45 protein-coding genes and 1 tRNA gene (1 of these 46 running past the window's edge) are annotated in these 57671 nt (G+C 63.6%); 23 read left to right on the top strand and 23 right to left on the bottom strand.

The features are described 5' to 3' along the window. Together tig and ACN0YF_RS01285 are read right to left on the bottom strand one after the other, a co-directional pair. Positions 1-354, bottom strand: the 5' portion of a protein-coding gene (gene tig, locus ACN0YF_RS01290) for a trigger factor (protein ID WP_417483436.1). It extends 1143 nt beyond the left edge of the window; only the first 354 of its 1497 coding nucleotides appear in the window; the start codon lies at positions 352-354; its stop codon lies beyond the left edge, outside the window. Positions 355-711: 357 nt separating this feature from the next. Then, positions 712-796, bottom strand: a tRNA-Leu gene (locus ACN0YF_RS01285). Positions 797-1140: 344 nt separating this feature from the next. Here ACN0YF_RS01285 and ACN0YF_RS01280 point away from each other — a divergent pair. Next, positions 1141-1932 (top strand): response regulator, encoded by a 792-nt coding sequence (locus tag ACN0YF_RS01280; protein WP_417493023.1) that lies wholly within the window; start codon positions 1141-1143, stop codon positions 1930-1932. Positions 1933-2018: 86 nt separating this feature from the next. After that, on the top strand, positions 2019-2627 hold the full coding sequence (locus ACN0YF_RS01275) for a methyltransferase domain-containing protein (RefSeq protein WP_417493022.1): 609 nt from the start codon (positions 2019-2021) through the stop codon (positions 2625-2627). Here ACN0YF_RS01275 and ACN0YF_RS01270 read toward each other — a convergent pair. From ACN0YF_RS01270 to ACN0YF_RS01260, 3 genes are all read right to left on the bottom strand, one after another. Continuing rightward, positions 2624-4048 (bottom strand): MATE family efflux transporter, encoded by a 1425-nt coding sequence (locus ACN0YF_RS01270; protein ID WP_417493021.1) that lies wholly within the window; start codon positions 4046-4048, stop codon positions 2624-2626. The two genes, ACN0YF_RS01275 and ACN0YF_RS01270, sit on opposite strands and share 4 nt — an antisense overlap. Positions 4049-4137: 89 nt before the next feature. After that, positions 4138-6417 carry an NADP-dependent malic enzyme gene (locus ACN0YF_RS01265; protein WP_417493020.1) on the bottom strand — a complete coding sequence of 760 codons (2280 nt, stop codon included), beginning with the start codon at positions 6415-6417 and terminating at the stop codon, positions 4138-4140. A 71-nt stretch (positions 6418-6488) separates the two neighbouring features. Continuing rightward, the gene (locus ACN0YF_RS01260) at positions 6489-8021 is read right to left on the bottom strand and encodes an NAD(P)H-hydrate dehydratase (protein ID WP_417493019.1); all 1533 of its coding nucleotides are present in this window, start codon (positions 8019-8021) and stop codon (positions 6489-6491) included. A 127-nt stretch (positions 8022-8148) separates the two neighbouring features. Between ACN0YF_RS01260 and ACN0YF_RS01255 the strand changes: the two genes are divergently transcribed. The 6 genes from ACN0YF_RS01255 (at position 8149) to ACN0YF_RS01230 (ending at position 17216) form a co-directional block, all read left to right on the top strand. Further along, the gene (locus tag ACN0YF_RS01255) at positions 8149-8487 is read left to right on the top strand and encodes a P-II family nitrogen regulator (RefSeq protein ID WP_417468013.1); all 339 of its coding nucleotides are present in this window, start codon (positions 8149-8151) and stop codon (positions 8485-8487) included. 41 nt (positions 8488-8528) lie between these two features. Next, a complete protein-coding gene (gene glnA, locus ACN0YF_RS01250; RefSeq protein ID WP_417483442.1) occupies positions 8529-9932 on the top strand; it encodes a type I glutamate--ammonia ligase in 1404 nt (467 codons plus the stop codon). 168 nt (positions 9933-10100) lie between these two features. Then, on the top strand, positions 10101-13316 hold the full coding sequence (locus ACN0YF_RS01245) for an autotransporter outer membrane beta-barrel domain-containing protein (RefSeq protein WP_417493018.1): 3216 nt from the start codon (positions 10101-10103) through the stop codon (positions 13314-13316). 54 nt (positions 13317-13370) lie between these two features. Then, a complete protein-coding gene (locus tag ACN0YF_RS01240; protein ID WP_417493017.1) occupies positions 13371-13973 on the top strand; it encodes a hypothetical protein in 603 nt (200 codons plus the stop codon). A 38-nt stretch (positions 13974-14011) separates the two neighbouring features. After that, positions 14012-16027: a DNA topoisomerase IV subunit B gene (parE, locus tag ACN0YF_RS01235; RefSeq protein ID WP_417483445.1), complete on the top strand. Its 2016-nt coding sequence runs from the start codon at positions 14012-14014 to the stop codon at positions 16025-16027. A 556-nt stretch (positions 16028-16583) separates the two neighbouring features. Then, complete coding sequence (locus ACN0YF_RS01230) at positions 16584-17216, top strand: SOUL family heme-binding protein (protein ID WP_417493016.1); 633 nt, start codon at positions 16584-16586, stop codon at positions 17214-17216. A 211-nt stretch (positions 17217-17427) separates the two neighbouring features. On the opposite strand, the gene ACN0YF_RS01225 is transcribed toward ACN0YF_RS01230, so the two are convergent. Further along, positions 17428-18543: a THUMP domain-containing class I SAM-dependent RNA methyltransferase gene (locus tag ACN0YF_RS01225; RefSeq protein ID WP_417493015.1), complete on the bottom strand. Its 1116-nt coding sequence runs from the start codon at positions 18541-18543 to the stop codon at positions 17428-17430. 167 nt (positions 18544-18710) lie between these two features. On the opposite strand from ACN0YF_RS01225, the gene ACN0YF_RS01220 reads away from it, so the two are divergent. The 4 genes from ACN0YF_RS01220 (at position 18711) to ACN0YF_RS01205 (ending at position 24343) form a co-directional block, all read left to right on the top strand. Further along, entirely contained in the window at positions 18711-20147 is a 1437-nt protein-coding gene (locus ACN0YF_RS01220; protein WP_417481431.1) for an amidohydrolase, read from the top strand. After that, positions 20147-21418 carry an amidohydrolase family protein gene (locus tag ACN0YF_RS01215; protein ID WP_417493014.1) on the top strand — a complete coding sequence of 424 codons (1272 nt, stop codon included), beginning with the start codon at positions 20147-20149 and terminating at the stop codon, positions 21416-21418. The genes ACN0YF_RS01220 and ACN0YF_RS01215 overlap by 1 nt, the downstream gene beginning before the upstream one ends. Before the next feature lie 133 nt (positions 21419-21551). Next, complete coding sequence (locus ACN0YF_RS01210; protein ID WP_417493013.1) at positions 21552-23132, top strand: DEAD/DEAH box helicase; 1581 nt, start codon at positions 21552-21554, stop codon at positions 23130-23132. A gap of 215 nt (positions 23133-23347) precedes the next feature. Next, positions 23348-24343, top strand: a complete 996-nt coding sequence (locus ACN0YF_RS01205) for a GGDEF domain-containing protein (RefSeq protein ID WP_417481434.1) — start codon at positions 23348-23350, stop codon at positions 24341-24343. Between the two features lie 62 nt (positions 24344-24405). On the opposite strand, the gene ACN0YF_RS01200 is transcribed toward ACN0YF_RS01205, so the two are convergent. The 11 genes from ACN0YF_RS01200 to ACN0YF_RS01150 all read right to left on the bottom strand — a co-directional run bounded on the left by ACN0YF_RS01200 (position 24406) and on the right by ACN0YF_RS01150 (position 33482). Beyond that, positions 24406-24993: a glutathione S-transferase N-terminal domain-containing protein gene (locus ACN0YF_RS01200; RefSeq protein ID WP_417493012.1), complete on the bottom strand. Its 588-nt coding sequence runs from the start codon at positions 24991-24993 to the stop codon at positions 24406-24408. A 2-nt stretch (positions 24994-24995) separates the two neighbouring features. Next, a complete protein-coding gene (locus ACN0YF_RS01195) occupies positions 24996-25355 on the bottom strand; it encodes a HesB/IscA family protein (protein ID WP_417481436.1) in 360 nt (119 codons plus the stop codon). Positions 25356-25372: 17 nt separating this feature from the next. Further along, positions 25373-25756: an SUF system Fe-S cluster assembly protein gene (locus tag ACN0YF_RS01190; protein WP_417481620.1), complete on the bottom strand. Its 384-nt coding sequence runs from the start codon at positions 25754-25756 to the stop codon at positions 25373-25375. Positions 25757-25815: 59 nt separating this feature from the next. Beyond that, complete coding sequence (locus ACN0YF_RS01185; protein ID WP_417493011.1) at positions 25816-27060, bottom strand: cysteine desulfurase; 1245 nt, start codon at positions 27058-27060, stop codon at positions 25816-25818. After that, complete coding sequence (sufD, locus tag ACN0YF_RS01180) at positions 27057-28085, bottom strand: Fe-S cluster assembly protein SufD (protein WP_417493010.1); 1029 nt, start codon at positions 28083-28085, stop codon at positions 27057-27059. Before sufD ends, ACN0YF_RS01185 begins: the two co-directional genes overlap by 4 nt. Positions 28086-28087: 2 nt before the next feature. Further along, positions 28088-28852, bottom strand: a complete 765-nt coding sequence (sufC, locus tag ACN0YF_RS01175; protein WP_417493009.1) for a Fe-S cluster assembly ATPase SufC — start codon at positions 28850-28852, stop codon at positions 28088-28090. Positions 28853-28918: 66 nt separating this feature from the next. Beyond that, positions 28919-29596: a hypothetical protein gene (locus ACN0YF_RS01170; protein ID WP_417493008.1), complete on the bottom strand. Its 678-nt coding sequence runs from the start codon at positions 29594-29596 to the stop codon at positions 28919-28921. Positions 29597-29640: 44 nt separating this feature from the next. Further along, positions 29641-30357 carry a hypothetical protein gene (locus ACN0YF_RS01165; protein WP_417493007.1) on the bottom strand — a complete coding sequence of 239 codons (717 nt, stop codon included), beginning with the start codon at positions 30355-30357 and terminating at the stop codon, positions 29641-29643. Next, positions 30354-31829, bottom strand: a complete 1476-nt coding sequence (sufB, locus tag ACN0YF_RS01160; protein WP_417493006.1) for a Fe-S cluster assembly protein SufB — start codon at positions 31827-31829, stop codon at positions 30354-30356. The genes ACN0YF_RS01165 and sufB overlap by 4 nt, the downstream gene beginning before the upstream one ends. 14 nt (positions 31830-31843) lie before the next feature. Then, entirely contained in the window at positions 31844-32995 is a 1152-nt protein-coding gene (locus ACN0YF_RS01155) for a cysteine desulfurase family protein (protein ID WP_417493005.1), read from the bottom strand. 4 nt (positions 32996-32999) lie between these two features. Continuing rightward, complete coding sequence (locus ACN0YF_RS01150; protein WP_417481446.1) at positions 33000-33482, bottom strand: Rrf2 family transcriptional regulator; 483 nt, start codon at positions 33480-33482, stop codon at positions 33000-33002. 208 nt (positions 33483-33690) lie between these two features. On the opposite strand from ACN0YF_RS01150, the gene ACN0YF_RS01145 reads away from it, so the two are divergent. Then, positions 33691-34374 carry an alpha/beta hydrolase gene (locus ACN0YF_RS01145; protein ID WP_417481447.1) on the top strand — a complete coding sequence of 228 codons (684 nt, stop codon included), beginning with the start codon at positions 33691-33693 and terminating at the stop codon, positions 34372-34374. Between the two features lie 71 nt (positions 34375-34445). Here ACN0YF_RS01145 and ACN0YF_RS01140 read toward each other — a convergent pair whose 3' ends face one another. Continuing rightward, positions 34446-35555: an anhydro-N-acetylmuramic acid kinase gene (locus tag ACN0YF_RS01140; RefSeq protein ID WP_417481448.1), complete on the bottom strand. Its 1110-nt coding sequence runs from the start codon at positions 35553-35555 to the stop codon at positions 34446-34448. 63 nt (positions 35556-35618) lie between these two features. On the opposite strand from ACN0YF_RS01140, the gene tyrS reads away from it, so the two are divergent. After that, positions 35619-36872 carry a tyrosine--tRNA ligase gene (tyrS, locus tag ACN0YF_RS01135; protein ID WP_417493004.1) on the top strand — a complete coding sequence of 418 codons (1254 nt, stop codon included), beginning with the start codon at positions 35619-35621 and terminating at the stop codon, positions 36870-36872. Here the strand turns inward: tyrS and ACN0YF_RS01130 are convergent. Then, complete coding sequence (locus ACN0YF_RS01130; RefSeq protein ID WP_417493003.1) at positions 36869-40369, bottom strand: AsmA-like C-terminal region-containing protein; 3501 nt, start codon at positions 40367-40369, stop codon at positions 36869-36871. The two genes, tyrS and ACN0YF_RS01130, sit on opposite strands and share 4 nt — an antisense overlap. 102 nt (positions 40370-40471) lie before the next feature. Here ACN0YF_RS01130 and ACN0YF_RS01125 point away from each other — a divergent pair, with 102 nt between their 5' ends. From ACN0YF_RS01125 to ACN0YF_RS01110, 4 genes are all read left to right on the top strand, one after another. Next, entirely contained in the window at positions 40472-40948 is a 477-nt protein-coding gene (locus ACN0YF_RS01125) for a peroxiredoxin (protein WP_417493002.1), read from the top strand. Next, positions 40945-41787, top strand: coding sequence for a ferritin-like domain-containing protein (locus tag ACN0YF_RS01120; RefSeq protein WP_417493001.1), 843 nt, complete (start codon positions 40945-40947; stop codon positions 41785-41787). The genes ACN0YF_RS01125 and ACN0YF_RS01120 overlap by 4 nt, the downstream gene beginning before the upstream one ends. Before the next feature lie 83 nt (positions 41788-41870). After that, positions 41871-43103 carry a peptidoglycan DD-metalloendopeptidase family protein gene (locus ACN0YF_RS01115; protein WP_417481453.1) on the top strand — a complete coding sequence of 411 codons (1233 nt, stop codon included), beginning with the start codon at positions 41871-41873 and terminating at the stop codon, positions 43101-43103. 61 nt (positions 43104-43164) lie between these two features. After that, on the top strand, positions 43165-43617 hold the full coding sequence (locus ACN0YF_RS01110; protein WP_417481454.1) for a bactofilin family protein: 453 nt from the start codon (positions 43165-43167) through the stop codon (positions 43615-43617). A 115-nt stretch (positions 43618-43732) separates the two neighbouring features. Here ACN0YF_RS01110 and prfB read toward each other — a convergent pair. The 3 genes from prfB to ACN0YF_RS01095 form a co-directional block, all read right to left on the bottom strand. Beyond that, positions 43733-44861 (bottom strand): peptide chain release factor 2 gene (gene prfB / locus ACN0YF_RS01105; RefSeq protein ID WP_417481455.1). Its coding sequence is split into 2 segments (ribosomal slippage): positions 43733-44791 and positions 44793-44861, totalling 1128 coding nucleotides; the frame shifts between segments, so codons are not numbered across the junction. Positions 44862-44960: 99 nt separating this feature from the next. Next, on the bottom strand, positions 44961-47426 hold the full coding sequence (locus ACN0YF_RS01100; RefSeq protein ID WP_417481456.1) for a penicillin-binding protein 1A: 2466 nt from the start codon (positions 47424-47426) through the stop codon (positions 44961-44963). 120 nt (positions 47427-47546) lie between these two features. After that, positions 47547-48758, bottom strand: a complete 1212-nt coding sequence (locus tag ACN0YF_RS01095) for an N-acetylmuramoyl-L-alanine amidase (RefSeq protein WP_417493000.1) — start codon at positions 48756-48758, stop codon at positions 47547-47549. 486 nt (positions 48759-49244) lie between these two features. On the opposite strand from ACN0YF_RS01095, the gene ACN0YF_RS01090 reads away from it, so the two are divergent. The 5 genes from ACN0YF_RS01090 to ACN0YF_RS01070 all read left to right on the top strand — a co-directional run bounded on the left by ACN0YF_RS01090 (position 49245) and on the right by ACN0YF_RS01070 (position 55662). Beyond that, on the top strand, positions 49245-52016 hold the full coding sequence (locus tag ACN0YF_RS01090) for a ribonuclease E/G (protein WP_417492999.1): 2772 nt from the start codon (positions 49245-49247) through the stop codon (positions 52014-52016). A 111-nt stretch (positions 52017-52127) separates the two neighbouring features. Then, the gene (locus ACN0YF_RS01085; protein ID WP_417492998.1) at positions 52128-53489 is read left to right on the top strand and encodes a M48 family metalloprotease; all 1362 of its coding nucleotides are present in this window, start codon (positions 52128-52130) and stop codon (positions 53487-53489) included. A 3-nt stretch (positions 53490-53492) separates the two neighbouring features. Beyond that, entirely contained in the window at positions 53493-54674 is a 1182-nt protein-coding gene (locus ACN0YF_RS01080) for a GNAT family N-acetyltransferase (RefSeq protein ID WP_417492997.1), read from the top strand. Beyond that, positions 54674-55168, top strand: a complete 495-nt coding sequence (locus ACN0YF_RS01075; RefSeq protein WP_417492996.1) for a hypothetical protein — start codon at positions 54674-54676, stop codon at positions 55166-55168. The genes ACN0YF_RS01080 and ACN0YF_RS01075 overlap by 1 nt, the downstream gene beginning before the upstream one ends. A 62-nt stretch (positions 55169-55230) precedes the next feature. Further along, entirely contained in the window at positions 55231-55662 is a 432-nt protein-coding gene (locus ACN0YF_RS01070) for an HIT family protein (RefSeq protein WP_417492995.1), read from the top strand. On the opposite strand, the gene recQ is transcribed toward ACN0YF_RS01070, so the two are convergent. Further along, positions 55659-57467: a DNA helicase RecQ gene (gene recQ, locus ACN0YF_RS01065; protein WP_417492994.1), complete on the bottom strand. Its 1809-nt coding sequence runs from the start codon at positions 57465-57467 to the stop codon at positions 55659-55661. The genes ACN0YF_RS01070 and recQ overlap by 4 nt on opposite strands. Between the last annotated feature and the right edge of the window lie 204 nt (positions 57468-57671).

Raw genomic sequence — 57671 nt, 5'->3', positions numbered from 1 at the left:
AGGCATGATCTCGAGGCTGATCTCGAACACGAAATCAGATTTGCCGGACGTGACTTCCTTGGCATCGCTGACCACCTTGATTTCCGGCTGCGAGGCCGGGCGCAGCTTGCGCTCATCAAGGGTCTTCTGCGTGGTTTCGGGCACCAGTTCATTGAGCATGTCGCCCATGATCGACTCGCCGAACATGCGGCGGATATGGCTGGTCGGCACCTTGCCGGGGCGGAAGCCCTTCAGGCGGACTTCAGGACGGATCTCCTGGATCTTCGCGTCCAGGCGAGCTTGCAGATCGTCTGCAGCAAAGACGATCTCATAAGTGCGGCTCAAGCCTTCGGCGGCTTTCTCGGTGACGTTCATGGGTTAGCCCTGGCATTGCTGTGGAGGCGGACAAATCCGCAGTAAAATTCGAGCGCGCGTTATGTCACGCCGATTCACGCTGCGCAACGCTGCGAAGCGGCTTGCCGGTGCGGATCAGCGCCGGAAGGGCGGATCAGGGGGTGAAATCACGAGATTCCGGGGCGGATTGAGAGCCAGATGGCGCAAGTTTGCACGATCAAAGCATGGCCTGCCCAGCCGAAGCTCGCGCAACAAGGGCGCTGTGATAACTGGAGGAACGTCGGAGCAAGTCCGCCTTCGCCAAGGCTGCGGCGGGACAGCCTTCGCTCGATTTAGCGTTGGGCCTGCCCAGCCGAAGCTCGCGCAGCGAGCGAAGGCTGGTGCGGATGGAGGGAATCGAACCCCCACGCCTTGCGGCACCAGAACCTAAATCTGGCGCGTCTACCAGTTCCGCCACATCCGCATGAGGTTGATAGTGAGCGCATATCTAGCGGTTGCAGCGGCGTCGTCAATATCGCCTCGCGGTGCCATGTGCCTGACGGAGCGGCCGGGAGCCGCGCGGCGGCGCTTGCAGTCCCCCTCATAATATATCCGCCTGTCACCCGGACCGGCAGATCATGCCCTTACGCCCTGCCCCCACAGCATTGCCCGCCGTTTTCGGCACCGCGGTCCGCTTCGGGGGCAATTCCGGTTCAAGCTTTCATTAACCATGCCCCCGCGAGATGAGGCCATTGAACAAGCTTGGGGTTTGGGACTTTGACCAGGAATACAACCGACAATCCAACACCAGTCTCGGCTGCTGTGAATGTGCTCCACATCGAGGACATGAATTGCGACGCGCTGCTGATCGAGCATTTTGTGCGCAATACCTACCCGGGTGACGTCCAGCTGCACCGGGTAAAATCCCTCGCAGCGGGCCGTGAAGCCCTCGCCGGCACAGCCTACGACATCATCCTGCTCGATCTCGGTCTCCCGGACGCAACCACGATTGAAGCCGACATCGCCGGCCTGCACAGCGCCCGGCTGGTGCCGATCATCATCCTGTCGGGTTGCGACAATTCAGAGATCATCGGCCGTACCTTTGCCTCCGGCGGCGAGGATGCGCTGGTCAAGTCGCTGGAAACGCTTCAGACGCTCGGATCGGTGATGGTCCGTACGCTGGAACGCGCCAGCGCAGCGCGCCTGCGCCAGGGCCAGGTGCAGGAAATGCACGCGCTTTATCGCAAATATTTCGAGGCCTGCGGCGATGCAGTCGTGATCACGATGCCCAATGGTGAATTCCTCAGCCGCAACGCCCATGCCGAGCGGTTGTGGACCGCGACCAATATTGAAGCCTACGCCCGCAATTTCAAACTCCGGATCGAGGAATCCCTGCGCTTTCCGATGATCCTGCAATTCGCCGATCCGGACCGTTTTGAAATCCACGACGCCATCATCACCCCCGTCTCGCACAATGGCGCCACCGTGCTGATCGCCACCATCCGCGACATGAAGCAGGCGAGTCCGGCGCACCTCTCTCCCGATGTCCTGCCCCTGCACGGCCATGCCGGGACCGCATCGGATGACGAGCTCCCCCGGCTGCAATACGCCCGCGCCTGACCGGCCGCTTGCACCGGGCCCCGTCTTTCCCCTAGCTAGGCGCTTGAACGCCGCCGGCCATCGGTGGTCAGGCAGGGAGCGCCCGAATGACCGAAGAACCCGAACGCACCAGCTTCGACTGGGAAAACCGCTTTGTCGCCGATGACACGCCCTGGGAGCGGCAGGAACTGCATCCGGGCATGCTGGCCTGGATGCGGGCCGGAGAGCTTGAACCGGGAACACGGGTCATCATTCCCGGCTGCGGCCGTTCGCCGGAACTCGCCTTCCTCGCCGGGTGCGGGCTTGATGTCACCGGCGCCGACCTATCGGCCACCGCCCTCGCCTTCCAGCGCCAGGCGCTCGAGGCGGGCGGTCATGAGGCGACCCTGCTCGAGGGCGATGTCCTCGCCCACCGGCCGGATGCCCCCTATGACCGGGTCTATGAGCAGACCTTCCTGTGCGCCATCCCGCCGCGCCTGCGCGTCGATTACGAGCGCGCGCTGTGTGAATGGCTGAAGCCGGGCGGGCATTTGCTCGCGCTCTTCATGCAAAAGGACGTGCCGGGCGGACCGCCCTATGGCTGTGCCCTGGACGCGATGCATGAGCTCTTCCCGGCCGAACGCTGGATCTGGCCCGATGACGAGGATTTCGTCGCCTGGCCGCATCCATCCCTGAAGGGCAAGCCAGAACTGGCGGGCGTGCTGGTGCGGCGCTAGGACGCGTCCTCGGCCGCCCTCACCGGTGCCGCCGGCATTTTGCGCGCCTTGCCGTGCTTGGCCGTCATCGGCGCGCGGGTCAGGACATAGAGCCCGGCTAGAACGCCCGCCGTGATGTTGGCGAAGGCCACGCCCCAGATCACACCCTCAGGCGCATCAAGCCAGTACGCGCCGAGCAGCACGCCAGGCACCATCAGGCCAAGGGCGCGGCCGGCGGTGATCGCCATGCCATGGCCGGGCCGGCCGAGACCATTGAAACCGGCGCTCGCCGCAATGGTGATGCCATAGCCGGCAATCGTCAGCGGCACGATGCGCCAGTAGAAGACCGCCGTTGCCTGGCCCGCCTCGCTGGGCAGGAAGGCGCCCGCGAGCAGACCGGCGCAGAGCCAGAGCACGATCGCGATCGCCAGGCTCCAGCCGATGCAGAACAGGAAGCTGGAGCGGAAGGCCTCGCGAACACGGTCGAGCCGGTCGCCGCCACCATTCTGGCCCGTCACGGCGCCGATACTGGCCGATAGCGCGAACAGCGGCACGATGGCGAAGGCCTCGATCCGGCCCGCCACGCCCAGCGCCGCCACCGCGGCATCGCCAAAGCGTGCCATGGCCAGTCCGCTCATCGCGACCGTCATCGCGATCGGGTTGAAGATATTGGAGATGCTGGCTGGCAGGCCGACCCGGGCGATATCGCGCCAGTGATGCCAGACCTCGCCGAGATCGCTCCAGCCGAAATCGATCAGCTTTTCCTTGAACACCAGATACCAGCCGACCATGGCGAAGGTCAGAGCGTTGGCAGCCACCGTCGCCAGTGCCGCACCGGACACGCCCCAGCCCAGGCCGGGAAACAGGCCGAAGACATCATCGAGGATGAAAATCGGATCAAGGATCAGATTGAATACGGCAGCTGCGATCATCATCAGGCTTGGCACAAGCGCATTGCCCAGCGCGCGCAGGATATTGCTCGCCACCATCGGGCCGACGATCAGGACGATGCCGCCGAACCAGACCGTCATGTAGTCGACAACATGCGGCAACATGGTGGCGCTGGCGCCGAGGGCGCGGAAGATCGGCTCCACGAAGATGATACCCAGCGTGGACACCGCGCCGACCGAAAGCAGTGAGAGCGTCATGGCGTCGGTGGCGATGCGCGGGATCGAACTGGCATCCTTGCGGCCGGCCGCACGTGAAACCGCCGAAACAGCCCCGGCCCCCAGGCCGATCGAGACGCTCATCACCAGCATGGTGACGGGAAAACTCATCTGCACCGCAGCCTGCTGCGCCGTACCGAGGGTTCCCACCCAGTAGGTATCCACAATGCCCACCAGCATCATGGCGAGAATACCGAAACTCATCGGCACGAGCATGCGCAGGACGTGCCCGAAAACCGGACCCTGCGTCATGTCGTGTGCTGTCCGTCCGGCCATGTGTCACCCTTCCAACGCGCAGGCGATGTTAGATAGATTGTCCCGGACTTGTCTGCACCCGGTAGAGGTCACTTCAGCGTGAATAGCCGCTATGCGGTGGGCTTGTTGAGATCATAGGCGGCGATGCTCGCCAGGTTGACGATATCGGTCACCGAAGCGCCCAGCCGGGCGATCTGGACCGGTTTTTCCAGCCCCACCAGCATCGGACCGATCACCGTCGCACCTCCGGCTGCCTTGAGCAGACGCACCGCGATCGAGGCGGAATGGACTGCCGGCATGATCAGGATGTTCGCAGCCTCGGTGAGCCGCGAGAACGGGTAGAGCTCGTGATGATCCGGATCGAGGGCGATATCGGCCGCCATCTCGCCCTCATATTCGAAATCGACACCGAGCCCGTCGAGAATGCGCACGGCGTGCTGGATCTTTTCCGAACGCTCGCCCGGCGGATTGCCGAAGCTTGAATAGGACAGGAAGGCCAGATGCGGCGTCATCCCGAGGCGGCGCGAGGAATTGGCCGTGGCCACGGCAATCTCGGCCAGCGCCTGGGCGTCGGGGAATTCGGTGACACTGATATCCCCGATAATCAGGGTGCGCCCGCGCGAGACGGCCGCAGCGATACCGACCGCGCGCCCGCCCTCGGCCGGCTCGAGAGCCAGTTTCACATCGCGCATCACGACATTGGAATGGCGTGTCACGCCGGTGACCATGCCATCGGCCTGGCCCATCTTCAGCATGCAGGCAGAGAAGACATTGCGGTCATTATTGACCAGACGCTGGACATCGCGGCGCAGATACCCCTTGCGCTGCAGCCGCCCATACAGGAAGTCGGCATATTCCGAATTGTGCTCGGACAGGCGGGCATTGCAGATTTCCAGCGACCCGGCGGGGATCCCCAGTTCGCGCATATTGCCCAGCGCAATGTCCTCGCGCGCCACCAGGATAGCCCGGCCCAGCCCCTGGGACTGGAAGGCGTGCGCGGCGCGGATCACCGACGGCTCCTCACCCTCGGCAAACACAATCGTCTTCTGCTCGGCCTGGATCGAGGCCGCGACACGCTGTTGCAGCGCCGCCGTGGGGTCGAGACGGCGTGCCAGCGTGTGGGTGTAGTTGACGCCCTCCGCGAAGGGCAGACGGGCGACACCGCTCTCCACCGCCGCCTTGGCGACGAAGGGCGGGACCCAGGAGATCAGACGCGGATCAAAGGGCGACGGGATGATGTAATTGCGGCCGTATTGCAGCCGTTCGCCCTTGTAGGCGATCGCGACCTCGTCCGGCACATCCTCGCGCGCCAGGGCGGCAAGGGCCCGGGCAGCAGCGATCTTCATTTCCTCATTGATGGTACGGGCGCGGACATCGAGCGCACCGCGGAAAATATAGGGGAAGCCGAGGACATTATTGACCTGGTTGGGATAATCCGACCGGCCCGTCGCCATGATGACATCATCGCGCACCGACTTGACCTCTTCCGGGGTGATTTCCGGAGTTGGATTGGCCATGGCGAAAACAATCGGATCAGGCGCCAGGCTGGCGATGATATCCTTGGTGAATACACCCGCCGCCGACAGGCCCAGCAGGACATCGGCCCCGACAGCCGCTTCGGCCAGCGTGCGCGCCTCGGTCTTGACCGCATGCTTGGCGAGACGTTCGTGCAGCCCCTCACGACCTTCATAAACCACGCCCTCGATATCGACGACGATGGTGTTTTCCTTGCGCACGCCAATCGATTCGATCAGCTCGAGCACCGACAGCCCGGCGGCGCCGGCGCCGCACAGAACGACCTTGGTGTCCTCCAGCTTGCGGCCGGTAATATCGCAGGCATTGATCAACCCCGCCGTCGCGATGATCGCGGTGCCATGCTGGTCGTCGTGGAAGACCGGGATATCGAGCAATTCACGCAGACGCCGTTCGATCTCGAAACACTCCGGCGACTTGATATCTTCCAGATTGATCCCGCCAAACGTGTCACCGAAGCCGCGTACACAGGCAATGAACTCGTCCGGATCGGTATAGTCGATCTGGATATCCACCGCGTCGATATCGGCGAAGCGCTTGAACAGCACTGCCTTGCCTTCCATCACCGGCTTCGAGGCGCGCGGCCCGAGATTGCCGAGGCCGAGAATGGCGGTGCCGTTGGAGACGACAGCGACCATATTGCCCTTGGACGTGTAGTCGTAGACCGCATCAGGATCCGCCGCGATCGCCCGCACCGGCGCTGCAACGCCCGGCGAATAGGCCAGAGCCAGGTCACGCTGGGTCGACATCGGCTTGGTCGAGGCGATCGCCAGCTTGCCCGGCGTCGGCTTGTTGTGAAAGACGAGCGCGTCGATATCGAGCTGGCTGTCGGCACTGTACGGGGTATCTGAAGGCATGGTGCAACCTTATGGAGGGCGTGGTTCGAACATGACCTGACACGCGCCGCGCGCCAAGCCCGCGATCTGTATTATCGGCCGGGCGAAGGCCCCGCCTGCAGTAGCCGGGCGAGTGCCCGCTCCCGGGCCAGCTCTGCTGCCTGCGCCTGCAACACCTGCGGCATCATGCCGGCCAGGTCCTCGGCAATCAGGCCGGCACCGAGCCGCCGGCCGGCATCGCCATGCAACCAGGCGCCCGCACAGGCCGCCTGGAAAGCGGGGAGTGATTGCGCCAGCAGGCCACCGATTATTCCGGCCAGGACATCGCCGCTGCCCGCGGTCGCCAGGGCGGGACAGGCGTGGCGATTGACCACCGTCACCTGCCCTTGCGCCGCTATGACCGTGTCAGCCCCCTTGAGCAGAACCACACAGCCCGCCAGCCGCGCCGCCTCGGCCGCCGCCTCGATATGGTTGGCGGATCGGCCCAGAAGGCCGGGGAAAATGCGCTCAAACTCCCCGGCGTGCGGTGTGATGACATCCTGCGGCCGCAGCTGCGTCAGCAAGGTTTGCGGATCCGCTTCAAAACTGGTCAGGGCGTCGGCGTCGAGCACCATTGGCGCCGGCTGGGCCAGGGCCTCAAGCACCGCCCGCCGGGTGGCTTCGCCAACCCCGGCCGCGGGCCCGATCACCGCCGCCGTCGCCCGCAGGCCGGAGAGCAATTCACCGGTGCCGGCGTCGGCATCCCAGCGCTTGAGCATCACCGCCGTCAGCGCCGAGGCATTCACCAGCAGCGCCGAGGCAGGACTGGCAAGGGTCACAAGGCCGGCACCGCTGCGCAAGCCGGCCAGAGCCGACATCCGCGCCGCGCCGGTTGAGCTGGCGCCACCGGAGAAGACCACCAGACGCCCACGTTGATGCTTGTGCGTTCCCGCATCCGGCATACGCAGCGCCTCGCGCCACAGGGCCGGTTCATTGACCCGGGCTACCGGGGTCACGCTGTCACGCCAGCTGTCGGGAATGCCGATATCGGCGATCACCACCTCACCGCACCGTGAGGCCGAAGGCTCCAGGCAGTGGGCGGGCTTGCGGCAATGAAAGCTCACTGTGAGATCGGCGCGCAGGCTGACGCCGTCACAATCGGGCCGGTCGCCCTGTATCCCGCTGGGCAGATCGACGGCGACCACCGGCAGGCCGCTGCCGGCCAGCCGCGTCACCAGGGCGGCGGCGACACCGTCAAGCGGCCGGGTCAGGCCGGCGCCGAACAGGGCATCAATGATCAGGCGGGCATCGCCAGCCGAATCGGCCGTCAACGCCTCGACCGCGCCGTCCCAAAGCGCGAAGGCCCGCGCGGCATCGCCGCGCAGCTGCTCCGGATGACCCAGCAGCGCGATCCGCACCGGCCAGCCTGCCTGGCGCAGGATGCGGCCGCAGACGAAACCATCGCCGCCATTATTGCCCGGGCCGCAAAGAATCAGGGTCTGGCGCGGCGCCCAGCGGGCAGCAATCGCCCGCGCGACCGCCTGTCCGGCGGCCTCCATCAACACAGTACCGGGCACACCAATGGCGGCGGCATGGCGGTCGCACGCGCCGCAATCAGCGGTCTTGAGCACATCGAGAGGCATCATCGCTCCATTGTGCGGCACAACTGCCCGATTGTGAGGCATTTGTGAGCGGGAACATTATCGCGGATCATTTGGCGGTTGTAAGCTCGCAGTGCATCACTAGCCTCAAATCAGGATTTCGGAGTCGGCCATGAAGAAAATCGAAGCCATCATCAAACCGTTCAAGCTGGATGACGTGAAGGAAGCCCTGCAGGAAATCGGTGTGCAGGGCCTGACTGTCATCGAGGCGAAGGGGTTTGGTCGCCAGAAGGGTCACACCGAACTCTATCGCGGCGCCGAATACGTCGTCGACTTCCTGCCGAAGATCAAGATCGAGCTGGTTCTGCCGGCCGACCGGGTCGAGGCCGCCATTGAAGCCATCCAGACCGCGGCCCAGACCGGCCGGATCGGCGACGGCAAGATCTTCGTCAGCCCGATCGAACGCGTCATCCGCATCAGAACCGGCGAAACCGGCCTCGACGCGCTTTAACCCATCCATCTCTGCCGCCCAGCAAATTCGGAGTCTGGCCCATGTCCAACAAAATTCTCAAGAAACTGCATGATGAAGACATCAAGTATGTCGACCTGCGCTTCACCGATCCGCGCGGCCAGCTGCAGCACGTCACCTTCGACCGTTCCGAAGTGAACGAAGACTTCTTCGAAGACGGCGTGATGTTTGACGGCTCCTCGATCGCCGGCTGGAAGGCGATCAATGAGTCCGACATGGTGCTCAAGCCCGATACGGACGCCATGTTCATGGACCCCTTCTATCAGCAGCCGACCATGATCCTGCTGTGCGACATTCTCGAGCCCGGCACCGGCGAGGCCTACAACCGCGACCCGCGCACCACCGCGAAAAAGGCCGAAGCCTTCCTCACCTCTACCGGCATTGGCGACACCGCCTATCTCGGGCCGGAAGCGGAGTTCTTCGTGTTCGACGATGTCCGCTACAATACCAGCCAGGGCGAGACGAGCTATTCCATCGACAGCGAGGAAATGCCCCAGAATACCGGTCGCCAGTATGAAGGCGGCAATATGGGTCACCGTCCGGGCCCCAAGGGCGGCTACTTCCCGGTCAATCCTGTCGATAGCGGCCAGGACATGCGCTCCGAAATGCTGTCGGTGATGGAAGACCTCGGCCTGAAACCCGAGAAACACCACCACGAGGTGGCCCCGGCCCAGCACGAACTCGGCATGAAGTTCGACACGCTGACCACCATGGCCGACCGCATGCAGATGTATAAGTACACGGTCAAAATGGTCGCCCATGCCTATGGCAAGACCGCGACCTTCATGCCCAAGCCGATGTGGAACGACAACGGCACCGGCATGCATGTGCACCAGTCGATCTGGAAGAATGGCAATCCCGTCTTCGCCGGCGATCAATATGCCGACCTGTCGGAAACCTGCCTCCACTATATCGGCGGCATCATCAAGCATGCCCGGGCCATCAATGCTTTCGCCAATGCCTCGACGAATAGCTACAAACGCCTGGTTCCAGGTTTCGAAGCCCCGGTCCTGCTGGCCTATTCGGCCCGCAACCGCTCCGCATCGATCCGCATCCCATGGGTCAACTCGCCGAAGGCCAAGCGTCTGGAAACCCGCTTCCCCGATCCCGCCGGCAATCCCTACCTCACCTTCGCAGCCCTGCTGATGGCAGGCCTGGACGGCATCGAGAACCGGATTCACCCCGGCGATCCGATGGACAAGGATCTCTACGACCTGCCACCGCAGGAACTCCAGGGCATCCCGACCGTCTGCCGTTCCCTGCGTGAAGCACTCGAATCGCTCGATGCCGACCGCGACTTCCTCAAGAAGGGCGGCGTGATGGATGACGACCAGATTGACGCCTATATCGATCTGAAACTGGAAGAAGTGCTGCGTTTCGAAATGCATCCACACCCGGTTGAATTCGACATGTATTATTCGTGCTGACCGGGCGTTCCGGCTCCCAGCATACGGACTGAAGGCACGGCCGGGAGCAATCCCGGCCGTGTCTGTATGAGTTTACACGTTCAATACGGTCGACGAGCCGTGTTCCATTCGCTACAAATCGCGTTGAGTTTGCCGAACCGTTTTCGGCCATGATCATCAGGAGTCGGTATGCGTCGCCGTTTTATGTTCGCCAGCGCCCTTGTAACGCTGAGTGTTGCAGCCCCTGCCGCCTTCGCGGATCGCGAAGTCACCACAACGGTCACCGACCCGATCGCCACCTCTACGGCGGGCGATGGCGGAGTAGCCGACAATGTGGTGATTTCCAGCACGGGCCGCGTCACGCTGACCACCGTCACCGACCCGGCTCTCACCCTCGACAGCGACAATTCCGTCACCAATAACGGCAATATCACGGTCACGACCGATAACGATGGCGGCGTTGGTGTCCATGTCCTCGGCGGCAATACAGGCTCCTTTACCAATTCCGGCTCGATCCAGGTCCTGTCCGAGACCCTGCCGACCGATGAAGATGGTGATGGCGATCTTGACGGTGACACTGCGACCGGTGGCAGCCGCGTTGCGGTTCTCGTCGATGGCGCCGCAGTCTTCACCGGCGACATCCTGTTCACCTCGTCCAGTTCGATCGTCGTGCGCGGCAATGATTCTGCCGGCATCCGGATCCTGACCAATCTTGACGGCAATTTCTCGAATACCGGCGCCCTGACCATTATCGGCGACGACTCGGTGGGGATTGACGTCCAGGACGACATCTCCGGCGATGTGGTTATCGGCGGCTCGGTCACGGCGACGGGCGAGGATTCGATCGGCGTCAGCCTGAATGGCGATATCGGTGGCCGCCTTCTGGTCAGCGGTGCCGTGTCCTCGAATGGATACCGTTTTTCCGGCGTACTGACCGATGACCTCATCGAGGAATTCGATCTCACGCTCGATCCGGAAGATGACAATATTTCCGGCTCGGCAATTGTCATCAGTGGCAATGTCGCCCAGGGCCTGCTGGTCAATGGCCCGATTGCCGACAATGAAGACACCGCGGTGAACGAATCCACCGTCACCGCTGCCACCGTATCGAGCCGCGGCAGCGCGCCAGCCATGCATATCGTGGCGAATACCCATGATATCGTGCTGGGCGAAGTCGTCATTCCTGCCATTCCCGATGATCCGGACACCACGGATGTCGATGAGAGCGAGCCCCAGCAATTGCTCGGCTACAGCTTCGTCAATCGCGGCGGCATCGGCTCGACCGGCGATCTCGACGGCGTCGACACGACCGGCCTGCGCATCGACGGCACCGGCGGTTTCACAACGACCCTGTCCGAAGGCATGCTCAATCTGGGCTCTATCGCCACCACGACCTATGGCTCGTCCGACAAGCCCGCGGTCGGCACCACCTTCGCCATCGGCGAAGGCGCGATCATCCCCGTGCTCAACAATTCCGGCGCTCTGCGGGCGACCTCGGTCGGTATCGGCGGCACCGCGCGTGCGCTCGTCATCGAGGCCGGCGGCTATATGCCATCCCTGATCAATCATGGCGATCTGGCCTCGATCAGCACCGGTGGCGGCAGCGTCATCGCTGTGCGCGATCTCTCGGGCACGCTGACCTCGGTCGCGAATACCGGGACCATCCGCGCCATCTATGGCGAGCCGGAGGATGGCGTTACAGCCGTGCCTTACGAGTCCGTCGCGATCGATCTGGGGATGGGCACGGCCAACACCCTCGTACACCAGTACCTCTCCGCCGATGCCGGCGAAGACGCCGTGGTCACGATCATCGGCGATATCCTGTTTGGCAGCGGCGATGACACGCTTCTGGTCGAAACCGGCTCGGTCACCGGCGCAATCAGCTTTGGCGCAGGCGCCGACAATCTCGTCATCAATGGCGACGCGATCGTTTCCGGCGCCTTGAGCGATTCCGATGGCGATCTGGCGATCAGCGTCGACAATGGCCAGCTCACGCTGTCGGCGACGACCGACACCACGATCCGCGAAGCCCGCTTCGGCGATGGTTCGGTCCTGCGCTTCCAGGTCGACCACGAAACCAATATCGCAGCCGCCATCAACGCCACCGGCGAAGTCACCTTCGAAGCCGGTTCGCGCATTTCCTCGGCCCTGACCAATCTGATCGGCGAAGGGGCCACCTATGTCGTGCTCACGGCCGACAGCCTGGTGATCGAGGAAGCACTGGACCTGCTGCAGGATACAACCGCGCCTTATCTCTACGAGGCCGCGCTGAATTTCGATCCGAACAACTCCAATGCCCTGACCCTGACGCTGCAGCGGCGGACGGCCGAACAGCTCGGCATGAATGCCAACCAGGCCAGCGCCTATGAGGCCAGCTATGCCGGCTGGCAGGGCAATGCCGAACTCGGTGCCGCGATCGCCTCGCTGACGACCGAGGGCGAGTTCTTCCAGGCCTATGACCAGCTTCTGCCGGAATATGCCTCGAGCGCGATCCAGTTTGCCCTCGCGACCAATGACAGCGCTGTCGGCGCCCTCGCCAACCGGCTCGATGCCGTGCGGCGGAGCCCGGAGAATACCGGCGGTCTGTGGGTGCAGGAATTCGGCTATTATGCTGATCGTGCCGGCACCTCCTTCGGCCCCGGCTATCGCGGCCACGGCCTCGGCCTTGCGGTCGGTTTCGACCAGCCCTTCGGTCCCTTCTACGCCGCCGGCATCAATTTCGTCGGCTCGGCCAGCGAGATTTCCGAAGTCGAGGGCTTTGACGATCCGATGTCCGCCGTCTCGGGCCAGCTGGGTGTCTATGCCGGTTCGCAATTCGGCGAAGTCACCGTCGATTTCTACGGCGCCGCCGGCTATGACAGTTTCGAGCACAATCGCCGCGTCCTGATCGGCAGCTACGACGTTTCGCCGACGGCGAGCTGGAGCGGCTATCACATCGCCGGCTCGGCCCGCATCGGCCGCGACTTCACGGCCGGGAACTACTATTTCCGTCCCTCCGCCTCGATCGATTATCTCGGCCTGTATGAAGGCTCCTACACCGAAACCGGTGGCGGCTCCGGCGTCGATCTTTATGTCGATGCGCGGGACTCCAGCAGCTTCTCCAGCACCGCCCTGCTGACCTTCGGCGCCCGCTATGCCGGTGCCGACAGCTGGTGGTCGCCTCATATCGAAGCCGGTTTCCGCAATGAGTTCAGCAATGGCGAGACCGAGACCGAAGCCCAATTCGTCGGCTATGACGATACCTTCACCCTGCGTTCGCAGCAGATGCCGGGTACAGGCTTCATCTTCGGCTTCGGCATCGCGGCAGGCTCGGGCTATTCGGTCTTCTCCTTCGATTACGATGCCGATCTGCGTGAGGACTTCATCCGTCACACGGCACGTATCGTGATGCGGATGGTGTTCTAGCCGCAGGCTAGACCGGCAAGACTCGATTAACCCTGTCAGGCCAGACTGCGCGGCATGAAACGCGTTGGTCTTCTCCTGTGCCTGACCCTGGTCAGCCTTGCCGCCTGCACGACGCCAACGCCGTCGCAGACCGCTGATGTCTGCCTGATCCTCGAGGATAATCGCTCCTGGTGGCGCGCCATCCAGCGCACCGAGCGCCGCTGGGGCGTACCGCCCGGCGTCCAGCTCGCCATCCTCAAGCGCGAATCCAGCTTCAACGCCCATGCCCGCCCGGCGCGCAATCGCCTGTTCGGCATCATTCCGGGGCGCCGACCCTCGAGCGCCTATGGCTATGCCCAGGCGCTGGACGGCACCTGGGACTGGTATCGCGAGGACACAGGCCGCGGCGGCGCCAATCGCAACAACTTCGGTGACGCGGTCGACTTCGTCGGCTGGTATGCGTCCAAGAGCCGTGAATTGTCGGGCATCTCGTCGGACAATGCCCGCGATCTCTATCTCGCCTATCATGAGGGCCATGGCGGCTTTAACCGCGGCACCTACCGCTCCAAGCGCTGGCTGGTGAATGTCGCCGCCGATGTGGCCCGCGATGCACAGCGCTATGAAACGCAGATCGATGGCTGTGAACGCCGGCTTTCCCACCGCTTTTGGCTGTTTTGAATCTCCCCTAGCGGCTCCGACTCGGGCATGCTGGAGCGATGTCATCACCAAGCTCGCAATCCGACCTGTTCTCGTCCTCGCCCGCGCCCATCCCTGATGCGACGCCGCCGGCGGGCTATTCCGCTGCCCAGATCGAGGTACTCGAAGGGCTCGAGGCCGTGCGCCGCCGTCCCGGCATGTATATCGGCGGCACCGATGAGCGCGCCTATCACCATCTCTTTGCCGAAATCCTCGACAACTCCATGGACGAGGCCGTGGCCGGCTGGGCCGACCGGATCGAGGTCTCCCTCGACGAGGACGGCTATATCACCGTCACCGACAATGGCCGCGGCATCCCGGTCGACCCGCACCCGAAATTCCCCGACAAGTCGGCGCTGGAAGTCGTTCTGACCATCCTGCATGCCGGCGGCAAGTTCTCCGACAAGGCCTACAAGACCTCCGGCGGGCTGCACGGCGTCGGCATCTCGGTCGTCAACGCGCTCTCCTCGGTGCTCGAGGTCGAAGTGGCGCGGGAAAAGGTCCTCTGGTCCCAGAGCTATTCGCGCGGCCTGCCGCAGGGCCCGATCGTGCGCGTCGGCGCCACGGCCAATCGGCGCGGCACCAAGATCCGCTTTCTGCCGGATACCGAGATATTCGGCGACAAGATGAAGGTCAGCCCGGCGCGCATCTATGCGATGGCGCGCTCGAAAGCCTTCCTGCGCCGCGGCGTCAAGATCCTGTGGCGTTGCCCGGAATCGATGGTCGAAGGCACCGACATCCCGGCCGAGACCATTCTGTGCTTCCCGGGCGGCCTCGCCGACCGGCTCGCCGAGATGACCGGCAAGTCCGCCCTCGTCACCACCGAAGCCTTCACCGGCAAGGTCGAGCGCCCCGGTGATGGCGGCGGCGTCGAGTGGGCCATGGCCTGGTCGAGCAATGGTTTCGGCAGCGAGGCCGACGGTTTCTGCCAGACCTATTGCAACACCGTGCCGACCCCGCAGGGCGGCACGCATGAACAGGGTTTCCGCGCCGCGATCACCAAGGGGCTGCGCGCCTATGCCGATCACAGCCACGCCAAGAAGGCGGCCCTCATCACCCCCGATGATGTGATGGGCGGCGGCGGTTCGCTGGTCTCGGTGTTTATCGGCGAACCGGAATTCCAGGGCCAGACCAAGGAACGCCTCGCCTCGCCGGAAGCGGCCAAACTGGTCGAGGCCGCCGTGCGCGACCAGTTCGATCACTGGCTCGCCGGATCCCCGAAGGAAGCCACCAAGCTGGTGGAATGGGCGATCGAGCGCGCCGAGGACCGGCTGCGCCGCCGCAAGGAAAAGACCGTCAAACGCCAGTCCGCCTCGCGCCGCCTGCGCCTGCCCGGCAAGCTCGCCGATTGCTCCCGCGCCGATGCCGATGGCACCGAACTCTTCCTGGTCGAGGGTGATTCCGCCGGCGGTTCGGCCAAACAGGCGCGCAATCGCAAGACGCAAGCCATCCTTCCCCTGCGCGGCAAGATCATCAATGTCGTCTCCTCGGCCAGCGACAAGGTCTCGGCCAATCAGGAGATCAGCGATCTGCAACTGGCACTCGGTTGCCAGACGGGTTCCAAGTTCAAGCTCGAGGATCTGCGTTATCAGCGCGTCGTCATCATGACCGATGCCGATGTCGACGGCGCCCATATTGCCGCCCTGCTGATCACCTTCTTCTTCACCTCGATGCCTGAACTGATCCATGCCGGCCGCCTCTATCTGGCCCAGCCGCCGCTCTTCCGCCTGACCCAGGGCAGCCACACGCTCTATGCCCGCGACGAGGTCCATCGCGACCAGTTGTTGCGCGACGAGTTCAAGGGCTCGGGCAAGGTGGATATCGGCCGCTTCAAGGGTCTCGGCGAAATGACCCCGGCGCAGCTCAAGACCACCACCATGGACCCCGGCGTGCGCACCTTGGCCCGTGTCATCATCCCCGAGGGCGGCATCCCGACGGTCGAGGCGCTGGTGGAAACCCTGATGGGCAAGAAGCCGGAACTCCGCTTCGCCTATATCCAGGAACACGCACCCGAAATCAGCACGCTCGATATTTAGGCACACGAAAATCTCCACGCGGCCTGCCGCTGGAGGTTTGCTGGGGCCTCCCGGTTTGGGAGGTGTGTGGGACGCCGGCGAATGCCGGTTTTTGAGTAAGTTTTGGGGCATCCGGGACGTCCCACACGTGGAGATTTACTCAGGTCCCTCGCGGGCCCTGCCTCGAAATGACCGTGGAAGATTGGTCGAGCCCTAATGCCTCACTTCCCCGATCATGGCCCCACCGGAACTCGGGCTGTCACGCCTCCGTGCGGATGGGCTCCACGCTCCCGATCGCCGCAAGTGACTGAGCTCACGCCTCCCGTGCGACCGGAACGAGGCGATTATGCGCCAGGGTTCAGGGGGTGGGGATAACATCAACAAAAATGCGTCATCCCGACGAAAGTCGGGACCTCGATAGACCGGGCTCCGCGCTTGTCACGTCTGGGTCCTGACTTGCGCCAGGATGACGTGGGTTGGTTGGCGAAGGCCGGGGATAGCTGAACGACAACGCCGCAACGCTCACTGATCCGCCCCCGCTTCACCGGCGTATACCTTCAAAACAAAGGAATTCGCCATGTCCCCGATACTGAAGACCGCCGCCCTCGCCCTGACCCTGCTGGCCCTGCCCGCCACGGCTCATGCCGCCGATGAGCCACCGCACACTGTGGTGGCCGAGGACAGCGCGATCCAGGTCCGCGACTATGCCGCGATGATCCTGGCCGAGGTTGAGGTGAGTGGTGATATGGGCGATGCCGGCAATGCCGGTTTCCGGCCGCTGGCTGGCTATATCTTCGGCGGCAACCAGGCCCGCGCCGGCGGCAGTGACGAGATCGCGATGACCGCCCCGGTGATCCAGACGCAATCGGAAAACATCGCCATGACCACCCCCGTGACCCAGTCCATGGCGGGAAACGGCAGCTGGCGCGTCGCCTTCGTGATGCCACCGGAATGGACGATGGAAACCCTGCCCGTCCCCGAAGACCCGAATGTGACCCTGACCGAACGCCCGGCCCGGCGCATGGCGGCGATCCGCTTCAGCGGCGGACCCAATGATGCCCGCTTCGCGGACAAGACGGCGGAGTTGCGCGCCTGGCTGTCGGCGCAGGGCTATGAAGTGATCGGCGAGCCGGTCTATGCCCGCTACGACCCGCCCTGGATCCCGACCTTCTTCCGCCGCAATGAGGTCATGCTGGAGGTCGCACGCTAGAGCGGAGCCTGCTTCCTAAACCCCTAAAAACCAATAACTTGTCATCCCGGCCGGATGCCCGGACCTGGTCCGGGCGCAGAGCCGGGACCGACCCGCCTGTCCAGATGGCGCACGGGTAGGTCCCGGATCTGCGCCCCGCCTGCGCGGGGCATCCGTCCGGGATGACAACGCGTTGTTATTTGGAGAAAACACGGGACGGTTGGATCGCCCCCTACCCCAACACCCCGGTCGCAAACAACCGCACCTTCAACCCGCCATGATCGATATAGGGCCCCGGCGCGCCGAACGGCAGGCGCGTGGCCTTGGCGAGTGAGACCTCCGTGGTGACGAGCCCGACCCGCCAGCCGGCAAAGCGGGTCATCAGCGTCTTGCCGAGGCCGCGATAGAGCCCCTGGAGGGCGGTCTTGTTGCCGATGCGGGTGCCATAGGGCGGGTTGATCATCACAAGGCCGGGCTGGCAGTCCGGCGCTTCCAGCTCGGAGACGGGGCATTGCTGGAACCGGGTCAGATGCGCCACGCCGGCACGCTCGGCGTTCTCGCGGGCAACGCGGATAGCGCCGGCATCGCGATCGGAGCCATAAAAGCGCAGATCGGTCTCGCGCGGAGCGCGAGGGGCTCGCATCACTTCCCAGGCTTCCCTGTCAAAACCCACCAATTGCTCGAAGGCGAATTCGCGGGCACGACCGGGTGCCAGGCCGGCGGCGATTTCGGCGGCTTCGATGACGAAAGTGCCCGAGCCACACATCGGGTCGAGCACGGGCCCGGTGCCGTCATAGCCGCACTGGCGCAGGAAGAGCGCGGCCAGGGTCTCGCGCATCGGCGCCTTGGCGACGGCCTGTTTATAGCCGCGCTTGTGCAGCAGCTCGCCGGAGGTATCGATGCTGAGTGTGCACAGATTATCCTCCAGCCGCGCTCTCACCTGCACGGCGGCATCGCTGGCGATCGGCGCGCCGAGCTCCTCGCGGATCGCGGTCTCGATGCGCTGGGTGGCAGCACCGGCATGATAGATTTTCGAGCGTTTCGATGTGGCATCGACGCGCACCGGCACATCGGGGCGCAGAATTTCGCCCCAAGGGAAGCGGCGCGCCAGCTTGTCGAGCTGGGACAGGTGCACGGCATGGAAGGCACCGATACGGGCGAGCACGCGGCTGGCGCCGCGGATTTCCAGATTGGCGCGCCAGACGTCCGGCCAGCCGCCCTTGATGGTGACGCCGCCGGATTCGGCGACCGGGCCGGCAAAGCCCTTCTCCACCAGCTCGGCGCACAGCATGGCCTCTAGGCCGGGAGCAGTGACGAGGAAAATGTCGAATTGCGGTGTCGTGGTCATCGGGCTGGCTTAGCGGAGATTTCGCGGCGGATCGACGGCGCTGTGCTGTCGGGGCGGATCGTCACATGACCAGATCGTTAATTTGACGCAAGGCGGACAAACGCGTTCTATTCCTGTGACTTTGCCCGGCATGTGATTCAACGGGTGCTATTGGGGAATCCATCACGATGAAACTGAAAGCCTGGATGCCAGCGACGGCGCTTGCCGCTGTCTTTGCCCTGGCGGCCTGCAGTGGCGAGACCGGAACCACCGGCGACGCTGCAGCTTCCGCGAGCAGCGAGAGCGGCGATGTCGTCCGCTACAGCCTCGACCCTTATCCCTCAACCTATGTGCCCCGCGAGAGCGGCGTCACCTTGATCCAGCATGCTACCGTGTTCGACGGCATTGGCGGCCGGATCGAGAATGGCGATGTGCTGGTCGAGAATGGCCGCATCACCGCGGTTGGAACCGGTCTGGAAGCCCCCGAAGGCGCCACCGTGATCGACGCGGCCGGTCGCTATGTCACGCCGGGCATCATCGATATCCACTCCCACCTGGGCGATTACCCGTCGCCGGGCGTGAATGCCCATAATGACGGCAATGAAATGACCTCGCCGGTGACCGCCGAGGTCTGGGCCGAGCATTCGGTCTGGCCACAGGATGTCGGTTTTGAAGCCGCCCTCGCCGGTGGCGTCACGACGCTGAACATTCTGCCCGGTTCGGCCAATCTGTTTGGTGGCCGCGGGATCACCCTGCGCAATGTCCCCGGACGCACCGTGCAGGACATGAAATTCCCGGACGCGCCCTACACACTGAAAATGGCCTGCGGCGAAAACCCGTCGCGCGTCTATGGCAGCCGTGGCCAGTCGCCCGCCACCGACATGGGCAATATGGCCGGCTATCGCGCCGCCTGGCAGAGCGCGGTGGAATACCGCCGCAGCTGGAATGACTACTGGGAGAGCGCCGAAGCCGGCGAGGATGCCTCGCCGCCAAGCCGCAATCTGGAACTCGACACGCTGATGGGCGTGCTCGATGGCGAAATTCTCGTCCAGATGCATTGCTATCGCGCCGACCAGATGGCCCAGATCATCGATCTGTCGCACGAGTTCGACTATCAGGTCACCGCTTTCCACCACGCCGTGGAAGCCTACAAGATCCCCGATCTTCTGGCGGAAAACGGCACCTGTGCCGCCGTCTGGGCCGATTGGGGCGGCTTCAAGATGGAAGCCTATGATTCCATCCGTGAAAACCTGCCCATGGTTCATGCCGGCGGGGCCTGCGCCATGATCCATTCCGACAGCGATATGGGCATTCAGCGACTCAACCAGGAAGTCGCAAAAGCCCTGGCCGATGGCCGCCGTGCCGGAATTGATATTTCCGACGCCGACGCCTGGCGCTGGCTGACCTCCAACCCGGCCACCGCGCTGGGTATTGACGACCAGACCGGCTCACTCGAAGTCGGCAAACGCGCCGACATCGTGCTGTGGTCCGCCGATCCGTTCAGCAGCTATGCACGCGCCGACCGCGTCTGGATCGACGGTGCCCTGACCTATGACCGCAGTGACGAGGCCATGCAGCCTGTCCGCGACTTCATGCTCGGCCAACCTGGTGAGGGAGACCAATAATGCAACGCTTCATTTCCGCACTTGCGCTCGGCATGGTCCTGGCTGCGCCAGGCTTTGCCCAGACCTACGCCGTCACCAATGGCCACGTCGTCACCAATACCGATGCGGGCATTATCGAGGACGGCACAGTGCTGGTCCGCGACGGTGATATCGTCGCTGTTGGCAGCGATGTCACCATTCCGGTCGGCACCACTGTCATCGACGCCGATGGCGGCTGGATCACGCCGGGCATTTTTGCCCCGGTCACCCAGCTGGGCCTGATCGAGGTTGCGCTCGAAGACACCACCAATGACGCCAGCGGCGACTCATCGCCCTACTCCGTCGCACTTGACGTTGCCGACAGCTTCAATCCGGCCGGCACGCATATCCCGTCCAACCGGATGGGCGGCATCACTCGTGCGGCGCTCTATCCCTCGACCGGCTGGAATATCTTTGCCGGCCAGGGTGGCCTGATCGACACCTCCGGTTCCAGCACCTCGCTGTTCGAAGAGGGCAGTTTCGTATTTGCCGATCTGAGCCAGTCCGGCGCAGCCACGGCAGGCGGCTCGCGCTCGGCGGCATGGACCTATCTCGACGCGGCCTTCGCCGATGCTCGCGGTTATCCGGGCCGGTTCAGTGGTGATCATGAGGGCGATGCCCTCAACCGCTATGATGCCGCGGCCCTGGTGCCGGTGGTGCGCGGGCGCATTCCGCTGGTGATGAATCTCGATCGTGCGGCGGATATCCGCCGCGCCTTGCGCTTCAAGGCCGAACACGCACCGATGCAGTTGATCATCCAGGGCGGTGCCGAAGCCTGGATGGTGGCCGACGAGCTGGCTGCTGCCGGCGTGCCGGTTCTGATCGATCCGATCCGCAATCTGCCCAGCACGTTCGACGCCCTCGGCTCGACGCTTGAAGGCGCAGCGCGTCTGCAACAGGCCGGCGTCACGGTCGCCTACACCACCGAGTCCGCTGACGGGTATTTCAATGCCCGCCTGCTGACCCAGCACGCCGGCAATGCCGTCGGGCATGGTGTGCCCTGGGATGCAGCCTTCCGTGCCATCACGCTGACACCGGCGGAAATCTATGGCGTCGGGGACCGTTTCGGTGCCCTCGCCGCGGGTTATACCGGCGATGTGGTGGTCTGGGACGGCGATCCGCTGGAAGTGATGAGCGCGCCGGTGGCGATGCTGATCAATGGCGAGCCAGCCGCTTTGACCTCCCGTCAGACGCAGCTGCGCGACCGTTACATGAATATCACTGACGAGACGCCGTTCGCCTATCGTCGTTGAGGAATCTCTGCCTGTGCGTTGACAGAACGCACAGGAAACGTATTTTGCCTCTGCATTCGTGGCCGCGCCGTTTCGGCGCGGCCACGTCATTTTTGCTCCCAGCCTGATGCTGCTTCAGATTTAAAAGGACGCCATGACGTTCGAAGACCTCGGGTTAAGCCCGAAACTGCTCACCGCAATCACCGCGGCGGGCTATACAGAACCCACCCCGATCCAGGCCGGCGCCATCCTGCCAGCATTGACCGGTCGCGACGTGCTGGGCATTGCCCAGACCGGCACCGGCAAGACTGCGGCCTTTGTGCTGCCCCTGATCGAACTGCTTTCGCGCGGCCGGGCCAAGGCCCGCATGCCCCGCTCCCTGATTATCGCACCAACCCGCGAACTCGCCGCCCAGTGCGCCGAAAATTTCGAATCCTATGCCAAGGGTCAGCGCCTCTCGATGGCCTTGCTGATCGGCGGCGTCGCCTTCGGGCCCCAGCAAGCCATTCTCGATCGCGGCGCCGATGTGCTGATCGCGACCCCGGGCCGGCTGCTTGACCATTTCGGTCGCGGCAAACTGCTGCTCAACGGCGTCCAGATCCTCGTCGTCGATGAAGCCGACCGCATGCTCGACATGGGTTTCATCCCGGATCTCGAGAAGATTTTCTCGCTGACCCCGCCACGTCGTCAGACCCTGTTCTTCTCGGCCACCATGCCGAACGAGATCAAGAGCCTGATCGACCGCTTCCTCGACGACCCGGTCCGGGTTGAAGTCGGACGCCCGGCCACGACTGGCGTCAATATCGAGCAGTATCTGGCACGCGTCCACGACGCCCAGCCCAAAACCAAGCGCGCGGCCCTGCGTGATGCGATGACCCGCGAAGGCGTCAAGAACGGCATCATTTTCTGCAACCGCAAGCGCGATGTCGACATGGTGGCCCGCGAGCTGACCAAATACGGCATCCCCGCCTCGCCTATCCATGGCGATCTCGACCAGTCGGTCCGCACCGCTACCCTGGCCGGGTTCAAGGATGACAGCATCCGCTTCCTCGTCGCCAGTGACGTTGCCGCACGCGGTCTCGACATTCCCGATGTCAGCCATGTCTTCAATTATGACATGCCGCATCATGCCGATGATTACGTCCACCGCATCGGCCGCACCGGCCGGGCCGGCAAGACCGGCACCGCCGTGACGATCTTTGCCCCGGGCGATGAGAAGAACCTTGCCGCCATCCTCAAGCTGACGCGCCAGGACATCCCCGATCTGCCAGCGCCCGGCGCTGCGCCTGCCAGCCCGGCTGCTGAAGCAGCCGCGCCGGCCGCGAGTGTTGCGCCTGCGGGCGAAGTGCCCGCCGCCGCCCCCGAGGCTGCCGAAGAGACCAGCGCACCGCGCACGCCGCGCGGTCGTCGCTCGACCCGCAAGCCCCGCGAGCCCAAGCCGGAAGCCGCAGCGGCTCCCGTGGCAGACACGCCTGCAAAGCCCCCTGCTCCGGCAGCAAAAGCTGAAGCTCCGGCGGCGAGTGCCCCGAAGGCCGATGCCGCACCAGCCACGGAGCAAGGCCCCGTTAAGCCGGGCGAACCGCACGAGACACGTCCGGCAAAGGCCGCACCGTCCCGCAACAGCCGTTCGGGCGAACGCAAATCCGGCTCGCGCCGCGGCCAGGGCGAAGGCCAGGACCGTGATGTCGTCGGCTTTGGCGAACACGTGCCGGGGTTCATGCAGACCCAGGGCTGACGCCGGCGTATGAGGTGATCGGGCGGGCCGTTTTCGGCCTGCACGATCTGTTAATCATACAATATGAGCGATTTTTACCTCTTCTTTTCCTTTCACGGCTAGCTTGCTTGAAAGGCCCCAGGGACACTCGGGGCCTCGACAGGGAAGGGTCTCTCGTGAACGGACGTTTATTGGGTAAGGACGGCAGAGAGTTCGCGCTGAAAGCGCTGGACCTCATGGAGCAATTTGATGTTCCGCCGACCCCAGAAAATTACGCCGTCTGGATCAGTTTCGCCAGCGACACCAATCCCGAGCTGTGTGAGTCGGTTCGAGCTCATATCGAAGCCGGCGATACATTCACACCCGAGATCAGTTCCGATCTGTTCGATCAGTATTTCCAGTGGCGTGCCATCCAGGACGCAATCCTGGAAAGTGGCGGCATGATGAGCCGCGAGCTGGGCAATGTGCAGGAAAGCCTGCGCGCTGCCGAAGCCGACACGCTGGCCTATGGCGAGACCCTCGCCGGTGCGACATCACAACTGGGCGAGGCCGTCAGCGATCCGGGCATCAAGAAGCTCGTCGAATCGCTTGTCTCGGCGACCGCGAAAATGCAGCGCCGCAGCCATGATCTCGAAAACAAATTGCAGGCGACCTCGAAAGAGGTCACCCAGCTGCGCGACAATCTCGAGCGGGTGCGTGAAGAAGCGATGACCGATGCCCTCACCGGCATTGCCAATCGCAAACGCTTCGATGAGAGCCTGCGCAAGGCGCGCCGCGAAGCCGATACCACGGGCACGCCCCTGAGCCTGGTCCTGTGCGATATCGACTTCTTCAAACGCTTCAATGACACCTGGGGTCACCAGACCGGTGACCAGATCATCCGCTTCGTTGCTGGCTGCCTGACCCGTCATGCTCCGGAATCGCATGTTGTGGCACGCTATGGCGGCGAGGAATTCGGCATCGTGATGCCAGGCGCAACGCCGGAAGAGGCCCTCGCAATTGCGGAGAAAATCCGCCGCACGGTCGAATCCAAGAAATTGCTGCGCAAATCCACCAATGAGGATCTGGGCAATATCACCATCTCGATGGGGATCGCGACCTTCCAGGGAAGCGAGTCGATCGAGGCGCTGATCGAGCGGGCCGACACGCATCTCTATCGCTCCAAGACAGAAGGCCGCAATCGCACCACTACGGATGGCGCGACCAGCCAGCTTGGACGCGACGCGGCCTGATCCAGGCTCATCGATCCCTTTGACATGAAAACGCCGCCTCCTTTCGGGGCGGCGTTTTCATGTCAGAGCGGCGGTGCTGTCGCGGCGAAACTCGCCCGCCCGGCCCAGGCCCCATGCAGCGCCGCCAGCCCCGGCCTTTGCTGGCGCCATTCGCACTCGGGAAAGCGGAAATCGAGATAATCAACCGCCAGGGCAATCGTCAGACCGCCAAGGCTGAGCGGCTCAACAGGTGTCGCACATTCGCGCTCCAGCTCGTCGAGCGTCCGCAGGATTCCGCGCTCACGCCGGCCGAGCCAGAAGCTGCTGTAGATCGCCTCGTCGCGCACCATCTCGACACGCCGCGCCACGGCCAGATCGAGCAGTCCGCTGCCGAGCGCCTCAAGACGGCGGTCATCCCATCCGGAGGACCATGGCGTTGCGGCGCGGTCATTGAGCCAGGCACTGATCAGGCCGCTCTCGGTCAGGGCCTGACCGTCATCGAGCACCAGGCACGGCACGCGTCCGAGCGGATTGGCCTGCAACAGCGTCGCGGAATCCTCGAACGGATTGTCGGCGATCTCGGTGACAACGTGCTGCAGGGCCAGTTCCCGCACCAGGATCCGGCATTTGCGGGCATAGGGCGAGGTTGGCGAATAGATCAGCTGCATCATGCTCAGTGCTCGCGCACCGGTACAATGGTGACGCTCTCGCCGCAGCCGCAGGCATCGGTCTGGTTGGGATTGCGGAAGACGAATTTGGAGTGGAGCGCCGTGGTCTCGTAATCGAGCTCGGTGCCGAGCAGGAAGAGCAAAGCCTTGGATTCGAGCACGATTTCCACGCCCTTGTCCTCGACACGCTCGTCGAGCGGCTCGGGTGCCGCGACATAGTCCATCACGTATTCCATGCCGGCACAGCCGCCATTCTTGACGCCAACGCGCAGAAAGCCCGCGCCACGCTGGGCCATGATGGATTTGACCCGCTGCGCTGCCGCTTCGGACAGGGTGACGGCCTTGGGTCTTTCACGTCTTGCCATAATCGGTTTTCCGTCCGTCAAAACATGTTCAGGGAAAGGCGGGCCTCGTCAGACATGCGGTCCGGAGTCCATGGCGGGTCGAAGGTCAGCTCGACCTCGGCCTTGTTGACGCCCTCGACGCGCTGAACCGCTTCCTGCACCCAGCCAGGCATCTCGCCAGCCACAGGGCAACCGGGCGCGGTAAGCGACATCACGACCTTCAGCGTGCGGTCATCTTCCAGATCGACCTTGTAGATCAGGCCGAGCTCATAGATATCGACCGGTATTTCCGGATCATAGACAGTCTTGAGCTGGACGATGACCTCATCGGTGATCTTCGCCAGTTCCTCGACCGGTATCGGTTCCGGCTTGGGTGCATCCGCCACAGGCTCCGCAGCGGCCGCCGGCGCGTCGGTTGTCATGGCTGGCGATCCGGAAAGATCGATCACGTCTCGTGTGGTGCTATCGGTCATGGTCATACCTAGATGAGAAACTCGCGGGCCTTTTTCAATGCGTCGACAAATGCATCGGCCTCTTCAAGTGTGTTGTAGATGGCAAAACTGGCGCGCGCCGTGGCGTTGACGCCCATATGACGCATCAGCGGCTGGGCGCAATGATGCCCGGCACGAATGGCGACGCCATACTTGTCGAGGATTTGCGCGATATCGTGGGGATGCGCGCCCTCCATGGCAAAGCTGATGATGGCGCCCTTGTCCTGGGCTGTGCCGATAATGCGCACACCCTCGATCCCGGCCATGCCTGTGACGGCACGATCCATTAGCGCACGCTCATGCTCCATGATGGCAGCACGGTCATGGCGTTCCAGCCAGCGGATCGCGGCGCCCAGACCGATCGCATCGGCAATGGGCGGCGTGCCGGCCTCGAACTTGTGCGGCGGGTCGGCGAAGGTCAGCCGGTCCTCATAGACATCGGCAATCATCTCGCCGCCACCCATGAAGGGTGGCAGACGCTCAAGCCAGTCGCCCCTGGCGTAAAGCACGCCAATGCCGGACGGGCCGTAGAGCTTGTGGCCGGTGAAGACGAAGAAGTCACAGCCCAGTTCCTGCATGTCGACGGGGATATGGACCGCCGATTGCGAGCCGTCGAACAGGACGGGCACGCCGGCCGCGCGGGCGATTTCCATGATGCGCCGGGCATTGTTGATGGTGCCGAGCACATTGGACATATGGCTGATCGCGATCAGTTTGGTCTTCGCGTTAACCATGTCTGCCAACTGTGGATAACTCAGCTCCCCGGCCGGCGTCACATCCGCCCAGCGCAGGGTCAACCCCTTGGCATCGGCCAACATTCTCCAAGGCACGATGTTGGAGTGATGCTCCATCCGGCTGATGATGATCTCATCGCCAGGCTTCAGGCCTTGGCCGAAAGAGTGGGCGACCAGATTGATCGCCTCGGTCGAGCCACGGGTAAAAACGATCTCTTCGGTACGTGCGGCATTGATGAAACGGCGCACATCATCGCGCGCCAGCTCAAACGCCTCGGTCGATTCATTGGCCAGGGTATGCAGGCCGCGATGCACATTGGCGTAATAGCTCCGGTAAACCCCGGCGACGCTTTCAATGACGAATTCCGGCTTCTGGGCAGAGGCCGCATTGTCGAGATAGACCAGCGGCTTCCCGTTGATCTCGCGCTGCAGGATCGGGAATTCATTGCGGATCGCCGGGATGTTGAGCGGCGCGGTCACGGTTTTGGGCTGAGCTGTCATGAGATCGACCTCAAACGCTGCTGCAGCCGTGCCCGCAATTCATCACGCAGGGCCTCGTCGGTCACGAAATCCAGCGGTTCGGCGAGGTAGCTCTCGATCAGCAAAGCCTGCGCCTGGACCAGCGGGATGCCGCGCTGGCGCATGTAGAAGAGCGCCGTCTCGTCGAGCGTACCGATGGCATTGCCATGGGCGCACTGGACATTGTCGGCATAGATTTCCAGCTCGGGCTTGGCATCGATCTCGGCCCGGTCATCGAGCATCAGGGCGCGATGGGTCATCTTGGCATCGGTGAGCTGGGCGGCGCGGTCGACCTTGAACTTGCCCTGGAAGACACCGCGGGCATGGGCCGCAACAGCGCCCTTCACCAGCTGGCGGGTGACACCGCCCGGCCCCGTATGGTGGACCGAGGTGGTGTAGTCGAAATGGCGCCCCGCATTGAGCAGATAGACGCCGTGTAGATTGGCTTCGCTGTGCTCGCCGGCATGCATGACGTGGGTCTCATTGCGGATCAGCTTGCCACCGAAGGAGAGTGCGATCTGGGTGAGCTTGGCGTGCTGTGCGAGATCGATCTTCGAAGAGGCGATCAGAATGCCCTGATCGGCCTCGTCATGGATGCAGATGCGCTCCAGCCGAGCGCCCTCCTCGATCGTGATGTCGAGATGCATATTGCCGAGCGAGCCGGCATCGCAGCCATAGCGCTCGACCAGGGTCACGGCGCGGCCGGATTTGACGGTGAGCTTCAGCGCAGCCGCGCTGGCCCCGGCGCTTGCATGGATGCCCAGATCGACGGTTTCGCCGTCAGCGGGCTCCAAAACGTCGCTGGCGGCACCCTTGAGGGTGATCGCGCCCGCACCGGAAATCTCGCCGGCAGCGCGGCGCAGGTCCGACCATTTCCACATTTCATTGCGGCGCGTCGGCAGGCCCTGCGTGCGGGTGGCTTCGCGCAATTGCGCCAGCCAGCCGGTCGCACCGTCGAGAGCGTCGATCAGGGCGGTTTCAGCCGCGACAGGTTTGATCACGCCCATGGTCAGGCCGCCTCGCCGATATATTTGTCATAGCCTTCGGCTTCGAGCTCGTGCGCGAGTTCGGGGCCACCGGACTTGACGATGCGGCCCGCGGCCAGGATGTGGACGACATCGGGTTTGATATAGTCGAGCAGGCGCTGATAGTGGGTGATGACCAGCATGCCCCGCTCCGGCGAGCGCAGCGTGTTGACGCCGTCGGCGACGACCTTGAGGGCATCGATATCGAGGCCGCTATCGGTCTCGTCGAGGATGAGGAATTTCGGCTCGAGGATTAGCGCCTGGAGAATTTCCAGCCGCTTCTTCTCGCCACCGGAAAAGCCGACATTGACCGGGCGTTTGAGCATGTCCATCGAGATGGAAAGCTGTTTCGCCTTCTCCCGCGCCAGCTTCATGAAGTCCGGTGCCGAAATCTCGGCCTCGCCGCGCGCAACGCGCTGGGCATTGAGCGCTTCCTTCAGGAAGATCAGCGTCGGCACGCCGGGGATTTCAACCGGATATTGGAAAGAGAGATACAGCCCGCGCGCGGCGCGTTCCTCCGGCGCCATTTCGCCGATCTCCTCGCCATTGAACAGAATAGAGCCCTCGGTGACCTCATAGCCATCGCGGCCGGTGACGGCATAAGAGAGCGTCGACTTGCCGGATCCGTTCGGCCCCATGATCGCATGCACTTCGCCGGCCGGAACCTCGAGCGTGATGCCGTTGAGAATGAATTTCTCCACCCCATCCTGAGCTTCAACTTTGCAGTGCAGGTTATTGATTTTAAGCATTGTTACTCTCTTGCAATCATCAGTGTCGCATGGCGGAATTCGCCAAAATTCAATTCGTGTACAATCTCACCAGTCCCGGCTTTCGCAGGCCGCGATCACCGCCGCTGCCGACATCTGCATCGCTGCGAGACCGCTCTGGTCGAGCAGGCGGCAATCCCGTGCGGCATAGTCGATCAGCATCTCATAGACGGTTCCGAGCCCGTCGACGGTCAGACGGCTGGCAGTCTCGTAGGCGGTCGCCGCATCGCCGCGCGAATGGGTAATCATCAGACCACCCCGCAACTCAAACCCGTCGACATCAAAGCCCGACACTTCGCCAGCGCGGTGAAACAGGCCTTCATCATCCTGCTGCCAGAGCGAATAGAGTGTGTTCACATTGCCGGTCATCATCGGGATGAAGAGCTCTTCGCGCTCATCAGCATTGATGTCGCGCAGGGCCGGGCTGGCCATGGCTCCGTCAATGATGATCGGACCGAAGCTCTGGACTTCCTGGCCTTCGAGCGTGTTGAGATTGACCATCAGGCGTGTGCCGCGGGCCGCCGGTGCATACTCGAAAAACAGGAGGTGATCCTCGCCGAGCAGCAGGGCGCAATCGGTCGAGCCCGTGCCCGCCTCCAGCTCGTCACACCAGGGCTGGCCCTCGTCGTGGACAAAATCCGGCTGGTCGAAATCCTGGGTACACCCCGCGCCGCCGATCAGGACACAGCTCGCAAGCGCCAGCATTATGCGGTTCTTCAGGCTCATTTTCCCCTCCCTGGGGGCTTTGGTGTTGGCGGCGGACATCAGTTTCACCAATCGCGCGCTTCGCAAGCCGAGATCAGCGCGGCGGCGTCGAGGCCTGCAGCAGCCAGCCCGCTCTCATCGGCCAGCCGGCAGGTGCGGCTGTCATAGTTCATTTCCAGCTCATAGACGGTCTCGATCCCGTCCGCACCGAAGCGCGAGGCGGTCTCGTAATAGGTCACGGCACTGCCGCGCGAAGGCGCGATGATCAGGCCGTCGCGCAGCTCCAGGCTGTCAATGCCATAGGTGGAGACTTCACCAACCGGCGCAAACAGCCCGGCCGCATCCTGGCGCCAGACCGCATAAACCGTGTTCACATTGCCGGCGAAGAGCGGGATCACCAGTTCGGCCGTGCCGTCGCCGTCCAGATCGCGCAGCGCCGCAACGCCATAAACCGGCTCGACATCGATCGGCCCGGAGGTCGCCAGCGTGGCGCCGGCAAAACTGTGCTGGCTCAACACCATTTGCGAGGCATAGCCATCCTCATCGGTGAGATAGTCGAGATAGACAAAGCGCTGATCATCGACACGCAGGGCGCAATCGGTCGACGAGCCCTCGCCGGCCTCGAATTCATCGCACCAGGCATCGCCGCCACGCTCGGAGACTTCCGCTTCCGGAGCAACCTCACCACCGGTGGCCAGTGCCGTGCTGTCGGTCGCCGCATCGCAAGCGCCCAGTGCCAGCGCCACAGCGCAAACCAGTGTCAGCTTGTCGAGTCCGCTCATCCCACACTCCCCTCAAGGCTGACCGCGAGAAGCTTCTGTGCCTCGACGGCAAATTCCATTGGCAATTGCTGCAATACGTCGCGAACGAAACCATTGACCAGAAGCGCGGTCGCCTGCTCCTCGGAGAGGCCGCGCTGGCGGGCGTAGAAGAGCTGGTCCTCGGACAGGCGCGTTGTCGTCGCCTCGTGCTCGAGAATGGCTTTCGGCGTCTTGCACTCGATATAGGGCACGGTGTGGGCGCCGCAGGTATCGCCGATCAACAGGCTGTCACACTGGGTGAAATTTCGGGCGCCCTCGGCCTTGGCATGCACCGAGACCAGACCGCGATAAGTCTGGTCAGACTTGCCCGCGGAAATACCCTTGGAAATGATGCGGCTGGTCGAGCCCTTGCCGAGATGGATCATCTTGGTGCCGGTATCGGCCTGCTGATGCCCATTGGTGACGGCGATGGAATAGAACTCGCCGCGCGAATTCTCGCCGCGCAGGATGCAGGACGGATATTTCCAGGTGATGGCCGAGCCGGTCTCGACCTGGGTCCAGGAGATCTTGGCATTCTTGCCACGGCAATCGCCACGCTTGGTGACGAAGTTATAGACCCCGCCCTTGCCGTCAGCATCGCCGGGCCACCAGTTCTGCACGGTGGAGTATTTGATCTCGGCATCGTCGAGCGCGATCAGCTCAACCACGGCGGCGTGGAGCTGGTTCTCGTCGCGCATCGGTGCCGTACAGCCCTCCAGATAGGAGACGTAAGAGCCCTTGTCAGCGATGATCAAAGTGCGCTCGAACTGGCCCGTGCCTTCGGCATTCATGCGGAAATAGGTCGAGAGCTCCATCGGGCAGCGCACGCCGGGCGGTACATAGACAAAGGAGCCGTCGGAGAAGACGGCCGAATTGAGGGTCGCGAAGAAATTGTCGGAAGCCGGAACCACCGAGCCGAGATATTTCTTCACCAGCTCGGGATGATCGCGCAGGGCTTCGGAGATCGGGCAGAAGATGACGCCGGCCTTGGCCAGCTCCGCCTTGAAGGTCGTGACGACGGAGACGCTGTCGAACACGGCATCAACGGCGACCTTGTTTTCCGATCCCTTGACCCCGAGCAGGACTTCCTGCTCGCGCAGGGGAATGCCCAGCTTGGCGAAATCGGCGAGGATTTCCTCGGGCACGTCATCAATCGAGTCGTACTTCACGCCCGCCTTGGCGCCGGCATAATAGCGGATATTCTGGTAGTCGATCTCGGGATAATGGACATTGGCCCATTCCGGATTTTCCATCTCCTGGAAGCGCTCATAGGCGGCCAGACGCCAGTCGAGCATCCATTGCGGCTCGTCCTTGGTGGCGGAGATATAGCGGATGATGTCGGTGTTCAGCCCCTTCGGCGCGATGTCCTGTTCGACATCAGTCGTGAAGCCATACTTGTACTTGCCGGATTCCAGCTCGCGGACATCATCGATGGTCTGTTTGATCGCTGCCATTTTACCTACCGCCCTCAGGCGTTCACTGGGAGTTTCGGGGCGATGCGGGCGTGCGCAGCCGTCCAGGCGCGCGCGAACACATCGATGTCGGATTCACGGGAGGTCCAGCCGAAGCTGATCCGGACCAGGCCCTCGGCCGGGCCTGTGTCGAGGCCAAGCGCCAGGCCCGCCTTGGAGCCACGCGCCTTGCCGGAAGAACAGGCCGAACCGGCGCTGATCGAGATATTCGCCAGATCCATCGCCATGACCTGCGTCTCGCCCTTCCAGGACGGATGGGAGATGGAGAGCGTATTGGGCAGGCGCGGGGCGCCCTCGCCGAGAATTTCAATCTCCGGCGCCGCCGTCTTGAGTCGTGCCGCGAGGGCATCACGCCATTTTGCCAGGCTGGCGAAATTGTCCAGATCCGCGACCGCCAGTTCCAGCGCCTGACCGAGACCGGCAATGCCGGCAACATTCAACGTCCCGCCTCGACGGCCCTTTTCCTGGCCGCCACCATGATGATGGCGCGAGAGCGGGGCATTGCAGGCCGCAATCAGGGCACCGCTGCCCTGCGGGCCACCGAATTTGTGGGCCGAAATCGCCATGTAATCAGCGCCAAGGGCCGCAAAATCGACCGGAATCTTGCCGGCAGCCTGTATGGCGTCGACGATCATCAGCCCGTCATGTTCATGGATCAGTCTTGCGGCCGCCGCGACCGGCTGGATTGTGCCGATCTCGTTATTGGCCAGCATCAGGGCCAAAACCGGGCGCCCGTCCTGCTCGGAATTCCAATTGGCGAGGCGCGCTTCCAGCCAGGCCAGATCGGCAATGCCGTCGCGCGTCACCGGAAGGGTCTCGACCGGCAGGCCGGAGGCACGCGCCGTTGCGGCAATTGCCTCATGCTCGAGCGCCGAGACTATCAGACAGCCGGCCTCCCCGGCGTCGATCGCGGAATGGATCGCCAGATTGGTCGCTTCGGTGCCTCCGGAGGTGAAGATCACATCCTCGGCCCGCGCGCACAGCAAGCGCCCGACAAGGCGGCGCACATCCTCGACGGCGCGCGCGGCCTGCTGGCCGTCGCGGTGCACCGAAGAGGGATTGGCAGTCCGGCTCATGGCGTCCGCCATCGCCGCGACCACCTCCGGCCGGATCGCCGTGCTCGCATTATGATCGAGATAGACCCGCATGACGCTATTCGGCCGCCTCGTGATTCATCAACAGGCCGACCGCGCGATCGAGCCGCCCGCTGGCACCGCTGGCCGAACCCTGGACGCGGCGCTGGGTGACGTCTTCAAGGGTCACCGAGCTGAGAAAGAGGAAGATATGCCGACTCAACTCGTCCCAGAGATCATGGGTGACGCAGCGGCGGCCATCGGCCAGACAGCCCTTGGCATTGGAACAGCGCGTCGCGCGCAGCGGTTCGTCAACGGCGGTGATGATATCGGAAATGCGGATCTCGTCCGCCTGGCGGCTAAGGCGATAGCCACCGCCCGGTCCGCGCACACTGGTGACGACATCGGCCCGGCGCAGCTTGGCAAACAATTGTTCCAGATAGGATAATGAGATCGACTGGCGCGAGGCAATTTCCGCCAGCGTTACCGGACCGCCGCCGCTCGCAGCGGCAAGGTCGGCCATCGCCATGACGGCATAACGTCCCTTGGTGCTCAGCTTCATGCGTTTGCCTCCTTAAACACTCGCATCTCGCATCCCGATCATGCTAAGACCCGCCCCTTCGGAAGGGCGCGCGATCGTGATTGAGCATGCGAGTCCAATATCCGAGTAGGTTAGTCAAGTATATGGCCTCGGTCCCGCGCCGTTACAAGGCGCGATTTGCCGCATGGCTGCACGAAATCATTGGTACCACCCAGGAAGGCGAGACTGAATGCCTGACGTAATCATTCCCGGCCCGGCCGGCCGGCTTGAAGGGCGTTACAGCCCGAGCGAAGACCCGACAGCACCTGTCGCGCTGATTCTCCATGCCCATCCGCTTGGCGGCGGACATATGGAAAACCCGCTCGTCGAGATGATGTATGATTCATTCCGCAAGCGGAATTTCGCGACCCTGCGTTTCAATTTCCGCGGCGTCGGCCGCAGCCAGGGCAGCTATGATCAGGGACTTGGCGAGCTCTCCGATGCCGCCACCGTGCTCGACTGGGTGCAGGGCTATAACGCCACCGCACGCTATTGCTGGGTTGCTGGCCATTCCTTTGGCGCCTGGGTCGGTATGCAGCTCCTGATGCGCCGTCCGGAAATCGCCGGCTTCGTCTCCGTCGCCCCGCCAACCAATATGTATGACTTCACCTTCCTCGCGCCCTGCCCGGCTTCCGGCATCATCGTCCATGGCGGCGCCGACAAGATCGTGCCGGCCGAGGATGTCGAGCGCGTGATGTCCAAGGTGCGTGTGCAAAAGGGTATCGAGATCCAGCGCGATATCATCCCCGACGCCAATCACCTGTTCACCGAACACCTCCCCGAGCTGGAACGCCGGATCAACACCTATCTCGATGATCGCATTCCACTGGTCGAGAAAGAACGCTCCGAACGCCAGATCACCGGCAAGCGCTGATACGCAAGCGCCGCAGGACCGAGATGAAGACGCCGCCGGCTTTCAAGCTGGCGGCGCTTTCACGTCGGCAATCAAGCGGCGGGATGCGCGAGACGGCCACCGCTGACGGGCCGTGAGACACCGGTTGTCGACGGGATACTGGTCGGCAGTCCGGCGGCCGTGCGGGCCGCAAGCCAGGCGAAAGCTTCCGCCTCCAGCAGGTCACCACGCCAGCCCACTGCCTCGACGGCCTCGGGTCGCACCCCCATCGCCTCGCCCATCATGCGCATCAGGACCGGATTGTGGCGCCCGCCGCCGGTCGCCAGAATGCGTCCGGGCTGGCCAAGCTGATCGATCGCCGCCGCCACTGTCCGTGCCGTAAAGGCTGTCAGCGTCGCTGCGCCATCGGCATCGCCAAGATGCCGGACCGGATCGAGCGAGAAGTCCCAACGGTCGAGGGATTTCGGCGGGGCCTTGGCGAAGAAGGGGTGTTTCATCAATTGTTTCAGGGCGGCGGGATCAATTCTTCCCTGCGCCGCCAGCTCGCCATTGAAATCATGGCTGACACCGCGCCGCTGCTGACACCAGGCATCGATCAGACCATTGGCCGGGCCGGTATCAAAAGCGATCGGGTCGCTGTCCGGCGCAAGCCAGGTGACATTGGCCACGCCGCCGAGATTGACCACGGCGAGCGGCAGTTCCAGCCCGCCCTGATCCACCAGGGCCGCATGATAGAGCGGGGCAAGCGGTGCCCCCTGCCCGCCCTCTACAACATCGGCACTGCGGAAATCATACACGACATCAATACCCAGCCGCTCGGCCAGCGCCGGCCCGTCACCGATCTGCAGGGTGCGGCCCTTGCGCCGTCCCGACGGCGCGCGGTGCAAAACCGTCTGGCCGTGAAATCCGACCAGGCTGATCTCGCCCGAACCCAGCCCCGCCTCGGCCATCAGCGCCTCGACCAGTTCACCATGACTAGCTGTGAGCACCGCTTCGGCGGCGGCAAAATCCGGGGCCTCGCCCTCGAAATTCCAGGCCAGCGCGGCATCGACAGCGGCCTGCAGCACCGCCCGTTCAGTCGCGGTGTATTCACGCGTCTCACCCGCGCCAAATTCGGAGATCCGCTCGCCGTCGGTCCGGATCAGGGCCGCATCGACGCCGTCCAGCGATGTGCCGCTCATCAATCCGATCACGTATTTCATGCGCGGGCCCTCTTTTCTCGCGTGGCTAGTCGACCTAGAAGCCCATGTAGCAGGAGAGACGTCATGAGCGAATACAAATCCGATCTGGTCAACACGCTGGTCGAGCGCGGCTACCACTTCCAGTCCACCAATCTCGACGGCCTTGATGAGGCGGCGAAAGCGGGGATTGTGACCGGTTATATCGGTTTCGACGCGACCGGCGCGAGCCTGCATGTCGGCTCGCTGGTGCAGATCATGATGCTGCGGCGGATGCAGCAGGCCGGGCACAAGCCGATCATCCTGATGGGCGGCGGCACGACCAAGATCGGCGACCCGTCGGGCAAGGACAAGACCCGCTCCATGCTGACCCATGAGCAGATCCAGGCCAACAAGACCTCGATCCTGACCGCCTTCGATGCGCTGGTGAAGATCGGCGACGGCCCGACCGACGCCATCGTGGTCGATAATGACGAATGGCTGTCGCAATACGGCTATATCGAATTCCTGCGCCTGTTCGGACCGCATTTCACGATCAACCGCATGCTGACCTTCGATTCCGTCAAGCTGCGGCTGGAGCGTGAACAGCCGCTGACCTTCCTGGAATTCAACTACATGCTGTTGCAGGCGGTCGATTTCCTGGAGCTGTTGCGCCGCCATGGCTGCACGCTCCAGCTGGGCGGCGGCGACCAGTGGGGCAATATCGTCAATGGCGTCGAGCTGTGCCGCCGCGTCGACCAGGCGGAAGTCTTCGGCTTCACCACGCCGCTGATCACCACGGCATCGGGTGCCAAGATGGGCAAGACCGCCGAGGGCGCCGTCTGGCTCAATGCCGACCAGCTCAGCCCGTATGAATACTGGCAGTTCTGGCGCAATACCGAGGATGCCGATGTCGGCCGTTTCCTGCGGCTGTTCACCGATGTTCCGATGGCCGAGATCGCGGCGCTGGAAGCGCTTGAAGGCGCCGACATCAACACGGCGAAAATCCGCCTCGCCAATGAGGCGACCACGCTGCTGCATGGCGCTGACGCGGCCCGCGAAGCCGAACAGACCGCGAAACAGACCTTCGCTGAAGGCGGCGCCGGTGCCGGACTGCCGACTGTCGAGTTCGCGGGTCTGGAGAGCGGCGGGGTTTCCCTGGTCCAGCTCTTCGTCGAATGCGGCCTGGCCGCGTCGAATGGCGAAGTGCGCCGGCATATCAAGGCCGGAGCCGCCAAACTCAATGGCGAGACCATTACCGACCCGATGATGATGGCCAGTGCCGACATGGTTCAGGACGGCGCGATCAAGCTGTCGATCGGCAAGAAACGCCACGCCCTGGCCAAGCCCGTCGCCGCCTAATCCGGCTCCGGCAGGGTCTCGGGGGCGGGCTCATCGGGCTTGCCCTCAGGCGCCGGCAGGTCGCGCAGGATATCCTCGGGCAGGATCTCGGGCAATTCCCTGGGCGTTGCCTCGTCCCGCGCCTCGGCGCGGTCGCGGGCCGCCCGGTCGGCGGCACTGCCCTCGAAAATGCGACGCAGGAAACCCGGAGCCAGTGCCGAGAGCGGATTTGCAAACACGGTGAGGCTGTCGAACGGCCCCTCGACGGAATAGACAATCCCGATAATCCCCTCGCCCGGCCGGGAAACCAGCATGTCGCCGATCACCGGCAACTCACCGAGGAATGAATTGAGCACGTAGGACGGGGCCAGATTGCCGTCGATTGCGGCGCGTTGACCGGCAAAGTCCACTGTCCCGCTGGCCGTCACGCCCAGCGCGCTGCCGCGGGCGCTCGCCTCGCCGATTGTCAGCAGATCATCCTCGAACATCACGCTGGCACCGATGGTATCGAACTCGATACCTTCGCCATTGAGCAGGGCCGACAGCCCCTCGAAGGAGCCGGCCGCGAGAATGCGGGCCAGAATCGGCACCTGTACCAGCGTCAGGTCGCGAATTTCCACTCGCGCCGTCAACGGGCCTTCCGTGCCCAGCGGCGGCGCTTCGCCAAGAACCGAGACCTGCCCGCCGCGCGCATAGCCCTCGCCGCCGACCAGGGCGGCCAGCCGCCCGGCCGACTGGGCCTCGAGCCGCAATTCACGCACGCCGCCGTCTTCTTCGGCGCCGAAGCTGGCCTGGAAAGGTCCGTCCGGAGATGTCCCGGCGAGCGAAAAGGCCCGGATCCCGGCAGCTTCGCTGCGCCAGATCAGGCTGAAATCATCGAGCTGGTTTCGATCCGAGACGATCAACCGCCCCACATCCAGTGATGCAGAGAGCGGCATCATCTCGCCCTCGCCCCCGCCGAATTCACGCAGATGCGGTCGCAGCTCGCGAATATCCAGATATCGCCCGGTGAAACGGGCACCAAAGGCGCCGCCCGCTTCCAGCGGTCCGGTGAGACTCCCAGCCAGGTCGACCAGCTCCTCGATCTGCAATTGCCCGATATCGGCACGCACCAGCCGGCCCGTCGACGAGAACTCAGCCGTCGCAGCGAGCGAGAGCCCCGCCGCTTGCGCCTGAAAATCCTCGAGGTAGAAACTGCCGGTTTCGTCCAGGCGCAGGGTAAAGCCCGCCTGCCCCGCCTCGCCGGCCGGCTTGGCCCACACGCCGCCCGGAGCGTCCAGACTGGCATCCGACAGATCCGCATCGACCCGGATCTCACTGACCCCCATACCCTCGCCGACCGCCCGCGCCTGCAAGTGAATGGCGCCATCCAGATAACGCCGCGCCGGGATGCCGAGCTGGTCGAAGGTTCGTGTCCCGACATCAGCCGTCAGCTCGAAAGTGGTCGCCAGATCGCCCGGCTCGGCCCGGAAGTTTTCATGCCAGACAAAATGGATTGGCGTTTCCAGCACCACGCCGTCACTCCGGGCGGTCAATCCGCCCGGATCGGCATGCAGCTCAACCTGCCCCTCGGTGAAGGCCCAGCCCGTACCCGGCACAGAGGCGGATGCATTCTCGATCGTGCCGTCGATCGTGAACGGAATATCGTCCGGGTCGACATCGTCGAGCATCGGGCGCTCAAACTCGAATTCCACCATGGCGCGGCCATCGACAATGTCGGAGGAGACGCCAAAACTCGAGGTCAGGAACAGGGGCGGCTCATCGATCAGCGCCAGGATGTCGCGCGCACTGCCCCGCGCCACCCCGGCGAACCGCGCGAGCGCGCCCTTCGGGTTGAGCCGCGGGATGTCAACCACGCCCTGCGACACCTCGATGGCACCGATACGGCCGCTGCTCATGGCTACCTCGAAGGCATTGCCGCGCAGCACTGCATGGCCGTTGCCGTGATCCAGCACCGTCATTTCCGGCACATAGCGCACCACCGCATCCTCAAAATCAAAGCCGAGGGTCAGGCGGTCATCGGCCAGCGCGCCGGCCGCCACCGACTCGGCGTCGATATCGAGATCGAGCCGGGCGTTGAAATAGCGCCCGCCCAGAATACTCTCGCGGATCCAGACCCGCGCTGAATCGGCCAGAAGGACCGGCCAATAGGCCAGCACGGTTTCCGGCTGGACATCACCACTGATCGGCCCGCTCAGGCGCAGATTGGGCAGCCAGCGCCCATCCTCGACCTCGGAAAGCGAGGTTTCTCCGGCCAGGCTGGCCTGGATCGGGCCGAGATCGACATCAAGCTGTTCCAGATCAATGCGCGCCTCGTTGAAATCAACGGCCCCGGCCAGCTCCAGCCCGGTCCAGACCGGCGGGCGTTCGAACATGCCACCGAGATCGATATGGCCCGGCCCGGCGGTCAGCTGGTAGCGCCAGCGCATCGGCAGCGCGCCGGCATAGTCGGAGAGTTCAAACATGCGGCCGCTGAGCTCGGCGGTGAAGGCCTCGCTGTCGACGCGCGCTTCCGACAGGGTGAGTTCACCGGCATCGGGATCGAAATTCAGACGCATCGTCCCGGCATTGAAGGCCGTGGTGTCTCCGTCGAGCAGCACCTGTCCGGGCCCGATATCCAGATTGATCGAGGCGCCGCGTATCCCCGCCTCGCGCGTGGCGTTGAGCAGGAGATCAAGACTGATCGGTGCATCAAGGACCCGCAGCACCGAGAGCGGTCCGATGCCCGGCGCGACCGCGGCGGGAGACAATTCGGACACCCGCGCTTCGAGCAGCAGGGTATTGAGCGCGGCCCCGGCCTGTATCCTCACCTCCATGGGTGCGAAGCCGGACGGCGTCGCCAGCTGACCGGCCAGCTCGGCGAGGATGCGATCGTCATCCCGGTCGAGCATGACGCTTGCCTCATCCACCAGCCAGGCGATTCCCGTCAGATCATCGACAATGCGCACGGAGGCGTTCTCGATATCGACATGACGCAGCCTGCCGAGAATGCCGTCCGACCCGGTCGGGTTCTGCAACAATTGAAACAGTGAGGCGCTGTCATCGCCGCCGCGGGCGGGCAGGCGCGCAGTCGCCGACACGCGCTCGACACTGCCAAGCCCGACCCCGACCGCTCCGTCGGCGCGGCGCACGATCGAAATGGAACCACCCGAGAGGCTCACCGTGACCGGTTCGATTCGGCCGAGCAGCAGGCTTTCAACCGCAAAACCCGCCTCGAGCCGCGGCGCCCGCGCGATCACCTCACCATGGCTTTCAGCGACGGTGACATCGCGCGCCTGAATGACCAGGGCATGGGTCTCGGGATCGAAACGGGCTTCGAGCGTGCCGAGTGCTACCAGTTCGCCTTCAAAGGCCTGGGCCAGCATTCGCTGGGCATCAGCACGCAGGAAATCCAGTTCGATCGGCCCGTTTGACAGCCGGACAAGCAGCGCACCGACCGCGAAAATCGCCAGTGCCAGCAGGACTGCGACAGCCTCCAGGGTATAGATCACGCCCAGGCGGAGCGAAGTGCGCAGCATCAGCCCATGCCCCGCGCAGCGACGCGACTGGACGCCGACGGCAAGAGGCGCACACTGGGCCAAAGCGGAATCGACCGTCCATGCGGCGGCAGGAGAGGATAGATGAGCGATCTCAAGACAGGCGACCTGGCTCCACATTTCCGGTTGGCCACCGATGGCGGCGGCACAGTCGATCTGGGCGAATTACTCGGCAAGACGATTGTTCTCTATTTTTACCCGAAGGACGACACCCCGGGCTGCACAACACAGGCGATAGAATTCTCCAAGGCAAGCGCTGCCTTCGCCGAGGCCGGTGCGATCATCATCGGCGTCTCCAAGGATAGCGTCAAAAAACACGACAAATTCAAGGCAAAGCATGATTTGACTGTGCAGCTCGCCTCCGACGAGGACGGCGCTGTGATCGAGGCCTATGGCTCCTGGGTGCTGAAAAAACTCTATGGCCGTGAATATATGGGAATCGACCGCTCAACCTTCCTGATCGGCCCCGACGGGCGGCTGGTGCAAATCTGGCACAAGGTGAAGGTGAAGAGCCATGTCGATGCGGTCCTGGCGGCTGTGCAGGGCATGGCCAAGGCATGAGCCCTGCTGCAGACCTGCGCGAGATGTCGCTGGCGGTCCTGCAGACGGCAGAGCCGCGCGCCAAGGCGGCCGCGGCACGCGCCGTGCGCCGCTGCCTCGACGAGACGGGCCCGGACTGGCCCTCGCCCTGGCCTGTGGCGGACCTGCCCGATGCGCCGGCCCGGCCCGACCGGCCCTTGCGCGTCGCGCCCGGCAAGACCGCGCGCCGGCGGCTGGGAACGCTGGAAGGCCGCATTGCCCTGCTCCATGCCATCGCCCACATCGAGTTCAACGCCATCGATCTCGCCTTCGACATGGCGGTGCGCTTCGGCGGCGATACCACGCTCGATGAGGCGGCACAGGCCCGGTTTCTCGCCGACTGGATCACGGTCGGGGATGACGAGGCGCGCCATTTCGGACTGGTCGCTGACCGGCTGGAAGCGCTCGGTGCCGCCTATGGTGATCTGCCGGCCCATGACGGGCTCTGGGACGCCGCACGGGCAACCGGTCACGATCTCGCGGCGCGGCTGGCGATCGCGCCGCTCGTGCTCGAGGCTCGCGGCCTGGATGTGACACCGGGCATGATCGACCGGCTGAATTCTGCCGGCGACACGGGCAGTGCCGGGATATTGAAGATTATCTACGCCGACGAAATCGGCCATGTCGCCACCGGGATGCGCTGGTTCAGGCATGTCTGCGAAGCGACCGGAGCAGATCCGCAGATTCGCTATAAAAGCCTTGTGCAGCAGCATTTTCGTGGTGGCCTGAAACCACCATTCAACACCGATGCGCGCGACCGGGCCGAGTTTCCGGAAGAATATTACCTGCCGCTGGCAGCAACCGGCGCACCACTTGCATAAACAAGAGTTGAAAACTGACGATCTTTTGTGTCACATGCCCGACTTGGGCACCGGGGCAAGCGGAAGTCTGGGCAAAGTAAAGTATGTTCTCAAGACTCAAACTCGCTGTGTGGGGCACAGCTCAACGTTGGTTTCCGGACCGGCAGATCTACCATCGCAGTGATGGTCAGGTTCGCTATTTCGCGATTTCGACAGCTGTCCAGATCAGCGCGCTTCTGAGTGCGGCGGTCCTGGCCTGCTGGCTGTGCTACTCCACCGTCTCCGTCGCCTTTCACGGCCAGGCCCTCGCGGCCAAGGATGCCGAGATCGAACGCGAACGTATCAATCTCAACCGCATGGTCGCCGAAGCGCAGGCCAGCGAAGCCACCGCCTACTCCTTCATGGAGTCGCGGATGGAAGAATTCGATCGCGCCGCCTATGAATTCCAGATGCGGCACGAGACCCTCAGCCAGCTCGTCGAATTCGCCGAACAATTGAGCGGCAATGAAATGGCGCCCTCGCCGGCCCTCGCCGATGATCGCGTCCTGATGGCGGCGACGCCGGCCGATCCGACACCTCGCATGGCGCGTGACCCGCTGGTCAATATCGCGGCCCTGTCGGAATCACCGGAAGACCAGATTTCCTATTTGATGGGCGAGCAGGACAATGTCCTCGCCCAGGCCGAGGATGCCACCGAAGCCCGGCTGGAAAACCTCCGCGCGGTCCTGCGCCTGACCGGCCTGGATATCGACCGTGTCGTCGCCAGTGGCCATGACGGCGAGGAACAGGGTGGCCCCTATATTCCGATCAATGACACGCAGCTCTTTTCCGATGGCTGGGATCTGGAGACCGAGTTTTCCTCCCGCATCACACGGGTTGCGGCACGCATGCTTGAAGTCGAGGAGCTGGAACGCTTCATCGAAAACGGCCCGCTCGGCATCCCCGTCGACGCCGCCTACCGCCGGACCAGCCGCTTTGGCGTTCGCCTCGACCCGTTCAACCGCCGTGCGACACAGCATCGCGGCATCGATTTTGCAGCCTACCGCCGTGCGCCCATTGTCGCGACCGGACCCGGCCGGGTCATTTACGCGGGGTGGCGCAACGGTTATGGTCGCACTGTCGAAATCGACCATGGCTACGGGTTCGTGACGCGTTATGCGCACATGAATGAAATCGCAGTGAGGCGTGGCGATACCGTCGAACGTGGACAACAGGTCGGGGGCATGGGGTCCACGGGACGCAGTACCGGCACGCACTTGCATTATGAAATCTGGTACGAAGGGTCTGCGATGGACCCTGACCGCCTATTGAGGGCCGGACAATATGTTCAAGGGTAACAAAGACGTCTCACCATCCGATTCGATGTCACAATCGAGCGCGCCGACCAAGAGGACTACAATGAAATCCAGAGCCCCTTCCATCCTCTCGGGTGACCTCGTACTCACCGGATCGATCGTATCCGAAGGCGAAGTCCAGCTCGACGGCACCGTCGACGGCGATATTCGCGCCGGCTCGCTGATCATCGGCGAAGAAGCGGTTGTCACCGGCGAGGTCTTTGCCGAAACCGTCGTCATCCGCGGCAAGGTATCGGGCAGTGTTCGTGCCCGTCAGGTGCAACTGGCTTCCACAGCGCGCATCGAGGGCGATATCGTCCACGCTGCCCTGTCGGTCGAAAGCGGCGCCTTCTTCGACGGTCATTGCCGCCACTCAACCGACCCGCTCGCTGAAAAGAGCGCGCCGGCCGCTGCGGCTCCGAGCGCACCGAAAATGGACAATCGTCCGCCATCACCACCTGCCAGCAAGCCCGCCCCGGTCGAGCCACCGCTGGCCGCGAGCAAGACCGGCCTCTGACAGATCCGGACAGATTGAATGAAACAAGCCGGCGAGCCCCCTGGGCCGCCGGCTTCTTTCTGTCTGGTTGGCTGTATCTGTTCAGGACGATGCCCGTCCGCTCCCGTGTCCGGATTCAGGACTCGTCGTTCTCGCCACCGACCCGCGCCGCGAGGGCGGCAGCCATGAAGTCATCAAGATCGCCGTCGAGCACACCGCCCGTGTCAGAGGTTTCCACGCCGGTGCGCAAATCCTTGACCATCTGATAGGGTTGCAACACGTAGGAGCGGATCTGGTGCCCCCAGCCAATCTCGCTCTTGCTGTCGGCCTCTGCCTGCGCTGCGGCTTCGCGGCGCTGCAACTCGATCTCGTAGACGCGCGCACGCAGCATGTCCCAGGCGCGTGACCGGTTCTTGTGCTGCGAGCGGTCATTCTGGCACTGCACCACAACCGGCTTGTCCTCACCGGGCATGTCATAGGTCAGGCGCACAGCCGAATCCGTCTTGTTGATGTGCTGACCGCCGGCCCCGGAGGCGCGATAGGTGTCTGTGCGCACCTTCGACTCGTCGATATCGACCTCGATCGCATCATCGATCTGCGGATAGACACCGACCGAAGAGAAACTGGTGTGACGGCGGGCACTGGAATCAAACGGCGAGATGCGCACCAGGCGGTGCACGCCGGTCTCGGTCTTCAGCCAGCCATAGGCATTCTCGCCCTGGACCAGAATGGTCGTCGATTTCAGACCGGCCTCTTCACCGGCCTGCTCTTCCATGATCTCGACCTTGTAGCCGTGCGCATTGGCCCAGCGCGCATACATGCGCGCCAGCATCGCGGCCCAGTCCTGGCTTTCCGTACCGCCGGCGCCGGAATGGATTTCAACGAAGGCGTCATTGCCGTCGGCCTCGCCGGAGAGCAACGTCTCCAGCTGGGCGCGGCGCATGCGCTCGGCGAGACGGTTGAGACCGGCAACGGCCTCATCGACCATCTCGGTATCGTCTTCCATCTCGGCCAGTTCGATCATCTCGACACTGTCTGAGAGTTCGCGCTCGGCCTCGATCACGGTGTTGATCGCACTCTCGAGCCGATTGCGCTCGCGCATCAGCTCCTGGGCCTTGACCGGGCTGTTCCAGAAATCAGCGTGTTCGGAACGGGCGTTCAGCTCGTCCAGGCGTTTTTGGGCTGTATCCCAGTCAAAGACGCCTCCTCAGCAGGCCTACGGCCTGCTGGATTTCATCGGACAGGTTCTGGATGTCTGCGCGCATGGGGCAAAGGCCTTCCTGAATTGATGTGGCAAGCCATGGAGATAACCGGCGTCACCCGGTCCGGCAAGCCGGACTGTGCAGACCGCCGGACGTCGCGGCTCAGTACAGCCCGCCGAGATCCTCTTCCTCGTCATCCTCGCTCGGCCCGTCCTCGGTATCGGCGCCGAGTTGTGACATCGGGTCATCGCTCACGGAATCGCGGGCAAAGCTGAGACCGCTCTCGTCCTCGCGCGAATGGCGCGACGGCTCGGTGCCCGGGCGGAAGGCTTCAAGGATCACACCCGACTGCCCGAGAATGCCCGGCTCGCCCGTGGTGCGATCGATCGGGACCAGACGCACGCCTGGCGGAACGCGGAAAGGCGCCACGGGGTATTGCTCGAGCGCCTCGGCCAGGAAGTCGCGCACGATCGGCGCGGCAACACGCCCGCCCGCCTCGCCGGAACCCAGCTGATAGGGCGTGTCGAAACCGATATAGGCCCCCACCACGATGTCAGGACCGAAGCCGACAAACCATGCATCGCGGAAATCATTGGTCGTCCCGGTCTTGCCGCCCAGCGGGCGGCCGAGCGAGCGCAGGGCTGTGCCGGTACCGCGCTGAACGGCCCCTTCCAGCATGTGCACCACCTGATAGGCCGTTACCGGCGAAACGACTTCGACGCCGGTTTCGGGGAAGACAGGCTCGGGCAGACCCGAGCGCCAGTCGGCAGTGTCGCAGAGTTCGCATTCGAGCTGTTCATGGGCGAAAATCGTCGCGCCGAAGCGATCCTGGACCCGGTCGAGCAGGGTGGGTTCGACCCGGCGGCCACCATTGACCAGGGTCGAATAGGCCGAGACCAGCCGGTAAAGGGTCGTCTCGCCGGAACCCAGCGCCATCGCCAGCACCGGCTCCAGCTCGTCATAAATGCCGAAGCGAATGCCGTAATCGACGATCGGCGCCATGCCCATTTCCTGGGCCAGGCGCACGGTCATGACGTTGCGCGAAAGCTCGAGGCCGAGGCGCAGGGTCGACATGCCGTAATACCGCTCGGAATAGTTCTGCGGCATGTAGAACCGCTCTTCCGGTCCGCCCGAGGCGACAAAGGGCGCGTCCAGGATCAGGCTGGCCGGCGTATAGCCATTGTCCAGCGCCGCCGCATAGACGAAGGGTTTGAACGAGGAGCCGGGTTGACGGCGCGCCTGCGTGGCGCGGTTGAACTGGCTCATCTGGAAACTGTAGCCGCCGACCATGGCCAGGACGCGGCCCGTATGCGGATCCATGGCGAGGATGCCGCCATTGATCGCCGGGACCTGACGCAGGCCGTATTCGCCCTCGGTATCGGGCAAGGCCTCGACGAGGATGACATCACCGGCGCTGAGAACGGCACTGGCGCGGCTGATCGTGGGGCCGACGGCACCATCGCCCAGCGTTTCGCGGGCCCAAGTGAGTTCGGAGAGCGCGATACGCCCCTCCTCGCCATTGAGCAGGCCGATGCGGGCTTCACTGTCATTGCTGGCCAGCACAAGGGCCGGCAGCCAGCCTTCATCGAGGTCGCGCGGGATGTCGACCTCGGCCAGGCGCTCGACCCAGCCCTCACCGGCCTCGATCTCGGCCAGCGGCCCGTGATAGCCGTGGCGGCGGTCATAGACTTCCAGCCCGTTGCGCAAGGCGCGGCGGGCCGCAAGCTGCAGCGTGGTGTCCAGTGTCGTGCGGATCGACAGGCCACCGCTATAGAGTTCTTCCTCGCCATACATGGAGAAGACTTCGCGGCGCACATTCTCGACGAAATACTCCGCCGCCGTATAGGTGGCGCCCGACAGGCGATCGACTGTCTGCATGGGCCGCGCAGCAGCCTCGCTCGCCTCATCCTCGGTAACATAGCCATTGGCGGCCATGCGCGAGAGCACCCAGTTGCGCCGGTTGACCGCCGCTTCAGGGTGACGCTCGGGATGGAACAGGGCCGGTCCGTTGACGACGGCCGCGAGGTAGGCGGTTTCCTCGAGCGACAGCTCGTCAATCGACTTGCCGAAATAGTTCAGCGCCGCGGCAGCGATGCCGTAGGAGCGGCGGCCGAAATAGATTTCATTGAGATAGAGCTCGAGGATCTGGTCCTTGGTAAAGGCGCGCTCGATCCGGCGCGTCAGCACCATTTCCTGCACCTTGCGCTCGAGTCGCTGCTCGCTGGAGAGCAGGAAATTCTTCGCCACCTGCTGGGTGATGGTGGAGGCGCCCTCAAGGTTTTCGCCGCGGATCACATGACCGACATTCGCCAGCATCGCGCGCAGGATGCCGCGGAAATCCAGGCCACCATGATCGTAGAAATTCTTGTCCTCGGCCGAGATGAAGGCGTGGACGACGTTCTGCGGAATATTGTCGATCGGCACGAAGACGCGGTGTTCCCGCGCATATTCGGCGATCAGCGCGCCATCGCCGGCATGGACCCGGCTCATGATCGCGGGTTCGTATTCGGCGAGCTGCTGATAATCGGGCAGGTCATCGGTCACGCGCACGACATAGATCGCCACGGCAATGAAGCCGACAACAGCCAGCACGATCGCTGCGACCCCGCCCCAAAGGACTGTCCGCATCAAATTACGCAAAGTGAAAATTTTCATCACGCCCTCTGGACCCATGCCCCCACGGTCCGACTGCAAAACCATGGCACCGAGGCGGCATTATGGCCACCCGGCGCCGAGGTACAAACCGATTTAGCGGACGGGCAGTTCCCGCGGCACATTTTCCTGCACTGGACCGAGATCGCCGCGCTGGGCGAAATAGGCATCAATGCCACGAAGCACAGCTGCCATCTGACGGCGGCGAGACGCCGCTGATGTCAGGTTGGCCTCGTCATTGGGATTGGTCATGAAGCCCATTTCCAGGAGCACGGCCGGCACCCGCGGATCAAGCAGGACAAAGAGATTGGCCTGACGATGCGGATTCTGCAGCAGCGGTCCGGCGGTGGCCAGATGCTCGAGCAGGACCTCGGCGAATGCGGTCGACTGGTTGCGTTTCTCGCGCAATTCCAGTTCGACAAGAATATTGTTGACGTCCACCTGGTCGGTCGGCCCGGCGCCCCGGTGCGCCCGTTGGCGCGCACGATCCTCGGCCCGGTCATTGAGCGTATAGACCGCCGTTCCGTTCACCGAGCTGTCCTGGGAGGAGTCGGCATGGATGGACAGGAAGAGGTCGGCACGCTGTTCAACCATCACCCCGACACGTTCTTCCCAGGACGGGTAGGTGTCGCGATCACGGGTCAGATAGACTTCATAGCGTCCGGTCGCCTCAAGCTGGCGCCGCAATTCGCGCGCGGCTTCCAGGGTCACATCGCTTTCGCGCGTGCCGCTCGGGCTCAGCGAGCCCGGATCACGGCCACCATGCCCGGCATCAATCACCAGCACATGCCGGGCCCGCGAAGGCGGCGGCGTGTAGACGGCGTTGACGCGGTCGGCGATCAGGGATTCCAGCCCGCCGGTGCGGACGAATGCCGGTGCCGGGCCACCACTTCCCGGATTGGCCTCATCGAGATCGATGACCAGACGGTAATTGCCGCCGGCGCTGGTCGGTTCAAGCACGAATTGCGCAGCGATCACCGCCGGGCTTTCCAGTGCGAACACGACGCGGGAGGTCGAGGCGGAATTGTTGAAGAAGCGGAAATTCTCGACCAGGCCATGGCCCAACCCTTCCCCGGCCTCGAGACCGCGCACCGCCCAGTCGGCGACGGGCAGGTCCACGACCAGGCGATCAGAAGGGCCTTCAAGCGTGAAGGCACGGAACTCGGCGGCCTCGGTGGTTTCGATGACGACCCGGGTGCGCCCCGATTCGCCGCCGAACCGCACATCGCGGACCTGCTGGTCCGCAATCCCGGCCGAACTGGCAAGAATTCCGCCTATCAATGCACAGATAAACTGTTGAACCCGCATAACCACACCATCGCACATGCCGTGATTCTGTCCACGGCTTTTGACGTACACTAATCGACGGAGCTTGACGTTTGGTTGATGGAACCGCGCAATCCCCAGTTATTTTCGCCACCGTCACAAAGCCTTTCCATAGCGTTCCGAATGTTGCATGTTGCAAAGGCCTTGGCGGATGTTCGACTCCAATCGGAGTTGCGATACTTTGCCAGGCGCGAAGAGGCTGCGTCCGATCCGGACGTGCCGACACGCTCTTCTTTAGCCGCGGGACAGATATCTGATTACCCGTGGCCCCGACCGCCGCGCCCTCGCCCGCATGGACATCCATGGCCCGGGCGCGTTTTTGGAAACAGCCGACACGTGAGGCTAGCCTGATGCTTACATCTTTGCTGACAGGCCACAGCTCACCCATCGCGCCCCCGCCGCTCCTGATATCTGCGCCCTTCCTTCCGGAAGCCCGCGGTCAGGATGTGCGCGCAGGAGACACCTTTTATGTCAAAGAAAATGCTGATCGATGCAGGTCACCCGGAAGAGACCCGCGTCGTCGTTGTGGACGGAACCAAAGTTGAAGACTTCGACTTCGAGTCTGCATCCCGCCGCCCGATTCGCGGCAATATCTATCTCGCGAAAGTCACGCGGGTAGAGCCATCGCTGCAGGCGGCTTTCGTCGAATATGGTGGCAATCGCCACGGCTTCCTGGCCTTCAACGAAATCCACCCGGATTACTACCAGATCCCCTATGAGGATCGCGCCGCCCTTGCTGCGGAAGAGGAAACGGCCGTCAACGCCGAGGCCGAAGCCGAGCCGGAACCCGCCGAAATCGAGCTGGACGAGTCGGGCGAACCGATCGAGCCGGCCGAGAGCTTTGGCGATGATAGCGACGAGGACGAGATCGCCGAGGAGAAGGCCGCCCGCCGCTCGCGTCAGCTCTATCGCAAGTACAAGATCCAGGAAGTCGTCAAGCGGCGCCAGATCCTGCTGGTCCAGGTTGCCAAGGAAGAACGCGGCAACAAGGGCGCAGCCCTGACGACCTATCTCTCCCTGGCCGGCCGCTATTGCGTGCTGATGCCGAACACGCCTCGCGGCGGCGGCATTTCGCGCAAAATCGCCAATGTCACCGATCGCAAGCGCCTGAAATCGGTCGTCAGTGAACTCGACCTGCCCAAGGGTATCGGCCTCATCATCCGCACCGCCGGCGCCTCGCGTACCAAGATCGAGATCCGCCGCGACGCCGATTACCTGCTGCGCCTGTGGGAGAATATCCGCGAGCTGACGCTGAAATCCGTCGCTCCGGCGCTGATCTATGAGGAAGGCAATCTCGTCAAACGCGCAATCCGCGACCTCTATGACAAGGACATCGACGGCGTCCTGGTTGAAGGCGAAGCCGCCTACAAGGAGGCCAAGGCCTTCATGCGCATGCTGATGCCGAGCCATGCCAAGAAGGTGCAGCACTATAACGAAATCGTGCCGCTCTACCTGCAATACCAGGTCGAATCCCAACTCGAGGCGATCTATTCGCCGATCGCACCGCTGAAATCGGGTGGCTATATCGTCATCAACCCGACCGAAGCCCTCGTCTCGATCGACGTCAATTCCGGCCGTTCGACGCGTGAGCGCAATATCGAGACGACCGCCTTCAAGACCAATATCGAAGCCGCCCATGAAGCCGCACGGCAAATGCGGCTGCGCGATCTGGCCGGCCTGATCGTCATCGACTTCATCGACATGGATGAGTCGAAAAACAACCGTGCCGTCGAAAAAGCGATGAAGGACGCGCTCAAGCGCGACCGGGCCCGCCTGCAGATGGGCCGGATTTCGCAATTCGGTCTGATGGAGATTTCCCGTCAGCGCCGCCGCTCCAGCCTGATCGAGGGTTCCACGGAACCCTGCCCGCACTGCAAGGGCAGCGGTTATGTACGCTCGACCGAGTCCAGCGCCCTGGTGGCGCTGCGGGGGTTGGAAAAGGAAGGCATGCGCGGCCGCGCCAAGCGGGTTCGCATCTCCCTGCCGACCTCGATTGCCATCTACATGCTCAATGAGAAACGCGATCACCTGCTGGCGATCGAAGAGCGTTTCCAGATGAATATCTCCGTCGCGTCGGATGATGAGATCATCGCGCCGGAATTTGTCATCGAGGCCATCGAGCTGCGCGCACCGGGTGAGGAAATCGTCATTCCGCGCCCGACCGTCACCATCGATCCGGACGATGCCGCCGATCAGCTCGTCATGGACGAGGAAGACGATGCCGGCGAGGAAGAAGCTACCGAAACCGAGAGCTCTGGCCGTGGCCGGTCAAGATCCCGGGGCAAGCGTGATGCAGCTCCAGCCGCGGATGCGGAAGCCAGCGATGGCGATACGGCCGAGGATGGCACCCGCCGTCGCCGCCGCCGCCGCCGGCGCAAGGGCTCCTCAGAAGAGGGTTCGGGCGATGCCGCTGCTATCGCAGCGACTGGCGAAACCAGTGCCGAGGCCGCAGTCAGTGAAGCCGACGACGCCGAGGGTGGCGAAGCGACACCCACCACGACCGCTGGCGAAGATGGTGAGGCCCCGCGCCGCCGTCGCCGCCGTGGCCGCCGGGGCGGACGCTCGCGTCGCCGGACCGAAGGCCAGGACAATGAAGGTCAAACCAGCGAAGGTCAGGCCAGCGATGGCGAGCTGACGGACGCCGGTCAAACGGCCCCGGCCGCCATCACACCTGATGAGCCGGTCAGCACCGAAACCGTCGAAGCCCAGGCTCCCGAAACGGCCGAGAAGCCGGTCCGCAAACGGGCTCCGCGCCGTCGCAAGACGGCCGAGGTCGAAGCCCCTGCAGCCGACGCCCCTGCAGCCGAAACCGCGGAAACACCGGTCGAGGCTGCAGCCGAGCCGGCAGCCGAGGAAGAAGCGCCCAAGCGTCGCACACGTCGCCCGCGCAAGACGGCGGATGCCGCTGCGGCCGCCGAGGCCGCGCCGGCCGAAGCCGAGCCGAAGGCTGAAAAGCCCAAGCCACGCACACGCCGCAAAAAAGCCGATGTTGAAGCCGAAGCTCCGGCTGCAGCAGCGGAAGCGGAAACTGCTGCAACGGAAAAGCCGGCGCCGAAGCGTAGACGGACGGCAGCTGCAAAGCCTGCGGCAACACCAGAGGCCGCTGAACCGACCGCTGAACCAGCGGCAGAGCCGGCTCCTGAGCCGGTAGCCGCACCGACCGCCGAGGCGGCCACGCCGGAACCGGCCAAGCCCGCCAAACGCGGCTGGTGGAACCGGACCGGCCTGTTCGGCAAGTAACATGGCCCGAGGGCCGGGCAGCTTGATCGCCCGGCCCTCGCCGCCATATCATCGGGTGCGGAGCCAAAAGGCGCGCACTGTCCGAAGCGGGGGCTTGGGAGTGGAAGCGAAATGCGACCTCTGAAAACCATCGTGACGGCTTTTCTGGCGTCCGCAGCCCTGATTGCGCCCGTTTCGGCCCAGTCACTGATCCGCGATACTGAAGTCGAGCACATGCTGCGCGACTATGCCGACCCGCTCCTTGATGCGGCCGGTCTGGAATCCGCAGATGTGCACCTCTACATCATCGCCGACCCGACGATTAATGCCTTCGTCACGGGCGGCCAGAATATCTTTCTCAATACCGGCACGATCATCGAGGCCGAGACACCCAACCAGCTCAAGGGCGTCATCGCCCACGAGACCGGTCATATTGCCGGCGCCCACCTGGCGCGTGTCAATGACGGTATCGGCGCAGCCCAGGTGCCGATGTATATCTCGCTCGGGCTGGGCCTGCTGGCTGCCTTCGCTGGCGAAGGCGGTGCCGCTGGCGCCCTGATGGCCTCGAGCCAGCAATTCGGCGCCCTTTCCTTCATGACCTACAGCCGCGCCCAGGAAGCCTCGGCCGACCAGGCGGCATTGCAATATCTGGAAACAAGCGGGCAGTCGGCCGAAGGTCTCGTCGAGTTCTTCGAACGCTTCCGCTACCAGGAAGTGATGTCGGACGCGCGCCGCTTCCCCTATTTCCGCTCCCACCCCCTGTCATCGGAGCGGATCTCGATCCTGCGTGACAATGCGGATGCGGCCTCGCACGCCAATGTCGACGACTCGCCCGAGGACATCGCCAATCTGCAACGCCTCCAGGGCAAGATTTACGGCTTTCTGACCGAGCCGGAATTTGTCCTCTACCGCTATCCGCGCACAGATCAGTCGCTGCCGGCACGCTATGCCCGCGCCGTGGCCTATTTCCGCGTCGCGCGTCTGGAAGAGGCCCGCGTGGAAATCGAGAGCCTGATCGGCGAAGAGCCGGACAATCCCTATTTCCAGGAGCTTTACGGGCAGATGTTGTTCGAGACCGGCCATATCCGGGAGTCGATCCCCTATCATGCCCGTTCGGTGGAGCTTGAGCCCACGGCGCCGCTATTGCGGCTCAATCTGGCGATCTCGATGATCGCAGCCGATGATGACAGCCTGCTCGATGAAGCCGAGGATCACCTGCAGGTCGCGCTCGATATCGAGCCTGACAATGCCTTTGCCTGGTATCAGCTTTCCATTGTGCATGAGCGCGAAGGTGATACCGCGCTGGCCCAGCTGGCTGTGGCCGAACAGGCTTATGCCTCAGGCAATGCCGACCGCGCCATGATGTTCGCCGGCCGCGCCCGCGCCAGCCTCGAACAGGGAACCCCCGCCTGGATACGTGCCACGGAAATCGAAACCATCAGCGCACCCATGGCGGCCGAGCAACGCCGCCAGCGGCGCCTCAACGCGCATTAGGCCATGGATTCGACCGGACAGGCTGATCCGGCAGACGCCCAGCCCTCATTGAGTCTCGCTGCGATCGAGAGCCTGGCCGATATCGCGCCCGGCGACTGGGATCGCATCGCCAATCCTGCCGGTGCTGAATACGACCCCTTTCTCAGCTGGAATTTCCTGCAGGCGCTCGAGGAAAGTGGCTGCGTCGGCGGCGAGACCGGCTGGGCGCCGCACCATCTTCTCGCCCGCAATGATGCCGGCGAAATTCGGGGTGCCCTGCCCCTCTATCTGAAATTCCACAGCCAGGGTGAGTATGTCTTTGACCATGGCTGGGCCGAGAGTTTCGAGCGCGCCGGCGGACGCTATTATCCCAAGCTCCTGACCGGCATCCCCTTCACCCCGGTCACCGGCCGGCGCATTCTCGCCGCGGCCCCCGCCCTGCGGCGCGCGCTTGTCGCCGGCATGATCGAAGCGGGCCGCCAATGGGGTATTTCAAGCTGGCATGTCAATTTTCCGACCGAGGAAGAATGGGCCGAGCTTGGCGCGGCTGGATTGTTGCAGCGCATCGACCGGCAGTTTGTCTGGTCCAATCGCGGCTATGCCAGCTATGACGAATTCCTCGGCGACCTGTCTTCACGCAAGCGCAAGGCCTTGCGCAAGGAACGCGCTGCGGCCCAGTCGGGGCTCGAGATCGAGCATCTGACCGGCGCCGATCTGCACCCGGAGCATTGGGACGTCTTCTTTGCCTGTTACCAGGATACCGGCGCGCGCAAATGGGGTCGCCCCTATCTCAATCGTGAATTCTTCGAGCTGATCCACCAGCGCATGGCCGATCAGGTCCTGCTCGTGCTGGCCAAGAAGGACGGACGCTATATCGCCGCCGCGCTGAACTTCATCGGCTCCCACGCCCTCTATGGCCGTTATTGGGGCCTGATTGAGGAGCACCCTCACCTGCATTTCGAGCTCTGCTATCACCAGGCCATCGAGATGGCGATCCGGCTCGGGCTCGACCGCGTCGAAGCCGGCGCCCAGGGCGAGCACAAGCTGGCACGCGGCTATCGCCCGCAACCAGTCTATTCGGCCCACTGGATCGCCCATGAGGGCTTTCGCAACGCTGTCGGTGACTATCTGGAGCGCGAACGACCCGCCGTGCTGGCCGATATCAGCTTGCTGGATGAGGAAAGCCCGTTTAAAGCTCCGGAGTGATGAAACAATCGCCCCGACCTCTGCCCTCACCCTGGCTTGGGCACGCCCTTGTCGCGACCAGCGCTCTGCAAGCCGCTGGAATTCCCGCTCAAATCGCGGACTACCACACGCTTCACGTCTATCCGCATCTGGAATTTGGCTATTGTCGCGCCAGAATTCTCATTCCTCCGGCTTGCAACGAAACCGCGCAGGCCGTGCTCTCAGCCGCGCAAATGACGGACTTCGAGCCACTCTATCCCTGTCCGAACTGCGCGGGAGAAACCCGCCGGCGCAAGCGGATCCTGTCGATGGTCGCGATCACCATCATGGGAAGTTTTTTCCCGTTCTATCGGCGGGCGCGGCGCTGTGGCTCCTGCCATCTCAACATTGACGCCCCACCTCGCGGCGCCTTCACTGCGGAGGAGTTGGGCTATGATCCCGATCCCCGCTGGCCCGATCTGTGGGCGAAGCTCACTGAAGTTGGCGCCTGGCTGCGACGGAGACGATATGAGTAACCCCGCACTGAATAGACGCCGAGCGAAAGATACGCTGGAATGCCCCACAATGGAGACACGCCATGAGCCTGACCGGCACCTATGACCCCGACAATATCTTCGCGAAAATCCTGCGCGGCGAATTGCCCTGCGTGAAGGTCTATGAGGATGACAGCGTCCTCTCCTTCATGGATATCTTCCCGCAGGCTCCGGGCCATGTCCTCGTCGTGCCCAAGGAAGCGGCGCGCAATGCGCTGGAGATGTCGGACGAGGCGCTTGCGGCGGCCATGTTGCGCGTCAAGAAGATCGGCAATGCGGTCAAGACGGCCCTGGCGCCAGACGGGATCATGATCGCACAGCTCAATGGCGCGCCGGCCGGTCAGACCGTCTTCCACGTCCATTTCCACATCATTCCGCGCAGTGATGGCGCCCAGCTGGCCATGCATGCCGGCGGCAAGGCCGACATGGCCGAGCTGGAGGCCCAGGCGAAGAGAATCGCCTCTTTCCTGGACTAATCCCCGGCCTGTTCCCGGATCACGGCCAGGAATGCCTCACCAAGATCGGCGAGCTTTTTCGGGCCGACACCATTGACCGCAGCCATCTGCTCCAGATTGCCGGGCTGCAGGTGGCACATATCGATCAGGGTGGCGTCGGAGAAGATGACATAGGCAGGAACATTGCGCTCCGCGGCGAGCTCCCGGCGCAAATTCTTGAGTGCCGCGAGCAAACCGGCATCGACATCGGCTTCCGCCGCCTGGCTGGCGGCTGTGCGGCGCGGTTTCTTCTCGCTCTTGCTGACGGCGATTTCCCGAAGCTCGAATGTCTCGCGCCCCTTGAGCACGGCTTCGCCGCGTTCGGTCAGTTTGAGGCCGCCATAATGCTCGATATCGACCAGGAGATAGCCGCCGGCGACCGCCTGGCGGATCAGCCCCTGCCAGAACGTCTTTGGCCGCTCCTTGCCGACACCATAGGTGGGCAGCGCATCATGACCGCGGGCGCGAATCCGGTCCGTATCGCCGCCGCGCAATACATCAATGATATGCCCGGCGCCAAAGGCCTGACCGGTGCGGACGATGGCCGAGAACAGCATTTGCGCCTCGCGCGTCCCGTCGAGCAAGACGGGCGGATCGAGACAGATATCGCAATTGCCACAGGGCTTTGATCCTGGCTCGCCGAAATAGGACAAGAGCGTGATCCGGCGGCACTGGGTCGCCTCGCAATAGGCGAGCAGCGCATCAAGGCGCTGGTGCTCGCGCCGCCTGTGGTCATCATCCTCGCCATCACCATCAATGAAACGCCGCCGCAGGCTGGCATCGCCGAGCCCGTAGAGCATCATCGCATCGGCGGGCGCACCATCGCGGCCGGCACGGCCGATCTCCTGGTAATAGGCCTCCATGGAACCGGGCATGTTGAGATGGAAGACATAGCGGATGTCCGGCTTGTCGATCCCCATGCCAAAGGCGATCGTCGCCACCATGATCACGGCCTCCTCGGCCATGAAGACTTCCTGGTTTTCGCGCCGTTGTTCCGGTGACAGCCCGGCATGATAGGCCAGCGCGCGATAGCCCTCGGCCTGCAGTATCCCGGCGACCTCCTCGGTCAGCTTTCGCGACAGACAATAGACAATGCCGGACTGCTCGCGCCGCGGCTTGAGGAACTCGAGCAATTGCGGCTTCCACTGCGCCTTCGGCGCGACACCGAGATAGAGATTGGGACGGTCAAAGCCGCGCACCACGGTGTCGCCCTCGCCACCAAACAGTTTCTCGGCGATATCGATCCGTGTCGCATTGTCGGCGGTTGCGGTGAAGGCGGCCAGGGTCGCGTTCGGGAAGATCGTCTTGAGCTGCGAGAGCTGTTCGTATTCCGGCCGGAAGCTGGCGCCCCACTTGGAAATACAATGCGCCTCGTCGACCACGAACAGGCCGGGATCGACCGGTTTGAGCGCCTCGATCATGCGCCCCGTCATCAGCCGTTCCGGCGAGAGATAGAGCAGTTTGGCCTCGCCCGACTGAAACGCCCGCCAGGCGCCGACATTCTGCTCTCGGTCCCGCCCGGAGTGGATCACTGCCGCCTGGATCCCGTTGGCGGCCAAGCCGGCCACCTGGTCATCCATCAGCGCCACCAGGGGCGAGATGATGATCGAGGGTCGCTCCAGCATCAACGCCGGCACCTGGTAGCACAACGACTTGCCCGCCCCGGTCGGCATCACGCACAGCGTATGCGTCCCCGCCAGCAGGCGCTCGACGATCGGCAGCTGGCCCGGCCGGAAGTCGGGGAAGCCAAAGACGGATTTGAGGATGGACTGGGGAGATTGGGTCATCGGACACGTGAGGCAGAGGGGCCAGATCAGTCTAGCACACCTCCCCGACTAGCACGCGTGACCGCGATCAAACAGGGCCGCCACGCCCTTGTGCACAGACCCGATCTTGCCCGCGCTAGAGGTGCGGACTCCACATGAACATCCAGGCGCCGAAAAGACCGCCGCAATGGCGGAGAAACAGGCCCCTGTCCCTGCTCACCCACA

Origin of the sequence: Maricaulis sp. (assembly GCF_048270265.1) — a bacterium.
GTDB lineage: Bacteria > Pseudomonadota > Alphaproteobacteria > Caulobacterales > Maricaulaceae > Maricaulis.
This window is presented reverse-complemented; position numbering and strand designations above follow the sequence as displayed.

Excerpts from the sequence above, each read along its gene's own strand:
- ACN0YF_RS01275 (WP_417493022.1), top strand. The coding sequence starts at position 2,019 with ATGACCGAAGAACCCGAACGCACCAGCTTCGACTGGGAAAACCGCTTT.
- ACN0YF_RS01270 (WP_417493021.1), bottom strand. The coding sequence starts at position 4,048 with ATGGCCGGACGGACAGCACACGACATGACGCAGGGTCCGGTTTTCGGG.
- ACN0YF_RS01265 (WP_417493020.1), bottom strand. The coding sequence starts at position 6,417 with ATGCCTTCAGATACCCCGTACAGTGCCGACAGCCAGCTCGATATCGAC.
- ACN0YF_RS01260 (WP_417493019.1), bottom strand. The coding sequence starts at position 8,021 with ATGATGCCTCTCGATGTGCTCAAGACCGCTGATTGCGGCGCGTGCGAC.
- ACN0YF_RS01255 (WP_417468013.1), top strand. The coding sequence starts at position 8,149 with ATGAAGAAAATCGAAGCCATCATCAAACCGTTCAAGCTGGATGACGTG.
- glnA (WP_417483442.1), top strand. The coding sequence starts at position 8,529 with ATGTCCAACAAAATTCTCAAGAAACTGCATGATGAAGACATCAAGTAT.
- ACN0YF_RS01245 (WP_417493018.1), top strand. The coding sequence starts at position 10,101 with ATGCGTCGCCGTTTTATGTTCGCCAGCGCCCTTGTAACGCTGAGTGTT.
- ACN0YF_RS01240 (WP_417493017.1), top strand. The coding sequence starts at position 13,371 with ATGAAACGCGTTGGTCTTCTCCTGTGCCTGACCCTGGTCAGCCTTGCC.
- parE (WP_417483445.1), top strand. The coding sequence starts at position 14,012 with ATGTCATCACCAAGCTCGCAATCCGACCTGTTCTCGTCCTCGCCCGCG.
- ACN0YF_RS01230 (WP_417493016.1), top strand. The coding sequence starts at position 16,584 with ATGTCCCCGATACTGAAGACCGCCGCCCTCGCCCTGACCCTGCTGGCC.
- ACN0YF_RS01225 (WP_417493015.1), bottom strand. The coding sequence starts at position 18,543 with ATGACCACGACACCGCAATTCGACATTTTCCTCGTCACTGCTCCCGGC.
- ACN0YF_RS01220 (WP_417481431.1), top strand. The coding sequence starts at position 18,711 with ATGAAACTGAAAGCCTGGATGCCAGCGACGGCGCTTGCCGCTGTCTTT.
- ACN0YF_RS01215 (WP_417493014.1), top strand. The coding sequence starts at position 20,147 with ATGCAACGCTTCATTTCCGCACTTGCGCTCGGCATGGTCCTGGCTGCG.
- ACN0YF_RS01210 (WP_417493013.1), top strand. The coding sequence starts at position 21,552 with ATGACGTTCGAAGACCTCGGGTTAAGCCCGAAACTGCTCACCGCAATC.
- ACN0YF_RS01205 (WP_417481434.1), top strand. The coding sequence starts at position 23,348 with ATGGAGCAATTTGATGTTCCGCCGACCCCAGAAAATTACGCCGTCTGG.
- ACN0YF_RS01200 (WP_417493012.1), bottom strand. The coding sequence starts at position 24,993 with ATGATGCAGCTGATCTATTCGCCAACCTCGCCCTATGCCCGCAAATGC.
- ACN0YF_RS01195 (WP_417481436.1), bottom strand. The coding sequence starts at position 25,355 with ATGGCAAGACGTGAAAGACCCAAGGCCGTCACCCTGTCCGAAGCGGCA.
- ACN0YF_RS01190 (WP_417481620.1), bottom strand. The coding sequence starts at position 25,756 with ATGACAACCGACGCGCCGGCGGCCGCTGCGGAGCCTGTGGCGGATGCA.
- ACN0YF_RS01185 (WP_417493011.1), bottom strand. The coding sequence starts at position 27,060 with ATGACAGCTCAGCCCAAAACCGTGACCGCGCCGCTCAACATCCCGGCG.
- sufD (WP_417493010.1), bottom strand. The coding sequence starts at position 28,085 with ATGGGCGTGATCAAACCTGTCGCGGCTGAAACCGCCCTGATCGACGCT.
- sufC (WP_417493009.1), bottom strand. The coding sequence starts at position 28,852 with ATGCTTAAAATCAATAACCTGCACTGCAAAGTTGAAGCTCAGGATGGG.
- ACN0YF_RS01170 (WP_417493008.1), bottom strand. The coding sequence starts at position 29,596 with ATGAGCCTGAAGAACCGCATAATGCTGGCGCTTGCGAGCTGTGTCCTG.
- ACN0YF_RS01165 (WP_417493007.1), bottom strand. The coding sequence starts at position 30,357 with ATGAGCGGACTCGACAAGCTGACACTGGTTTGCGCTGTGGCGCTGGCA.
- sufB (WP_417493006.1), bottom strand. The coding sequence starts at position 31,829 with ATGGCAGCGATCAAACAGACCATCGATGATGTCCGCGAGCTGGAATCC.
- ACN0YF_RS01155 (WP_417493005.1), bottom strand. The coding sequence starts at position 32,995 with ATGCGGGTCTATCTCGATCATAATGCGAGCACGGCGATCCGGCCGGAG.
- ACN0YF_RS01150 (WP_417481446.1), bottom strand. The coding sequence starts at position 33,482 with ATGAAGCTGAGCACCAAGGGACGTTATGCCGTCATGGCGATGGCCGAC.
- ACN0YF_RS01145 (WP_417481447.1), top strand. The coding sequence starts at position 33,691 with ATGCCTGACGTAATCATTCCCGGCCCGGCCGGCCGGCTTGAAGGGCGT.
- ACN0YF_RS01140 (WP_417481448.1), bottom strand. The coding sequence starts at position 35,555 with ATGAAATACGTGATCGGATTGATGAGCGGCACATCGCTGGACGGCGTC.
- tyrS (WP_417493004.1), top strand. The coding sequence starts at position 35,619 with ATGAGCGAATACAAATCCGATCTGGTCAACACGCTGGTCGAGCGCGGC.
- ACN0YF_RS01130 (WP_417493003.1), bottom strand. The coding sequence starts at position 40,369 with ATGCTGCGCACTTCGCTCCGCCTGGGCGTGATCTATACCCTGGAGGCT.
- ACN0YF_RS01125 (WP_417493002.1), top strand. The coding sequence starts at position 40,472 with ATGAGCGATCTCAAGACAGGCGACCTGGCTCCACATTTCCGGTTGGCC.
- ACN0YF_RS01120 (WP_417493001.1), top strand. The coding sequence starts at position 40,945 with ATGAGCCCTGCTGCAGACCTGCGCGAGATGTCGCTGGCGGTCCTGCAG.
- ACN0YF_RS01115 (WP_417481453.1), top strand. The coding sequence starts at position 41,871 with ATGTTCTCAAGACTCAAACTCGCTGTGTGGGGCACAGCTCAACGTTGG.
- ACN0YF_RS01110 (WP_417481454.1), top strand. The coding sequence starts at position 43,165 with ATGAAATCCAGAGCCCCTTCCATCCTCTCGGGTGACCTCGTACTCACC.
- ACN0YF_RS01100 (WP_417481456.1), bottom strand. The coding sequence starts at position 47,426 with ATGCGGACAGTCCTTTGGGGCGGGGTCGCAGCGATCGTGCTGGCTGTT.
- ACN0YF_RS01095 (WP_417493000.1), bottom strand. The coding sequence starts at position 48,758 with ATGCGGGTTCAACAGTTTATCTGTGCATTGATAGGCGGAATTCTTGCC.
- ACN0YF_RS01090 (WP_417492999.1), top strand. The coding sequence starts at position 49,245 with ATGTCAAAGAAAATGCTGATCGATGCAGGTCACCCGGAAGAGACCCGC.
- ACN0YF_RS01085 (WP_417492998.1), top strand. The coding sequence starts at position 52,128 with ATGCGACCTCTGAAAACCATCGTGACGGCTTTTCTGGCGTCCGCAGCC.
- ACN0YF_RS01080 (WP_417492997.1), top strand. The coding sequence starts at position 53,493 with ATGGATTCGACCGGACAGGCTGATCCGGCAGACGCCCAGCCCTCATTG.
- ACN0YF_RS01075 (WP_417492996.1), top strand. The coding sequence starts at position 54,674 with ATGAAACAATCGCCCCGACCTCTGCCCTCACCCTGGCTTGGGCACGCC.
- ACN0YF_RS01070 (WP_417492995.1), top strand. The coding sequence starts at position 55,231 with ATGAGCCTGACCGGCACCTATGACCCCGACAATATCTTCGCGAAAATC.
- recQ (WP_417492994.1), bottom strand. The coding sequence starts at position 57,467 with ATGACCCAATCTCCCCAGTCCATCCTCAAATCCGTCTTTGGCTTCCCC.